Annotated in this window: 57 protein-coding genes and 1 pseudogene (1 of these 58 cut by a window edge); 25 read left to right on the top strand and 33 right to left on the bottom strand. The window is 68.2% G+C overall.

Going from position 1 to position 54,553, the window contains the following annotated elements; all coding sequences use genetic code 11:
* Window positions 1-1,975, bottom strand: partial view of a TonB-dependent receptor domain-containing protein gene (locus ACP7AU_RS04005; RefSeq protein ID WP_426036372.1) — the 5' portion only. Its footprint begins 1,031 nt before the window's first position; only the first 1,975 of its 3,006 coding nucleotides appear in the window; it begins with the start codon at window positions 1,973-1,975; its stop codon lies off the left edge, out of view.
* A 301-nt stretch (window positions 1,976-2,276) separates the two neighbouring features.
* Between ACP7AU_RS04005 and ACP7AU_RS04000 the strand changes: the two genes are divergently transcribed.
* The 3 genes from ACP7AU_RS04000 to ACP7AU_RS03990 are packed head-to-tail and all read left to right on the top strand — an operon-like array spanning window position 2,277 to window position 6,226.
* On the top strand, window positions 2,277-2,579 hold the full coding sequence (locus ACP7AU_RS04000; RefSeq protein WP_426050586.1) for a hypothetical protein: 303 nt from the start codon (window positions 2,277-2,279) through the stop codon (window positions 2,577-2,579).
* Window positions 2,580-2,591: 12 nt separating this feature from the next.
* Window positions 2,592-5,906, top strand: a complete 3,315-nt coding sequence (carB, locus tag ACP7AU_RS03995; RefSeq protein WP_426050585.1) for a carbamoyl-phosphate synthase large subunit — start codon at window positions 2,592-2,594, stop codon at window positions 5,904-5,906.
* The gene (locus ACP7AU_RS03990; RefSeq protein WP_426050584.1) at window positions 5,906-6,226 is read left to right on the top strand and encodes a DUF1294 domain-containing protein; all 321 of its coding nucleotides are present in this window, start codon (window positions 5,906-5,908) and stop codon (window positions 6,224-6,226) included. Before carB ends, ACP7AU_RS03990 begins: the two co-directional genes overlap by 1 nt.
* Window positions 6,227-6,350: 124 nt before the next feature.
* Here ACP7AU_RS03990 and ACP7AU_RS03985 read toward each other — a convergent pair whose 3' ends face one another.
* The gene (locus ACP7AU_RS03985; protein ID WP_426050583.1) at window positions 6,351-6,686 is read right to left on the bottom strand and encodes a GIY-YIG nuclease family protein; all 336 of its coding nucleotides are present in this window, start codon (window positions 6,684-6,686) and stop codon (window positions 6,351-6,353) included.
* Between the two features lie 152 nt (window positions 6,687-6,838).
* Here ACP7AU_RS03985 and ACP7AU_RS03980 point away from each other — a divergent pair, with 152 nt between their 5' ends.
* Window positions 6,839-7,264 (top strand): hypothetical protein, encoded by a 426-nt coding sequence (locus tag ACP7AU_RS03980; RefSeq protein WP_426036363.1) that lies wholly within the window; start codon window positions 6,839-6,841, stop codon window positions 7,262-7,264.
* On the opposite strand, the gene ACP7AU_RS03975 is transcribed toward ACP7AU_RS03980, so the two are convergent.
* Window positions 7,261-8,562 carry a dicarboxylate/amino acid:cation symporter gene (locus ACP7AU_RS03975; RefSeq protein ID WP_426036361.1) on the bottom strand — a complete coding sequence of 434 codons (1,302 nt, stop codon included), beginning with the start codon at window positions 8,560-8,562 and terminating at the stop codon, window positions 7,261-7,263. The genes ACP7AU_RS03980 and ACP7AU_RS03975 overlap by 4 nt on opposite strands.
* Before the next feature lie 70 nt (window positions 8,563-8,632).
* Here ACP7AU_RS03975 and ACP7AU_RS03970 point away from each other — a divergent pair, with 70 nt between their 5' ends.
* Window positions 8,633-9,913 (top strand): glycosyltransferase, encoded by a 1,281-nt coding sequence (locus tag ACP7AU_RS03970; RefSeq protein ID WP_426050582.1) that lies wholly within the window; start codon window positions 8,633-8,635, stop codon window positions 9,911-9,913.
* 68 nt (window positions 9,914-9,981) lie between these two features.
* On the opposite strand, the gene mnmH is transcribed toward ACP7AU_RS03970, so the two are convergent.
* Together mnmH and selD are read right to left on the bottom strand one after the other, a co-directional pair.
* A complete protein-coding gene (mnmH, locus tag ACP7AU_RS03965) occupies window positions 9,982-11,037 on the bottom strand; it encodes a tRNA 2-selenouridine(34) synthase MnmH (protein ID WP_426036357.1) in 1,056 nt (351 codons plus the stop codon).
* Window positions 11,034-12,077, bottom strand: a complete 1,044-nt coding sequence (gene selD / locus ACP7AU_RS03960; RefSeq protein ID WP_426050581.1) for a selenide, water dikinase SelD — start codon at window positions 12,075-12,077, stop codon at window positions 11,034-11,036. The genes mnmH and selD overlap by 4 nt, the downstream gene beginning before the upstream one ends.
* 93 nt (window positions 12,078-12,170) lie before the next feature.
* Between selD and ACP7AU_RS03955 the strand changes: the two genes are divergently transcribed.
* From ACP7AU_RS03955 to ACP7AU_RS03935, 5 genes are all read left to right on the top strand, one after another.
* Window positions 12,171-12,392: a cysteine protease gene (locus tag ACP7AU_RS03955; protein WP_426036353.1), complete on the top strand. Its 222-nt coding sequence runs from the start codon at window positions 12,171-12,173 to the stop codon at window positions 12,390-12,392.
* Between the two features lie 61 nt (window positions 12,393-12,453).
* Window positions 12,454-13,119 (top strand): glutathione S-transferase family protein, encoded by a 666-nt coding sequence (locus ACP7AU_RS03950; protein ID WP_426036351.1) that lies wholly within the window; start codon window positions 12,454-12,456, stop codon window positions 13,117-13,119.
* Window positions 13,120-13,168: 49 nt separating this feature from the next.
* Entirely contained in the window at window positions 13,169-13,384 is a 216-nt protein-coding gene (locus ACP7AU_RS03945) for a hypothetical protein (protein WP_426050580.1), read from the top strand.
* Window positions 13,385-13,542: 158 nt separating this feature from the next.
* Complete coding sequence (greA, locus tag ACP7AU_RS03940) at window positions 13,543-14,016, top strand: transcription elongation factor GreA (protein ID WP_303696479.1); 474 nt, start codon at window positions 13,543-13,545, stop codon at window positions 14,014-14,016.
* Window positions 14,007-14,990: a mitochondrial fission ELM1 family protein gene (locus tag ACP7AU_RS03935; protein WP_426050579.1), complete on the top strand. Its 984-nt coding sequence runs from the start codon at window positions 14,007-14,009 to the stop codon at window positions 14,988-14,990. The genes greA and ACP7AU_RS03935 overlap by 10 nt, the downstream gene beginning before the upstream one ends.
* Before the next feature lie 3 nt (window positions 14,991-14,993).
* Here ACP7AU_RS03935 and ACP7AU_RS03930 read toward each other — a convergent pair whose 3' ends face one another.
* Window positions 14,994-15,293 (bottom strand): hypothetical protein, encoded by a 300-nt coding sequence (locus ACP7AU_RS03930; RefSeq protein ID WP_426050578.1) that lies wholly within the window; start codon window positions 15,291-15,293, stop codon window positions 14,994-14,996.
* Between the two features lie 71 nt (window positions 15,294-15,364).
* On the opposite strand from ACP7AU_RS03930, the gene trxB reads away from it, so the two are divergent.
* On the top strand, window positions 15,365-16,372 hold the full coding sequence (trxB, locus tag ACP7AU_RS03925; RefSeq protein WP_426050577.1) for a thioredoxin-disulfide reductase: 1,008 nt from the start codon (window positions 15,365-15,367) through the stop codon (window positions 16,370-16,372).
* 15 nt (window positions 16,373-16,387) lie between these two features.
* Here the strand turns inward: trxB and ACP7AU_RS03920 are convergent, their stop codons facing one another.
* The 5 genes from ACP7AU_RS03920 to ACP7AU_RS03900 form a co-directional block, all read right to left on the bottom strand.
* The gene (locus ACP7AU_RS03920) at window positions 16,388-17,362 is read right to left on the bottom strand and encodes an aldo/keto reductase (RefSeq protein WP_426036341.1); all 975 of its coding nucleotides are present in this window, start codon (window positions 17,360-17,362) and stop codon (window positions 16,388-16,390) included.
* Between the two features lie 64 nt (window positions 17,363-17,426).
* A complete protein-coding gene (locus ACP7AU_RS03915; protein WP_426050576.1) occupies window positions 17,427-17,834 on the bottom strand; it encodes a response regulator in 408 nt (135 codons plus the stop codon).
* A gap of 53 nt (window positions 17,835-17,887) precedes the next feature.
* Window positions 17,888-19,423: a sensor histidine kinase gene (locus ACP7AU_RS03910; protein WP_426050575.1), complete on the bottom strand. Its 1,536-nt coding sequence runs from the start codon at window positions 19,421-19,423 to the stop codon at window positions 17,888-17,890.
* Between the two features lie 86 nt (window positions 19,424-19,509).
* On the bottom strand, window positions 19,510-20,718 hold the full coding sequence (locus ACP7AU_RS03905; RefSeq protein ID WP_426036335.1) for a cell wall hydrolase: 1,209 nt from the start codon (window positions 20,716-20,718) through the stop codon (window positions 19,510-19,512).
* A 100-nt stretch (window positions 20,719-20,818) separates the two neighbouring features.
* Entirely contained in the window at window positions 20,819-21,298 is a 480-nt protein-coding gene (locus tag ACP7AU_RS03900; RefSeq protein ID WP_426036333.1) for a Dps family protein, read from the bottom strand.
* A 163-nt stretch (window positions 21,299-21,461) separates the two neighbouring features.
* Between ACP7AU_RS03900 and ACP7AU_RS03895 the strand changes: the two genes are divergently transcribed.
* Window positions 21,462-24,782: a PAS domain S-box protein gene (locus ACP7AU_RS03895; protein WP_426050574.1), complete on the top strand. Its 3,321-nt coding sequence runs from the start codon at window positions 21,462-21,464 to the stop codon at window positions 24,780-24,782.
* A gap of 77 nt (window positions 24,783-24,859) precedes the next feature.
* Here the strand turns inward: ACP7AU_RS03895 and ACP7AU_RS03890 are convergent, their stop codons facing one another.
* On the bottom strand, window positions 24,860-25,219 hold the full coding sequence (locus tag ACP7AU_RS03890; protein WP_426036329.1) for a DUF6481 family protein: 360 nt from the start codon (window positions 25,217-25,219) through the stop codon (window positions 24,860-24,862).
* Window positions 25,220-25,447: 228 nt separating this feature from the next.
* On the bottom strand, window positions 25,448-25,630 hold the full coding sequence (locus ACP7AU_RS03885; protein WP_426036327.1) for a hypothetical protein: 183 nt from the start codon (window positions 25,628-25,630) through the stop codon (window positions 25,448-25,450).
* Between the two features lie 534 nt (window positions 25,631-26,164).
* Between ACP7AU_RS03885 and ACP7AU_RS03880 the strand changes: the two genes are divergently transcribed.
* Window positions 26,165-27,223 (top strand): cell wall hydrolase, encoded by a 1,059-nt coding sequence (locus ACP7AU_RS03880; protein WP_426050573.1) that lies wholly within the window; start codon window positions 26,165-26,167, stop codon window positions 27,221-27,223.
* Here the strand turns inward: ACP7AU_RS03880 and ACP7AU_RS03875 are convergent.
* From ACP7AU_RS03875 to nadA, 5 genes are all read right to left on the bottom strand, one after another.
* Window positions 27,214-27,369 (bottom strand): hypothetical protein, encoded by a 156-nt coding sequence (locus ACP7AU_RS03875; RefSeq protein WP_426036323.1) that lies wholly within the window; start codon window positions 27,367-27,369, stop codon window positions 27,214-27,216. The two genes, ACP7AU_RS03880 and ACP7AU_RS03875, sit on opposite strands and share 10 nt — an antisense overlap.
* A gap of 131 nt (window positions 27,370-27,500) precedes the next feature.
* Window positions 27,501-28,367, bottom strand: a complete 867-nt coding sequence (nadC, locus tag ACP7AU_RS03870) for a carboxylating nicotinate-nucleotide diphosphorylase (protein ID WP_426050572.1) — start codon at window positions 28,365-28,367, stop codon at window positions 27,501-27,503.
* Entirely contained in the window at window positions 28,364-29,872 is a 1,509-nt protein-coding gene (locus ACP7AU_RS03865; protein WP_426050571.1) for an L-aspartate oxidase, read from the bottom strand. The genes nadC and ACP7AU_RS03865 overlap by 4 nt, the downstream gene beginning before the upstream one ends.
* Complete coding sequence (locus ACP7AU_RS03860; RefSeq protein ID WP_426036317.1) at window positions 29,869-30,711, bottom strand: metalloprotease; 843 nt, start codon at window positions 30,709-30,711, stop codon at window positions 29,869-29,871. The genes ACP7AU_RS03865 and ACP7AU_RS03860 overlap by 4 nt, the downstream gene beginning before the upstream one ends.
* Window positions 30,708-31,808 (bottom strand): quinolinate synthase NadA, encoded by a 1,101-nt coding sequence (gene nadA, locus ACP7AU_RS03855; RefSeq protein ID WP_426036315.1) that lies wholly within the window; start codon window positions 31,806-31,808, stop codon window positions 30,708-30,710. Before nadA ends, ACP7AU_RS03860 begins: the two co-directional genes overlap by 4 nt.
* A 272-nt stretch (window positions 31,809-32,080) precedes the next feature.
* Here nadA and ilvA point away from each other — a divergent pair, with 272 nt between their 5' ends.
* Together ilvA and ACP7AU_RS03845 are read left to right on the top strand one after the other, a co-directional pair.
* Entirely contained in the window at window positions 32,081-33,604 is a 1,524-nt protein-coding gene (gene ilvA / locus ACP7AU_RS03850; RefSeq protein ID WP_426036313.1) for a threonine ammonia-lyase, biosynthetic, read from the top strand.
* A 76-nt stretch (window positions 33,605-33,680) separates the two neighbouring features.
* On the top strand, window positions 33,681-36,191 hold the full coding sequence (locus tag ACP7AU_RS03845) for an ATP-binding protein (RefSeq protein ID WP_426050570.1): 2,511 nt from the start codon (window positions 33,681-33,683) through the stop codon (window positions 36,189-36,191).
* On the opposite strand, the gene ACP7AU_RS03840 is transcribed toward ACP7AU_RS03845, so the two are convergent.
* The 9 genes from ACP7AU_RS03840 to ACP7AU_RS03800 form a co-directional block, all read right to left on the bottom strand.
* Window positions 36,178-36,729 (bottom strand): methylated-DNA--[protein]-cysteine S-methyltransferase, encoded by a 552-nt coding sequence (locus tag ACP7AU_RS03840; RefSeq protein ID WP_426050569.1) that lies wholly within the window; start codon window positions 36,727-36,729, stop codon window positions 36,178-36,180. The two genes, ACP7AU_RS03845 and ACP7AU_RS03840, sit on opposite strands and share 14 nt — an antisense overlap.
* Window positions 36,698-37,816, bottom strand: a complete 1,119-nt coding sequence (locus ACP7AU_RS03835) for a bifunctional transcriptional activator/DNA repair enzyme AdaA (RefSeq protein WP_426050568.1) — start codon at window positions 37,814-37,816, stop codon at window positions 36,698-36,700. Before ACP7AU_RS03835 ends, ACP7AU_RS03840 begins: the two co-directional genes overlap by 32 nt.
* A 54-nt stretch (window positions 37,817-37,870) precedes the next feature.
* On the bottom strand, window positions 37,871-39,001 hold the full coding sequence (locus tag ACP7AU_RS03830; RefSeq protein ID WP_426050567.1) for a hypothetical protein: 1,131 nt from the start codon (window positions 38,999-39,001) through the stop codon (window positions 37,871-37,873).
* A gap of 25 nt (window positions 39,002-39,026) precedes the next feature.
* Window positions 39,027-39,356: a PadR family transcriptional regulator gene (locus ACP7AU_RS03825; protein ID WP_426036303.1), complete on the bottom strand. Its 330-nt coding sequence runs from the start codon at window positions 39,354-39,356 to the stop codon at window positions 39,027-39,029.
* A 141-nt stretch (window positions 39,357-39,497) separates the two neighbouring features.
* Entirely contained in the window at window positions 39,498-39,707 is a 210-nt protein-coding gene (locus tag ACP7AU_RS03820) for a helix-turn-helix transcriptional regulator (RefSeq protein WP_426036301.1), read from the bottom strand.
* On the bottom strand, window positions 39,700-40,383 hold the full coding sequence (locus ACP7AU_RS03815) for a hypothetical protein (RefSeq protein ID WP_426036299.1): 684 nt from the start codon (window positions 40,381-40,383) through the stop codon (window positions 39,700-39,702). Before ACP7AU_RS03815 ends, ACP7AU_RS03820 begins: the two co-directional genes overlap by 8 nt.
* Window positions 40,384-40,457: 74 nt before the next feature.
* The gene (locus ACP7AU_RS03810; protein ID WP_426050566.1) at window positions 40,458-40,967 is read right to left on the bottom strand and encodes a methylated-DNA--[protein]-cysteine S-methyltransferase; all 510 of its coding nucleotides are present in this window, start codon (window positions 40,965-40,967) and stop codon (window positions 40,458-40,460) included.
* On the bottom strand, window positions 40,964-41,752 hold the full coding sequence (locus ACP7AU_RS03805) for an isocitrate lyase/PEP mutase family protein (protein WP_426036295.1): 789 nt from the start codon (window positions 41,750-41,752) through the stop codon (window positions 40,964-40,966). Before ACP7AU_RS03805 ends, ACP7AU_RS03810 begins: the two co-directional genes overlap by 4 nt.
* Window positions 41,753-41,841: 89 nt before the next feature.
* Complete coding sequence (locus ACP7AU_RS03800; RefSeq protein WP_426036293.1) at window positions 41,842-42,036, bottom strand: hypothetical protein; 195 nt, start codon at window positions 42,034-42,036, stop codon at window positions 41,842-41,844.
* Between the two features lie 129 nt (window positions 42,037-42,165).
* Here ACP7AU_RS03800 and ACP7AU_RS03795 point away from each other — a divergent pair, with 129 nt between their 5' ends.
* Window positions 42,166-43,059 carry a hypothetical protein gene (locus tag ACP7AU_RS03795; protein ID WP_426036291.1) on the top strand — a complete coding sequence of 298 codons (894 nt, stop codon included), beginning with the start codon at window positions 42,166-42,168 and terminating at the stop codon, window positions 43,057-43,059.
* A 179-nt stretch (window positions 43,060-43,238) separates the two neighbouring features.
* Here ACP7AU_RS03795 and ACP7AU_RS03790 read toward each other — a convergent pair whose 3' ends face one another.
* A complete protein-coding gene (locus ACP7AU_RS03790) occupies window positions 43,239-43,997 on the bottom strand; it encodes an extensin family protein (RefSeq protein ID WP_426036289.1) in 759 nt (252 codons plus the stop codon).
* Between the two features lie 116 nt (window positions 43,998-44,113).
* Here ACP7AU_RS03790 and uvrB point away from each other — a divergent pair, with 116 nt between their 5' ends.
* The 7 genes and pseudogenes from uvrB to ACP7AU_RS03755 all read left to right on the top strand — a co-directional run bounded on the left by uvrB (window position 44,114) and on the right by ACP7AU_RS03755 (window position 49,293).
* Window positions 44,114-46,486, top strand: a complete 2,373-nt coding sequence (gene uvrB / locus ACP7AU_RS03785; protein WP_426050565.1) for an excinuclease ABC subunit UvrB — start codon at window positions 44,114-44,116, stop codon at window positions 46,484-46,486.
* Window positions 46,487-46,697: 211 nt separating this feature from the next.
* A complete protein-coding gene (locus ACP7AU_RS03780) occupies window positions 46,698-46,976 on the top strand; it encodes a ribbon-helix-helix domain-containing protein (protein WP_426036285.1) in 279 nt (92 codons plus the stop codon).
* The gene (locus ACP7AU_RS03775; RefSeq protein ID WP_426050564.1) at window positions 46,973-47,317 is read left to right on the top strand and encodes a type II toxin-antitoxin system RelE/ParE family toxin; all 345 of its coding nucleotides are present in this window, start codon (window positions 46,973-46,975) and stop codon (window positions 47,315-47,317) included. Before ACP7AU_RS03780 ends, ACP7AU_RS03775 begins: the two co-directional genes overlap by 4 nt.
* Before the next feature lie 73 nt (window positions 47,318-47,390).
* Window positions 47,391-47,609 carry a hypothetical protein gene (locus ACP7AU_RS03770; RefSeq protein WP_426050563.1) on the top strand — a complete coding sequence of 73 codons (219 nt, stop codon included), beginning with the start codon at window positions 47,391-47,393 and terminating at the stop codon, window positions 47,607-47,609.
* 27 nt (window positions 47,610-47,636) lie between these two features.
* Window positions 47,637-48,188: pseudogene (locus ACP7AU_RS03765) on the top strand (DpnI domain-containing protein); the annotation flags it as partial.
* Window positions 48,165-48,428 carry a hypothetical protein gene (locus tag ACP7AU_RS03760; protein WP_426036900.1) on the top strand — a complete coding sequence of 88 codons (264 nt, stop codon included), beginning with the start codon at window positions 48,165-48,167 and terminating at the stop codon, window positions 48,426-48,428. The pseudogene ACP7AU_RS03765 and the gene ACP7AU_RS03760, both read left to right, overlap by 24 nt.
* A gap of 646 nt (window positions 48,429-49,074) precedes the next feature.
* Complete coding sequence (locus ACP7AU_RS03755; RefSeq protein WP_426050562.1) at window positions 49,075-49,293, top strand: hypothetical protein; 219 nt, start codon at window positions 49,075-49,077, stop codon at window positions 49,291-49,293.
* 134 nt (window positions 49,294-49,427) lie between these two features.
* Here the strand turns inward: ACP7AU_RS03755 and ACP7AU_RS03750 are convergent, their stop codons facing one another.
* Entirely contained in the window at window positions 49,428-50,099 is a 672-nt protein-coding gene (locus ACP7AU_RS03750) for a DsbA family oxidoreductase (RefSeq protein WP_426050561.1), read from the bottom strand.
* Between the two features lie 116 nt (window positions 50,100-50,215).
* Between ACP7AU_RS03750 and ACP7AU_RS03745 the strand changes: the two genes are divergently transcribed.
* Window positions 50,216-50,731, top strand: coding sequence for a hypothetical protein (locus ACP7AU_RS03745; protein ID WP_426050560.1), 516 nt, complete (start codon window positions 50,216-50,218; stop codon window positions 50,729-50,731).
* A 49-nt stretch (window positions 50,732-50,780) separates the two neighbouring features.
* The gene (locus ACP7AU_RS03740; protein WP_426036273.1) at window positions 50,781-51,182 is read left to right on the top strand and encodes a hypothetical protein; all 402 of its coding nucleotides are present in this window, start codon (window positions 50,781-50,783) and stop codon (window positions 51,180-51,182) included.
* A gap of 9 nt (window positions 51,183-51,191) precedes the next feature.
* On the opposite strand, the gene ACP7AU_RS03735 is transcribed toward ACP7AU_RS03740, so the two are convergent.
* The 4 genes from ACP7AU_RS03735 to ACP7AU_RS03720 form a co-directional block, all read right to left on the bottom strand.
* On the bottom strand, window positions 51,192-52,148 hold the full coding sequence (locus ACP7AU_RS03735; RefSeq protein ID WP_426050559.1) for a hypothetical protein: 957 nt from the start codon (window positions 52,146-52,148) through the stop codon (window positions 51,192-51,194).
* A 63-nt stretch (window positions 52,149-52,211) separates the two neighbouring features.
* Window positions 52,212-52,493: a DUF427 domain-containing protein gene (locus ACP7AU_RS03730; RefSeq protein ID WP_426050558.1), complete on the bottom strand. Its 282-nt coding sequence runs from the start codon at window positions 52,491-52,493 to the stop codon at window positions 52,212-52,214.
* Between the two features lie 12 nt (window positions 52,494-52,505).
* The gene (locus tag ACP7AU_RS03725) at window positions 52,506-53,273 is read right to left on the bottom strand and encodes an ABC transporter permease (protein WP_426036267.1); all 768 of its coding nucleotides are present in this window, start codon (window positions 53,271-53,273) and stop codon (window positions 52,506-52,508) included.
* A complete protein-coding gene (locus tag ACP7AU_RS03720; RefSeq protein WP_426036265.1) occupies window positions 53,270-54,223 on the bottom strand; it encodes an ABC transporter ATP-binding protein in 954 nt (317 codons plus the stop codon). Before ACP7AU_RS03720 ends, ACP7AU_RS03725 begins: the two co-directional genes overlap by 4 nt.
* Window positions 54,224-54,553: the final 330 nt, after the last annotated feature.

The following is a 54,553-nucleotide window of genomic DNA, read 5'->3' as shown; positions in this document are numbered from 1 at the left end:
GGGTGGCGCGGAAACGGATGGAGTCCGTGATCTCCCAGTTCAGGCCCACCTTGTAGGTCGAGGCGTCGCCCGAAGTCTTGGTGTCGGTGTAGCGACCCGAGAGAGACATCGTCAGGCGCTGGGCGAACGGCACGTCAGCCAGCAGCGGGACCGAGAGCTCGCCGTAGACTTCGTTGGTGTCTTCCGTACCCGCCGTAATGCCGCCGCCGGACAGGCCCCAGCTGTTGTCGGCCAGGGTGATCGGGCCGGGCGTGTCCTCGATTTCGTCGCGACGCACGTGGAAGCCAAAGGCGGCGCCCAGCGGACCGGCCGGCAACTCGTACAGGGTGCCCCCGATCGTGCCTTCCAGATACATCTGCTCGTAGATCGTCTTGCCGGTGTCGGTGTCGAACAGGAAGGCCCGCTCCGCAGGCGTCAGACGACCGGCCAGGAAGTCAGGCCGGGTGAAGTCGACGTCGATACAGGGCCGGCCGCTGACCGGCAGGTTGGTGCCGACGCAGGAGCGCGTCTTGAAGCTGGTCGAGTCCACCGCATCCTGCAGGATGACATCGGTTGTGTATTCGCCGTCCGAGCGGCTGTACTGGGCGAAGACGTCCCACTTCCAGCCGCCCAGGTCGCCTCGAACGCCGGCAACGGCCCGGGCGTAGTCGACAGTCTGCGACTGGTCGAAGTGGTCGGTGATGGGCGTGGCGCTGAGGATGTTCAGCCCGCGGAAGCCGGTGACCGGGTCGCCGCCGGAGCCGGGGCCGTAATAGAAGTCCAGGAAGTCGGCCGTGTAGGTGTAGTTCCAGAACTGACGATAGCTGTCCGTGCGGCTCTCGCGACGGTTCAGCAGGATCTCGGCATAGGCCTCGACGGCGCCGCTGATCTCGTAGGCGCCTTCGGCGAAGACCGTATAGCGGGTCGTTTCGGGGATGATCGATTCCTCCAGCGCGTATTCGCTGAGGTTGTTCGTCACCGCCCGCGACGGGATGTCGTAGTTGACCAGATAGAAGCCGGTCGGCGCAGTGGGATACTGCGCCGAGACAACCGGGTTTGTCGGCCGGCGCGGGATGTGCTGGCCGAGGTTGCCGTCATAGTCGAACTGGAACCGGCCCGCGCGGCCCGAGAAGTCCGGGCCGTAGACGTAGATCTGACCCCAGGTCAGGTCCGTGCACTGCGGCTGGCCGGTGCGAGGATCGATGCGGTCGGCGCGGGTGCGGGTGCCGGGCTGGAACACATACTGGTTGCGGCAGACCAGGTAGTCCCGCTCGCCGGCGGCCAGCTTCTCCTGGCGGTAGTAGTCGGCCGACAGGTTCAGGTAGCCGCGATCAAAATTCGCGCCCCAGGCGGCCGAGACATTGTATTGCTCGCCGCCGCCCTCGATCGGAACCGTGCCGAACACATTCATCACGCCGCCGTCGCGGCCGCGCTCGGTGATCAGGTTCACGACCCCCGCCACGGCGTCCGAGCCGTAGATGGACGAAGCGCCGTCCTTCAGGATGTCGACGCGGTCGATCGCCGATTGCGGGATGACGTTCAGGTCGAAGGCCGAGACTGCGCCGCGCGTACCCGCCGGACCGGCGCGACGGCCGTTCAGCAGCACCAGGGTGCGATTGGCGCCCAGGCCGCGCAGCGAGATGGTCGCCGAGCCCGGCCCGCCGTCCGTGACGAAGGCGCTGGAGATTGTAGAGTTCACCTGAGCCGAGCCGGCCGCGAGCGTCGAGGACTGCAGCAACTGCGTCGTGTCGCTGAGACCGCGCTGGCGGGCCCGGTCGGTAGTCAAAATCTGGACCGGAGATGCGCTGGTGAATTCGTTGGTCGGAATGCGCGACCCGGTGACGACGACCTCTTCGACCGTCGTGGCGTCTTCGTCGTCGGGATCCTGAGGCGGAGGTGGCGCGTTCTGGGCGAAGACAGGCCCGGCCATGACCAGCGCGGCGAACAGACCGGACGCAATGGCCGAGGATTGCCGCAGTCGATTGCGGAAGAGCATGACATTCACTCCGTAAAAATCAGGATCCGTCAGTATGATTGGCGGAGGCCCCTGATCTTGCATCGGGAGGACGCAATTTGGCAACTCCATTGCCATATTTTCGTCGCGGCTTCCCTGCGGCCTGTTAGAATGAGGCGGGGACCTGTTGCATCAACGGCACGTCAGAGCCCGCTTGCCCCGCGCGGCCACCGTCTCTAAACGGGCCGCTTAACCGACAACACGAACGAAACCGGCCCGCCGAACAGCGCCGCCGGCCGTTCGCACGCCAGCGAGCGAGCGAGAGACGACCCTGCACTACGATATGATCAGCCATGACGAACGGGACGCGATGATCCGCGCGTCCTTGATGACTCATGGCGATACCGGGATCACCCCTCGCCACACTTTGTTCTACTTCAACGGCGAAGGCGACCACGACGACCTGAACGAGGTCGCCCGTCGTGCCGGCTTCCTGACCCGGGGGCAGGGCGACTCGACCGTTCTCGAAACGACCACGGCGGTGGACGAAGCCAGCTTCGCCCCCGTCTCGTCGATGACGCAATCCTGGGCCGCAGCCTTCCAGCTCGACTACGACGGCTGGGAATGCGCGGTCGTGACGAACTAAGACCAGAGCGCCATGCCAAAACGTACAGACTTGAAATCCATATTGATTATTGGAGCAGGCCCGATTGTAATCGGGCAGGCGTGCGAGTTTGACTACTCGGGGGTGCAGGCGTGCAAGGCGCTGAAGGCCGAGGGGTACAGGGTCATCCTGGTCAACTCGAACCCGGCGACGATCATGACCGATCCGGACATGGCGGACGCGACCTATATCGAGCCGATCACGCCGGAGTTCGTCGAGCGGATCATCGCCAGGGAACGGCCCGACGCCCTGTTGCCGACGATGGGGGGGCAGACGGCCCTGAACACGGCGCTGGCGCTGGACGCAAACGGGGTGCTGGAGAAGTACGGCGTCGAGATGATCGGGGCGAAGGCCGATGTCATCGACAAGGCCGAGGACCGCCAGAAATTCCGCAACGCCATGGACAAGCTGGGCCTGGAATCGCCGAAGTCCAAGGCCGCCCACAACATGGAAGAGGCGCTGGAGGGGCTGGAATTCGTCGGCCTGCCCGCCGTCATCCGCCCGTCCTTCACCCTCGCCGGCACCGGCGGCGGCATCGCCTTCAACCGCGAGGAGTTCGAGGAGATCGTCCTGCGCGGCCTCGACCTGTCGCCCACCACCGAGGTTCTGATCGAGGAGTCGGTGCTGGGCTGGAAGGAGTATGAGATGGAGGTCGTCCGCGACAAGGCGGACAACTGCATCATCATCTGCTCGATCGAGAACATCGACCCGATGGGCGTGCACACGGGCGACTCCATCACCGTCGCCCCTGCCCTGACCCTGACGGACAAGGAGTACCAGCGCATGCGCACGGGCTCGATCAATGTCCTGCGCGAGATCGGCGTCGAGACCGGCGGATCGAACGTGCAGTGGGCGATCAATCCGGCCGACGGCCGGATGCTGGTGATCGAGATGAACCCGCGCGTGTCGCGGTCATCCGCTCTGGCCTCCAAGGCCACCGGCTTCCCGATCGCCAAGGTCGCGGCGCGTCTGGCCGTGGGGTACACGCTGGACGAACTGACCAACGACATCACCATGGTGACGCCGGCCTCGTTCGAGCCGTCGATCGACTATGTCGTGACCAAGATCCCGCGCTTCGCCTTCGAGAAATATCCGGGGTCGGAGCCCCTGCTGGGCACGTCGATGAAGTCGGTCGGCGAGGTCATGGCCATCGGCCGGACCTTCCAGGAATCGATGCAGAAGGCCCTGCGCGGCCTCGAGACCGGCCTCAGCGGCTTCGACGAGATCGAGATCGAAGGCGTCACTCCGACTCTTGGCGGCCCCGCCGACGACGCCTCCATCCGGGCTGCCGTGGTGCGGGCGCTGGGCATGCCCACGCCCGACCGCATCCGCGTCATCGCGCAAGCCTTCCGCCACGGCCTTTCGGTCGAGGAGGTCAACGCCGCCTGTTCGTATGAGCCGTGGTTCCTGCGCCAGATCGCCGATATCGTGCGCACCGAGGGCCACGTCCGCGTCCAGGGCCTGCCGACCGACCCGACCGAGTTCCGCAAGCTGAAGTCCAAGGGCTTCTCCGACGCCCGTCTGGCGCAGCTGACCGGCGCCACCGAGAAGGCCGTTCGTCACGCCCGTCGCGGCCTGAACGTGCGTCCCGTGTTCAAGCGGATCGACACCTGCGCGGCCGAGTTCGCCTCGGCCACAGCCTATATGTATTCGACCTATGAGACCGGTGCGCTGGGCCAGATTCCGAAGTGTGAATCCGAGCCAACCGACAGAAAAAAGGCGATAATTCTAGGCGGCGGGCCGAACCGGATCGGGCAGGGCATTGAGTTCGATTACTGCTGCTGCCACGCGGCCTTCGCCTTCGCGGACCTCGGCGTCGAGAGCATCATGGTCAACTGCAACCCGGAGACGGTGTCGACCGACTATGACACCTCCGATCGGCTCTACTTCGAGCCGCTGACGGCCGAGGACGTGCTGGAGCTGATCGAGGTCGAGCGCTCCAACGGAAACCTGATCGGCGTCGTCGTCCAGTTCGGCGGCCAGACGCCGCTGAAGCTGGCCCACGCCCTGCACGAGGACGGCATCCCGATCCTGGGCACGTCGCTGGACTCCATCGACCTGGCCGAGGACCGCGAGCGGTTCCAGGTCATGCTGAACGACATCGGCCTGATGCAGCCGCCCAACGGCCTGGCCCGCAGCGCCGAAGAGGCCGCGCAGAAGGCGGACGAGGTCGGCTATCCGGTCGTCCTGCGCCCCTCCTATGTGCTGGGCGGACGCGGGATGATGATCGTCCACGACCGCGAGCAGCTGGACCGTTATGTCGGCGAGGCCATGCGGGTGTCGGGCAACGACCCGGTCCTGATCGATCACTATCTGAACCGCGCCACCGAGGTGGACGTCGACGCCCTGTGCGACGACGAGACGGTCTTCGTGGCCGGGGTGCTGGAACACATCGAGGAAGCGGGCGTCCACTCGGGCGACAGCGCCTGTTCGATGCCGCCGTGGTCGCTGAAGCCCGAGACGGTCGCCGAGCTGAAGCGCCAGACCGAGGCCATGGCGCGTGCCCTCAAGGTGCGCGGCCTGATGAATGTGCAGTTCGCCATCGAGGAGCCGCACAGCGACAACCCGCGCATCTTCGTGCTGGAAGTGAACCCGCGCGCGTCACGCACGGCGCCCTTCGTGGCCAAGACCATCGGCCTGCCCGTCGCCGCCATCGCCGCCAAGGTGATGGCCGGCGTGCCGCTGAAATCCTTCGGGCTGAAGGACGTCCCCTACGACCATATCGCGGTCAAGGAGGCGGTCTTCCCGTTCGCCCGCTTCGCCGGGGTCGACACCATCCTGGGCCCCGAAATGCGGTCGACCGGCGAGGTCATGGGCCTGGACTTTAAGCGTCCGGGCGAGACCGACATGGCCCCGGCGTTCGCGCGCGCCTTCGCCAAGTCCCAGATCGGCGGCGGCACCATCCTGCCGACGGCCGGCTGCGCCTTCGTCTCGGTCAAGGACGACGACAAGCCGTTCATCGTCGAGGCGGTGAAACTGCTGCTGAGCCAGGGGTTCGAGGTCATCGCCACGGGCGGCACCCACACCTACCTGGAGTCCCAGGGCCTGAAGGTCGGCCATGTGAAGAAGGTGCTGGAAGGCCGTCCGAACATCGTTGACGCGATCAAGAACGGCGACGTCCAGCTGGTCATCAACACCACCGAGGGCAAGCAGTCGCTGCAGGACAGCTTCAGCCTGCGTCGGTCGGCCCTGATGACCAAGGTGCCCTACTATACGACCTCGGCGGGGGCCCTGGCGGCGGCCCAGGCGATCGGCGCGATCCAGGCGGACACGCTGGATGTGCGGCCGATCCAGGATTACGCGCACTGATGTCGTTGAGCCGGATCGACCTGTTTCTGGTCCTTCTGGCGCTCGGCAATCTGCATGCGTTCGCACGGTTCTGGCTGGACAAGCGGGCGGCCGGGGCGGGAGCCCGGCGGACGCCCGAACGCGTCCTGTTGGGCGCCGCCTTGTTTGGCGGTTTTGGCGCATGGCTCGGCCAGCATGTGCTGCGTCACAAGACCCGCAAGGAACCGTTCAGAACGCAGCTCGGCCTGACAATTTTCCTGCATCTGGCGGGGGTTGCCAGCGTGGTCTTGTGGTTGCTCGGCGCGGGGACGCCCGGCTGGCCGACAGGCGGATTGCCGTGACTGCGGCCCGCGACCAGTCCCCGACGATTTCGACCAGTCATTGACCGCAGAAACCGGCCAGTTCGACCAGACCGGCTATGCCATTTTCCTGCACATTGCGCCGACTGCGCAATCGAAGCACGGGCTACAGGGCGCGGGCCTGGAGCCGGGCCTTCCAAAGCGCGGCGCGCCGTTTCAGCTCCCCGTCGCGCTCCAGACTGGAGAGGTCGGTCGAAAGCCGATCGAGCTCCTCGAACCTGAAGCCGTCCTCGCCATGCACGCGCCACGCCGACTGAAGCCCGGGGTTGGGATAGCCGCCGACCCTGAGCGAGAACCACAGCCCGTTCCGGTGCGTCTCGACATGAAGACTGCGCCCCACCCAGACTTCGCCTGTGGCGCTGCATATGACGGCAAACACGCTGGCAACGGTCTTGCGCTCCTTGTATGCCGCGATCAGGGCGTTGCGATCCGATTGGGTCATGACGACCTCCTTTTCTACCCGGGTACATATGCCTATTATTTTACCCGGGTAAATAAGAATTGGCGCCGGGCTTGCCTGCGATCCGCCCGGTGGGCTCCGTCTCAGTTCCGCCTGCGACCGTTTTCGACGCAGGCACATGCCAAGCTGTGCGGATGGAACACCATCGTCTGCGCAAATATCGCGGGCCAGAGACCTGGGCGCGGGTCCGGCAGGCCTATATCGCCGGGGAGTCGGCGCCGTCGGTGGCGCGTCGGTTCGACGTCGGCCTGGCCAACCTGCGGCGTCGCGCGATCATCGAGGGTTGGACCCGCAAGACCTATGCCCGTCAGATCGACCTGCAGCCGATCCGGGGCGGGGCGGATGAGCCGGATGGAGGTCTGGAGAGGCTGGTCGAGGCCGGGGAGATCCCACCCGTCAATGCCCACGTCGCCCTTGCCGAGGCGGTGCGCCGCGCGGCCTGGCTGCTGAGCCGGGGCAAGACCGCAGAAGCGACCGCCCAACTCCGCGCGGCGACCGTCCTCGACAAGCTGCGCTGGCGGGCGGACTACGGCAAGACGGGCAGTGGTACGCGCGACTAGATTCCCGCCGCCGCCTCCGGATCCGCTGCGGCGTCACGGCCCTCGACGATCCGCGCGGCCGCCAGATCGGCGGTTACATTGCCGACGGTGCGGAAGATGTCGGGCACGACCTCGACCGCCAGCAGCAGGGGCAGGACCTCCAGAGGCACGCCCATGGCCAGGCAGATCGGGGCGATGGAGGCGAAGAAGCTGACCTGTCCCGGAAGCCCCACGGTGCCGATGCTGACGGCCAGGGCGGCGAGGCCTCCGGCCAGCATGGTGGCGGTGGTGATCTCCGTCCCCGTCAGCTTCGCGACATAGATGACGACGGCCAGGTTCGCGACCGGGCTCGTGATGCGGAAAACGGCTACCGCCAGCGGCAGGACCAGACCCGCAGTCGCCGTCGAGACGCCGAGACGGTCGATCGCGCGCTCGACCATGATCGGCAGGCAGGCGAGTGACGACTGGGTCGAGAAGGCCACCACCTGGGCCGGCGCGGCGCCTTGCGCAAAGCGGCCGAGACCGATCCGGCCGACGACCACGGCCACGACATAGGTCAGAAGGATCAGGCCGATCAGGCTGAGACAGACTAGGGCGATATAGTGGCCCAGCACCCCGGCGGCGCCGAGGCCGGCGCGCAGGCCCACGCCGAGGGCCAGGGCGAAGACGCCCAGCGGAGCCACGGCCAGCACCCACTGGACAATGACGATCATGGTCTGGGCGACCGCCTCGAAGAACAGGGCGACGGGCTGGCGCAGACGGGCGTCGAGCCGGGTGGTGGCGAAGCCGAAGGCGATGGCGAAGACGACGATGGCGAGGATGGCGTCGTCGGCCGCGGCCCGGATCGGGTTGGCGGGGGCGAGACTGGTCAGGAAGGCGCCGAAGCCGCCGCCGCCGACGTTCTCGGCGACCTCGCGCGCGGCCTCGGGCGGGGCACCGGCGAGGAGGGCGGCGGCCCCGTCCGCGCCGATGGGCCACAGGGCATGCAGTCCCAGCGACGAGGCGAAGGCATAAACCGTGGCCCCGAGCAGCAGCAGGGCGAAGACGATCATCGCCTTGAGCGCGAGCCGGCCGGTCGCCGCCGCATCGGCGATGGAGGATATGCCGGTCACCAGCAGGCTGAAGACCAGGGGGATGATCGTCATCCTCAGGGCGTTGAGCCACAGCTGGCCCAGGGCGTCGATCACCGCCACCGTCCCGGTCCCGCCGGGGATGCCCCAGGCCTGGGCCGCGGCGCCCGCCGCCAGGCCTCCGACCAGGGCGACCATCACCCAGAGGCTGAGGGAGGTGAAGATGGCAGCCGTGCGAGATCGGGTCATGACGACGAGGCTAGCACCGGCGTCACGGGACGCCAGCGCGAACCTTCACCGGGGCGTGCTAGGGTTCGTCATGCCTCCCCGCATCGTCCTCGCTACCGCCGGATCGCTCGGCGACCTGCATCCGTTCATCGCCCTGGCGCTGGCGTTGAAGGCGCGGGGGTTCGAGGCGGAGATCGCTTCCTCGCCACAACATGGCGACAAGATCCGGGCCGAGGGCCTGACCTTCCACGCCATCGGCCCGAGCATCGCCGAGCTCGAGGTCATGATGGGGATGACGGAGTTGGAGATCACCGAGGCGGTGACGCGTTCGAGCAGCTTCCTGTTCGAGAAGATGCTGCTGCCGCATCTGGAGCGCGGGGCCCGGCAGTTGCTGGCGGTGGCTCAAGGCGCGGTCGCGATTGTCGGATCGACCTTCGCCGCCGGGGCGGCCATGGCGGCGGATGGTCTCGGCCTGCCCTTCGTTCCGGTCGCGTTGCAGCCGGCCATCGTCTTCTCGGCCTTTGACCCGCCCGCCCTGCCGAACGCGCCGTGGCTGGCGCCGGCGTCGGGCGGGTGGCGACTGGCGCTGAACCGGCTGACCCTCGCGGGCGCGCGGGCCAGGGGCGCGGCTTGGACCGGGCCGGCGGATCGGGTTCGGCAGAGGATGGGTCTGGAGCCGCAGCTGGCCAGTCTGTTGCTCGACGGGCTGAAGAACCGGCCGCTGGCGCTGGGGCTTTATTCACCGCTGCTGGGCCTGCCGCAGGCCGACGCGCCATCTGGGTTCACCGTGACCGGCCATGCCGCCTACGACAGCGAGACCGGCGGGCCGACGCCCTTGTCGCCGGCGCTGCAGGCCTTCCTCGCCGCCGGGCCGGAGCCACTTGTCTTCACCCTGGGGAGCGCGGCGGTGATCGTCCCCGGACGCTTCTATGTCGAGAGCCTGGAGGCGGCCCGGATTCTGGGGCGGCGGGCTGTGCTGCTGGTGGGGCCGAAAGGCGATGTCGGGGTCGCGGACGGGCCGGACGCCCTCGCCGTGGCCTATGCGCCCTATTCGAAGCTGTTCCCACGCGCCGCCGCCGTCGTGCACCAGGGCGGGGTCGGGACGACGCAGCAGGCCCTGCGCGCAGGGCGAACGCAGCTGGTCGTGCCGTTCCTCGGCGACCAGTTCGACGATGCCGCGCGGGTGGTGCGGCTGGGGTGCGGGGCGACACTGGGGCGCAAGCGCTATACGGCGGAGCGGGTGGCTGAAGTACTGGGCGGGGTGCTGGCGAATCCGACGGTGGTCGAGACGGCGAGGCGGATCGGGGTCGTGGCGTCGCGCGAGGATGGGGCGGCGGTGGCGGCGGAGCGGATCATTGCCCTGATCGGTTAGCGATCCGCATTCCCTTTCGTCATCCTCCTGGAAGCGAAGCGAAGACCGGGGATGACGAAAGGAAGGGATCAGGTCCTGGCGGTGGAGATCAGCGCCGCCACCGCATCCGCCGCGCGGTCGAGGTCGGCGTCCAGCACCTCGGTCATCTCCACCCGCCCGATCACCGGCCGGTCGCGCCGCGCGGACATGCGGCGGTAGGCGGGGTCGTAGTGTTCCTCGACCAGGGCGGCGGCGAGTTCGACCGTGCGGCCCTCCCGCGCCATCGCCTTCCAGCCCGCGATCGTCTCCTTCGAATGATGGGGCGGGAGGCGGCCGAGGGCCGTGTCCAGCGCCGCAACGTCGGCGGCGATATCGGCATAGAGCCGGGCGGAGAATCGGGCACGCGCCTCGACGGGCGCGCTCAGCTCGATCACCGGGGCGCGGCCCATAGCCGACCACAGGGTGGGCGGGATTGTGCGGGCGCCGATGCGGCTGGACTCGGCCTCGACGACCACCGGGCGCGTCGGGTCGAGGGTCCCAAGCGCCTCGAACAGACGGCTCTCGAACAGTTTCTGCGACGGCTGGGGACGGCCGGTCGCGCCGAACAGGGAGCCGCGATGCCCGGCCAGACCCTCCAGGTCGATCGCCTGCATGCCGCGTTCGGCGAGGCGTGGCAGCAGCGCGGTCTTGCCGGAGCCGGTGCCGCCGTCGAGCAGGATGACGGACCATGCGGCCTCGCCATACAGGACCGCCTGGACAGTGCGCCGCCAGGTCATGTAGCCGCCGTCAAGCACGGTCACCGGCCAGCCGATCTGATCCATCACGGCGACCATGGCCCCCGACCTCTGGCCCCCGCGCCAGCAGTGGACCAGGGGGCGGAAGCTCCCGTCGCGATCCTTCAGCGCCCCGTCGAGATGGGCGGCGATGTTGCGGGCGACCTTCGCCGCGCCGATCCGGCGGGCGAGAAATTTGGACTGCTGCACATAGATGGTCCCGACCTCGGCCCGTTCGGCGTCGTCGAGGACCGGAAGGTTGATGGCGCCGGGGATGTGGTCCTCGGCGAACTCGGCGGGGCTGCGCACGTCAATGATGGCGTCGAAGCCGGCCCGGGCCTCGGGAGACAGATCGGTGGTGCGGCGGATCAAACGACCCGCACCCCGGCGCCCTCGACGACGCGGCCGACGACGGCGGCCTGGTCGAAGCCGGCCGCGTGGATCGTCGCCAGCGTGGTCCCGGCTGCCTCGGTCGCGACGGCGACGAGAAGCCCGCCCGAGGTCTGGGGGTCGGTGAGCAGGTCGCGGCGCCAGTCGTCGAACCCGGTCGGCAGAGCGATCTCCTCGGCGCAGGACGCCCAGTTGCGGCCCGAGGCGCCGGTGCGGACGCCGTCCCGGGCAAGCGCCTCGACACCCTCCAGCAGGGGCGCGGCCCCCGCATCCAGCTCGATGCCCAGCCCCGAGCCGCGCGCCATCTCCAGCGCATGGCCCAGCAAGCCGAAGCCGGTCACGTCGGTCATGGCGTGGACGCCGTCGGTCCCGGCCAGATCGGCGCCGACGGCGTTCAGCCTCGTGGTCGAAGCGATGAGCGCTGCATACCCGGCCGCGTCCAGCCGCTCCTGCTTGAGCGCGGCCGACAGCACGCCAACGCCGAGACCCTTGGTCAGGATCAGGACGTCCCCTGCCCGCGCCCCGCGATTGGTCAGGACCCGGTCGGGATGGACGAGACCCAGCGCCACCAGTCCATAGATCGGCTCCACGCTGTCGATCGAATGGCCGCCGGCGACGGGGATGCCCGCCTCGGCGCAGACGCTGGCGCCGCCCGCGAGGATCCGGCCGATGGTGTCGGTCGACAGGACATTCACCGGCATCCCGACCAGGGCCAGGGCGAAGATGGGCCGCCCGCCCATCGCATAGACATCCGACAGGGCGTTGGTCGCCGCGATCCGCCCGAAATCGAACGGGTCGTCGACCACCGGCATGAAGAAGTCGGTCGTCGCCACCAGCGCCTGCTGATCGTTCAGACGCCAGACGGCCGCGTCGTCGGAGGTCTCGGTCCCGACCATCAGGTTGGCGAAGGCGGCGGCCTGCGGGGTCTTCGACAGGATGTCGCGCAACACGCCGGGCGAGAGCTTGCAGCCGCAGCCTCCGCCATGGGCCAGGGAGGTCAGGCGGGGTTCGGGCGTAGTCATGGGTCCGGTGTGGGCGAAAGCACGCAGGGTTTCAATCGCGGTGAACCTGGGCCGTGCGCAGCCGTTGTGTTCGCGTATCAAAGGAGACGTCCCATGGCCCTGTCCCGTATCGCCACCGTCATCGGCGGCCTTCTGTTGTCGAAGGGCGCGCGCGGCTTCGCCGGTCGGCATGCCGGCAAGCTGGCGCTGGCCACCCTGGCCTATGAGCTGTGGCAGAGCCGGCGCACGGGCGTGGCGCCGAACCCAAAACGGGGCGCCGGTCAGGCTCAGGCGCAGGGACGTCCGCGTCGGCGGTGGAGTGGGCGCACGCGCTGACGGCCCTTGCCCTCCCCGGCGTCAACATCGCTAAGGTGATCCGAACTCGCGGAGCCGCGCCATGATCGTCGTCCACCACCTGAACAACTCCCGTTCCCAGCGCGTGCTGTGGGTGCTGGAGGAGATGGGGCTGGACTATGAGGTGAAGCGCTACGAGCGGAACGCCGACACCATGCTGGCCCCGCCCGAGCTGCGCGCCATCCATCCGCTGGGCAAGTCGCCGGTGATCCAGGACGGGGATGTCGTCGTCGCCGAGACCGGGGCAATCATGGAATATCTGCTGGCGACCTATCCGGGGCACGGGCTGCGGCCGACGGCAGGGACGGCGAACGGGCGGCGGTTCACCTACTGGCTGCACTACGCCGAGGGGTCGGCGATGACGCCGCTGCTGCTCAAACTGGTGTTCGGGGCCCTGCCGGCCCGGTCGCCGGGCCTCGTCCGGCCGCTGGTCAAGGCAATCTCGAACAAGGCGCAGTCCAGCTTCATCGACCCGCAGATCGCGGCCCATACCGCCTATTGGGAGGGCGAGTTGTCGAAATCGCCCTGGTTCGCCGGCGAGGCCTTCTCGGCCGCCGACATCATGATGAGCTTCCCGCTGGAAGCCGGGGCCAGCCGCGCGCCCTACGGTCCGGACAAGCCGAAGCTGAAGGCCTTCCTGCAGACCATCCATGCCCGGCCGGCCTATCAGAGGGCGCTGGAGCGCGGCGGGCCCTACGCCTACGCCTGAACCCGTTGCGGGACTCGCAACCCGCAATAGACGGGCGCGTTATGCGGACATGCGTTTGAAAACCCTACAGATCGCGGCCGGCCTCGGCGCGGCCATCGCCTTTCTTCTCGCCTTCATGGCCGCGGGTGCCCTGCTGGCCTCGCTTCTGTTCGCGATCATCGGCGCCGCCCTGGTCGCCTGGATCGCCTACGGGGTGGCGAAAACCCTGCTGGATCGGCGTCTGTCGCAGAATCGTCACCGCGCCCTGCCACCATCGGCGAGCTGATCCAGCCGACCGCTTCCCGGCTGGACCTTGAGTTTCCGCCCTAGGCGCCCTAGCTTCTTCGGCCGGTCGCGCGCGCCCAGCGACCAGCGTATTCGCCAGAGTTTCTCTTAAGTCCCCTCTCCGGTTTACCGGGCGACAAGTCAGAAAATCACGACCACATGGAAAAAGTGCCGATGACGGCCGAGGGTTACCGCTCCCTCGACGATCAGCTTAAGCAATTGAAGTCGGTGGAACGTCCCAGCGTTATCGCGGCGATTTCGGAGGCCCGCGAACACGGCGACCTATCGGAAAACGCCGAGTATCACGCGGCCAAGGAACGCCAAGGCTGGATCGAAGGCTCGATCGCGGACATCGAGGACAAGATCAGCCGCGCCCAGGTCATCGACGTGACCAAGCTCAGCGGCGACCAGGTCAAGTTCGGAGCCACGGTCACCGTGGTCGACGAGGACACCGAGGAAGAAGGCCGCTACCAGATCGTCGGCGAGCACGAGGCCGACGTGAAGGCGGGCAAGATCTCCATCTCCTCGCCCATCGCCCGTGCCATGATCTCCAAGGCCGTCGGCGACACCGTCGAGGTGAACACCCCCGGCGGCGTGAAGGCCTACGAAATCCTCAAGGTCGAGTGGAAGTAGGGCCAAAGCCCCTTCGTATCGCGGTCGTCTCGGACGGCCGCGCCGGCATGGAAAATCAGGCGCTCGGCCTCGCCGAGGCGGTCGCGCGTCTGACTCCTGCACACATCGACGTGAAACGGGTGCGCTGGCGGTCGGCCCTCGACTGGCTGCCGGTCGCGCTGAAGGCGCGGTGGATGCTGGCGTCCGCCGCGCCCTTCCCAGCCGAAGGCGAGCCCTGGCCGGACCTGTGGATCGCGACGGGCCGGGCGACCCTGCCTCTGTCGCTGGCCGTGCGGCGGTTAAGCGGCGGCAAGACCTTCGTCGTCCAGACCCAGGATCCGCGCCTCAACCCGGCTCTTTTCGATCTGGTCGTGGCGCCGGCGCACGACAGCCTGACCGGGACCAGGGTCGTTTCGATCACCGGCTCACCCCACCGCATCACGCCCGAGACCCTGGCCGAGGCCGCCCCGGCCTTCGCCGGGCGCCTGGACGTCCTGCCCCGCCCTCGGGTCGCCATCCTGATCGGGGGCAGGTCCAAGGCCTTCGACCTGACGCCGGACCATGCCGCGACGCTGGCCGACCGGATCGCGGCGGCCGTAAGGGCATCGGGCGGATCGCTGATGCTGACCTTCTCCCGCAGAACGCCCGAGGCGGCGAAGGCGGTCATGACCGGGCGGCTGAGCGACCTGCCTGGCTGGATCTGGGATGGTGAGGGCGCGAACCCGCTGTTCGCCTTCCTGAACGCCGCCGACCATATCCTGGTCACCGAGGACAGCGCCAACATGGCCGCCGAGGCCGCCTCGACGGGCAAGCCGGTTCACGTCCTGGCAATGGTGGCGCTCAAGGCCCCGGGCAAGTTCGCGCGTCTGCATGCCGACCTGGAAGCCAGGGGCGCAGCGCGACCGTTCGACGGATCGCTGGAGACATGGACCTATGCGCCGCTGGCCGAGACGGATCGGGCCGCGCGGGAATTACTGAGGGCGATGGGGCGCTAGACGTCAGTCACCCCCACCGCCGCCGTCCCCGCCGTCGTCCGCCCCATCGGCCTTCGACCGGCCGCCGCTGCCGCCGCTGCCGCTGCCGCTGCCGCCGTCGGCGTAGCTCCCCCCGCCGTCCCCGTCGCCCTTGCGCTTCGCCTTGTCCCGCGCGTCCAGCGCGCCTCCGAGGATGAGGCCCAGGGCCACCCCGACGCCGATGCCGATCACCAGATTGCCCATCGCGACCCCGATGGCGGCGCCGACGCCCACACCGATGGCGAGCCCGACCCCGATGAAGCTTCGTTGCGGCTGAACGTCCATCTGTCATCTCTCCACGGTTTTCCGTCGCCCGGGACATCGCATGGGGCGGAATCAGAGACTAGATAGCACTCATGAGCACTCCGAGAACGATCCGCGTCGCCGTCATCGGCTCCGGCCCCGCCGGTTGGACAGCCGCCATCTATGCGGCCCGCGCCAACCTGAACCCGGTCGTCATCGCCGGCATCCAGCCGGGCGGCCAGCTGACCATCACCACCGACGTCGAAAACTATCCCGGTTTCGCCGAGGCCATCCAGGGTCCCTGGCTGATGGAGCAGATGAAGGCCCAGGCCCTGCACGTCGGCACAGAGGTCATCGAGGACATCGTCGTCTCCTGCGACCTGTCGCAGCGGCCGTTCCGGCTGAAGCTGGACTCAGGGACCGAGCTGCTGGCAGAGACAGTCATCATCTCCACCGGCGCCCAGGCGAAATGGCTGGGGCTGGAGAGCGAGCAGAAATACCAGGGCTTCGGCGTCTCGGCCTGCGCGACCTGCGACGGCTTCTTCTATCGCGGCAAGAACGTCATCGTGGTCGGCGGCGGGAATACGGCGGTCGAGGAGGCGCTGTTCCTGACCAACTTCGCCGCCAAGGTGACCGTCGTGCACCGCAAGGACGAGTTCCGGGCCGAGAAGATCCTGCAGGACCGGCTGTTCGCCAATCCCAAGGTCGAGGTGATCTGGAACCATGCGGTCGACGAAATCCTGGGACGGTCGGACGGAATCGCCTCGAACGTCACGGGGGTGCGACTGAAGCACGCCCTGACTGGCGCGACGCAGGAGGTCCAGGCCGACGGCGTCTTCATCGCCATCGGCCACTCGCCGTCGTCGGAGCTGTTCCAGGGCCAGCTGGAGACCAAGCAGGGCGGCTATCTGATGGTGACGCCCGGCACGACGGCGACCAATGTCGAGGGCTGCTACGCCGCCGGCGACGTCACAGACGACGTCTATCGCCAGGCCGTGACCGCCGCCGGCATGGGATGCATGGCGGCGCTGGAGGCGGTGCGCTTCCTCGCCGAGGAAGACCACGCGAAAGCGCACCACCCGATCAGCCACCACGAGGCGGAGAAGATCGGGGTCTGGTGACCCCGATCCAATGGGTCAGGCGTCGCTCGCTGTCGTCAGATCCGCCAGGTCCGTGTCCGACAGCGTCAGCGTGGCGGCCTTCAGCGTGTCGTTCAGCTGATCCAGCGATGTCGCGCTGACGATGGGAGCGGTGACGCCCGGGCGGCTCAGCAGCCAGGCCAATGCGACCTGGGCGGGCGTCGCCTCGTTGCGCTGGGCGACGGCGTCGAGCACCGCCAGGATGCGGACGCCGCGTTCGTTGAAGTGATCCTTCAACATGCCGCCGCCTCGCTTCGAGGCGTCGGCGTCGGCGACCGTCTTGTATTTCCCGCTGAGGAAGCCGCTCTCGAGGCTGAAATAGGTGATGACGCCAAGACCCTCGGCGACGGCCAGGTCCTGCTGTTCACCCTCGAAGGTCGAGCGGCTGTAGAGGTTGTAGTGTGGCTGCACCGTCTCGTAGCGCGGCAGGCCTTTATCGGCGGCCACATCCAGCGCCTCGCGCATCCTGGCGGCGTCGTGGTTGGAGGCGCCGATAGCCCTCACCTTGCCGGCCTGGATCAGCCGCTCATAGGCGCGCAAGGTTTCTTCGGACGGGGTTGTCTTGTCCATCCAGTGCGACTGGTAGAGGTCGATCACATCCGTCTGGAGCCGACGCAAACTGTCCTCGACCGCGCGCTCGATCCAGCGGGGCGAAAGGTCGTTGCGGGTGTCATCGCCGTTCTGGCCCATGGTCGATCCGACCTTGGTCAGGATCAGGACATCGTCGCGACGCCTGCGCGCCTTAAGCCATTCGCCGATGATGGTTTCACTCTCGCCGCCGGAGTTGCCGGGGACCCAGCGCGAATAGGCATCGGCGGTGTCGATGGCGTTGAAGCCGGCGCCGACGAATGCGTCGAGAATCTCGAACGACTTCGCCTTGTCGATGGTCCAGCCGAAGACATTGCCTCCGAACACGAGGGGCGCGGTCTCCAGACCGCTCTTGCCGAGGGCGCGTTTCTTCGGATCGGACATGAAAAAGGGCTCCGTTTCGGGGAGCCCTTCAGGTGGTCAGCCGAGCCTCAGCCCGCAACCGTCGTCAGCCGAACAACTGCAATTCCGGCGGCGCATATTCGACCGGCCGACCGGTCCGACGACCCAGCGCATAGTCGACCGCCGTCTGGACCGCGCGCTCGTCGGTCGGCTTGGACAGGACGCCGATGGTGCCGGCCACGCCCTCGCGAACCATTCCGGTATTGGCGGTCATGAAGAGGACGGTCACCCCCCGCTCCTGACCGAGCTCACGGCCAAGGTCGATGCCGGTCGGACCGTCGGACAGGTGGATATCGACCAGGGCCAGATCGATGTCGTTCTCGGCCGCGACAGACCGTGCGCTGTTCGCATCGGCGACGGTGGCGACGACGTCATGACCCAGGTCCTCCAGCACAAAGCGGAGTTCCATCGCCACAAGGGCTTCGTCTTCAATTATCAGGATACGCGCGGTCATGGCCTTGTTGTGTCGGTTATCAGGCTCTCGTAACGCCGAGATGACCGTCCGGTTCACTTCTTTCCTAGTGCGGCGCGGCGCCGGGATAGCGCCGTTGCGGGGAGGTCCGCCTCGAGGATCAAACCCCCTGGCTCCCACCTTCGTTCCAACTTTCCGCCCAGCTGCCCTTTGACCGAAAGCGACGCCAGGGCCGAGCCAAACCCTTGCCGGACCGGCTTTTCGAGGATGGGAGGGCCGCCACGCTCCGTCCAGGTCAGGATGAATCGATCTCCGTCGTTGCGCGTACGCAACAGTACAGTTCCCCCCGCCGCGGACAGGGCGCCGTATTTGGCGGCGTTGGTCGCAAGTTCGTGGAACAGCAGGGCGACAGAGGTCGCGGCCTGATCGTCGAAGGTCGCGTCCTCGCCCTCGAGCGCCACGCGGGACCGCCCGCTGGCGTCGACGTAGGGCTTGAACAGGGCGCCCAGGAAGGTGTGGAGCGTCGTGTCGCCGATCAGCGGCTGGGACACCTCGGAGTGCGGGCGGACGAACTCATGGGCGCGGGCCAGGGCATTGACCCGGTCGCGCACCGAGCCGGCGAACGCCCTGGCCTCCGGATGCTCCCGCGCCGACAGGGCGATCAGGGACGAGACCACGGCGAAGATGTTCTTGATCCGGTGGCTCAGTTCCTGGCTCAGCAGGTCCTTGCCCGCTTCCGATCGCTTGAGGTCCTCGATGTCGGTGCAGGTGCCGAACCAACGGGTGATCTCGCCCGCCTCATTGCGGATCGGCGTCGCTCGTCCAAGCGTCCAGCGATAGACGCCGTCGGCGCGCCGCAGCCGGTATTCGATCTCGTAAAGGTCGCCCGTCTCGAGCGAGTGGCCCCAGGCCTCCCAGGCGCGCGTCCGGTCGTCCGGATGGAACATGCCGTTCCAGGCCTCGCCGTCGGTCGAGCCGGCCGGCACGCCGGTGAACTCGTACCAGCGGGCGTTGTAGTAGTCGTGGAAGCCGTCGGGTTGGGCCGACCAGACCATCTGGGGCATGGACTCGGCGATGGCCCGGAATTTGGACTCGCTCTCCGCCAGGGCGATGACGCCCTCCTCCCGCTCGCTGATTGCGCGACGTAATTCCAGTTGGGCCATGACCTGACGGGCCAGAACGTCCAGCGTCTCGGCCTGCAGCGGCGTCAGCCCCTCGGGCCGGGTCTGGACGTCCAGGACGCAGAGGGTGCCGAGTGCGTGGCCGTCGGCGCTCTTCAGGAGTCGCCCGGCGTAGAAGCGCAGGCCAGCCTCCCCCGTCACCAGTGGATTGCCTTCGAACCGGGCATCCCGGGTCGCGTCGGGAATGACCATCCCATCCTCCTGCAGCAGAGCATGGGCGCAGAAGGAGGTGTCGAGCGGTGTTTCGCGCACGCCGAGGCCTGTCTCGGCCTTGAACCATTGACGGCCCTGGTCGATCAGATTGACCACTGCGATGGGCGTGTCGCAGATCCGTGACGCCAGCCTGACGATGTCATCGAACGCCTGCTCGGGCTCCGTGTCGAGAATCCCGTAAGCCTGCAGCGCGATGAGCCTTTCGGCTTCGTTCCAGGGCAGGGCTGCGGCGGTCAAGGCGATTCCAGGCTCGGCTGTATAATCCTGTGGGAAGTCTGAATGCCTGATGCGCCGCAACGTTGCACGCCCGGTGAGCCGCTGCGTCAGTTGGCGGGTCGACCAACCTCTTCGACGTCCATGGTGATCACCCCGGGCGGAGGGGGCGCGGCGGCCGGCGCCGCGATCGGGGGAGCCTCGAAGGCCTGAAGGCGGGCGTTGATGGCCGCGATGTCGGCCGCGGTCGCCTGGCGACGTCCGCCCAGGCTGGCCACGCCCACGACGCGTGTCTGGCCGTCGATCTCGACGGTCCGCAGGTTCATTCCGCCTTGAGCCAGGACCGTCGCATCGTCGGGACCGGCCTCGCCCGTGGCTGCGGAAGCGCTGATCAGGCGGGGCCGCGAGAAGCGCGCCTCGTCGATGACGGGCTCATGCCCGGCATAGGTCTGTTTGAACGAGACGGTCTCTCCGGCCAGTCCCTTCCAGCGATAGAAGATGTGCGCGCCGATCTGGGTGATCTTGGCCAACGTCGGAGACCACCAGGGGTGGACGTAGTCGGCGTGGTAGTGGGTCGCGGTGCCGACCTTGATCGCCACATAGCCGGACAGGGCGCGCTCGGCGACGGTCCGCGCGCGGTTCCAGGCCCAGCCGACCGGCGCTTGCGACAGGGCGCCGTCGCAGGTGAAGCTGAACTGGCAGCCCGTAGTCCGCTCGGCGCCCTCGAAGACGACGCCGCAGACGGTGTTCGGGTAGTTGGGATCGCGCACCCGGTTCAGGATGACCTGGGCCACGGCCTCCTGGCCCTCGGTGCTTTCCAGCGCCGCCTCGTAATAGACGCCCTGGGTCAAGCAGCGCAGGGCGCGCGCCCGGTCGGCGGAGGTGGCCGTCTGCAGCGCGAAAGGACGCGCCGAACGCAGGGCGTCGATTGCGGCGGGCATGGCGGCGTTGCGCTTCTGGGCGTCAAGACCGTTGACGCCCAGCTCCAGCGTCGGCCGCCCGGCGAGCGTCAGGCTTTCCCAGCCCGGCGTCAGCCCCAGCAAGGCCGGGCGCTGTTCATTGGGATCGAATCGGATCGCCAGGGCCAGCTGGGCCGGATCCATCCGCGCGCTTAGGGCCGCAAGGCCGCGCGCTGACAGATCGCCTTCGGTGACCCGCGCCACGGCCTCTGCCGTGCGATCGCCGATGGGACGCGCCGTCGAGCTCGCCGCCATCGCCACGCCAAGCGCCGCCAGCGCCGCGGGGGCCGCGGCCGCATAGCGACGTCCCAAGGTCTTCACCCTGTGCCAGTCGAGGGACTTGATGGCGGAAAGCGACATGGGTTTCTGAAGCTGCGGCGCCTGGACGCCGTGAGGCGGGCTCTATGGTCCCCCAACACGGCGCTTTTCAGGCCACGGATTGCGGTTCTGTGAGCCGGGCCTAGCGCCCTCCCAAGGTCGAACGCAGCATCCAGGCGAACTTCTCGTGCGCGGCCAGCCGCTGGGTCAGCAGGTCCACCGAGACATCGTCGCTGTCGTCGTCGGCGGCCGTCAGGGCTGCGCGGCAGGTGGCGATCAGGGTCTCATGGTCCTTCATCAGCTCCTTCAGCATGGCCGGAGCGTCCTTGTCGGGGTCGCCGTCCTTGATTGATGTCAGGTTGGCGAAGGTCGACTGGGCCTGGGGCGCGAACTCGCCCAACGCCCGGATCCGTTCAGCGATCTCGTCCAGCGCGGCCCAGATCTCGCGGTACTGCTGCTCCAGCAGGGTGTGCAGGGTGAAAAACTCGGGACCCCGCACGTTCCAGTGGTAGCCGTGGGTCTTCAGATAGACGGCGAAGCTGTCGGCCAGCACCTTGCTCAGCTCCTGCGCCACATCAGTGCGCTCGGCCTTCGTCAGGCCCGTGTCGATCGTTGCAGTCATGCTTGCTCCTTTGGCGACAGTCGCTAATCGTGTGGCAGGTAAGCGTTCCAGCGGCCTGCACCAAGATCTGAAGCCCCATATGGATGCGGCTTCTTCGCGGAGCGGAACGCAAAGAATCGGAAAGCGTTGCCGTTTTTCGCGCGAGCGCGAACCGGGGGTCGGATTGGGTTTCAGCGCTTTGTTCGGTCGGATGCTGGAGCCGGACATCGTCCTGGCGCGGCTGGCGCGCGAGCCCAGGCGACCGTGGTGGCGAAACGTCTTGACTGGTCTGGCGTTCGCCGCGGTCGGACTGCTCGTACGCTGGGCGGGTCAGGCCTTTTTCGGTGAGGTTTCCGGGTTCATCATCCTGTTGCCGGCGGTGACCCTGGCGGCCCTCACCGGCGGACGGGTCGCCGGCCTTGTCGCGACGGCGGCGTGCCTTCTCGGCGGCTGGGCAATCGCCGGTCCTGGAGCGGCGGGGTTCGGCATCGCAACCCCCGCAGGCCGGGGCGCCACTACCAATTTTATTATCGTCGGCCTCTTCTCCACCCTCGTGGCCGCCTCCCTACGCAAGAGCCTGGCCCGGCTCGGCGAGACGGTCTCGGCGCTCGAGAATTCCCGGGACGCGCTGAGACGCAGCGAGGCGGAATTGACCGCCATGGTCGATCAGGCGGCAGCCGGTATCGCCCGCGTCGGCATGGATGGTCGCGTGGTCAGCGCGAACGCCCGGTTCGCCGCGCTTCTGGGCCATACCCAGGAGTCGATTATCGGCATGACGACGGCTCAGGCCAGCCATCCGGACGACGTGCAGCCGACGCTCGATCTGCTGTCCAGCGTCCTCGCAGGCGGCGAGGGCGGCCAGCTTGAAAAGCGATATGTTCAGCCCGACGGCACGGTAGTCTGGGCCCTGACCAGCCTGCGGGCCCTGTGCGACCAGGATGGCGCCCGGTCAGGCTATATCGCCGTGACGGTCGACATTTCCGACGCCAAGGCGGCGGAGGCCGCGTTGCGCGAGAGCGAGACCCGGTTCCGCCTGATGGCCGACACCGCGCCCTCCCCCGTCTGGCTGACCAATGCCGCGGGCGAGGTGGAGTTCGTCAACGCGGCCCTGGTCGAGTTCTACGGCAAACCCGGCGAGACCTTTATGGGCCACGCCTGGAAGGCCTCGATCCACCCCGACGACGTGGCCGAGGTCAACGCCACCCAGGCCGAAGCCCGCGCCCGCTTCCTGCCCTACGCTTTCGAGTGCCGCTTCCTGCGTCACGACGGCGCATGGCGGTGGATGCGAGTGTCGGTGAACCCCCGTTTCGACGGCGAGGAGGTGTTCCAGGGTTATGTCGGCCTGTCGTTCGACGTCACGACGACGCGGGAGGCCCTGGACGCCCTTGCCCAGCAGGAACGCCGCCAACGCTTCCTGCTGGAGTTGTCCGACGGCGTGCGCGACCTGAACGATCCCGAGGCCATCATGGATCATGTGCAGAGCGTGCTGGGGCGCATGCTGGGCGTGAACCGGGTTGGCCATGGGGAGTTGCGTCGCGACCACGAGGTCTTCGAGATGGCCCGCGACTGGACGGAGGGCGTGGGCAGCCTGCAGGGCGTGCACCGCACCCGGAACTTCGGCGGCGAGGTGGATCGCCAGCTGGCCGAGGGCAAGACGATTGTGGTCGATGACGTCTTGCTCGATCCCCGCACCTCCGGCGCCGCGGACGCCTTCGCCGAGGTCCAGGTGGCCGCCTTCGTGACGGTGCCCATTGTCCGATCCGGCGTGCTGAGAGCCTTCCTCCACGTGAACAGCATCCGATCCCGGGCTTGGACAGGCGCCGAGATCACCCTGATGGAGGACGTCGCCGACCGGGCCTGGTCCGAGGTCGAACGCACCCGCGCCCAGGCGGAGGTTCTGGAAAGCGAAGCCCGTTTCCGCGACATCGCCGACACCGCCCCGGTCCTGATCTGGGTGACGCAGCAGGATAGGAGCCGCGCTTTCGTCAACCAGGCCTATGTCGAATACATGGGGGGCGATTACGAGAGCGTCCGCACCGCCGACTGGCGCACCTACATCCACCCCGACGACCAGGACATGCTGGTCCGCGAGTCCCTTGCCGGAGAGGCCACGGAACTGCCCTTCGCGCTTGAAGCGCGCTACCGCCACAGCTCGGGGGAGTACCGCTGGCTGAAGTCCTTCTCGCGTCCGCGCTTCGGTCCGGGCGGCGAGGTCATCGGCTTCGTCGGCGTGGCTTTCGACGTGACCGACGCGCGCCGGGTCGAGCACGACCTCAAGCGGATCAACGAACTGCTTGAAGAGCGCGTCGGCCACGCCCTGGCCGAGAAAGCGAAGGCCGAGGCGGATCTGATGCACGCCCAGCGCATGGAGGCGATCGGCCGGCTGACAGGCGGCGTGGCTCACGACTTCAACAACCTGCTGACCGTCGTCATCGGCGCCCTGGACCTGATCCTGAAGTCCCCCGACGACTTCGCGCGCCGCCAGAAGCTGGGCGAGGCCGCCCTGTCGGCCGCACGCCGCGGCGAGCGGCTGACGCATCAGTTGCTGGCCTTCTCGCGTCGCCAGGCCCTTCGGCCCGAGGCGATCGACATCAACGCCCTGATCCGCGAAAGCGACCCCCTGCTGCGCCGCGCGGTCGGGGAGGCGGTTGGCTACAAGCTGAAGCTCCGTCGCGGGGGCGCCCGCGTGATCGTCGATCCGGCCCAGTTCGAGGCTGCGCTGCTGAACCTCATCGTCAACGCCCGCGATGCCGTGGCCGAGCGGGGCCAGCCGGACGGTGCGACGATCACCGTCCAGACCCAGGCTTGTCAGATCGACGCGGGCGAGGTGATCGAGCTCGCCCCCGGCGACTACGTCTGCGTCACAGTCTCCGACACAGGCGCGGGCATGAGCCCGGAGACGATGCTTCGGGTGTTCGAGCCCTTCTTCACCACCAAGGCGGTCGGCAAGGGCACGGGCCTCGGCCTCAGCCAGGTGTATGGCTTCGCGCGCCAGAGCGGGGGCGGGGTGAAGATCACCTCCGCGGTCGGCGAAGCGACGGAAATCCGCGTCTACCTGCCGCCAGCGCCGGTCGAGGAGGCGACGCCGGAGGCTCCCCGCCGCGTGCTGGGCGCGGTGAAGCCGGGCCAGACCCTTCTACTGGTCGAGGATGACGTGGGCGTCGCCGCGATCGCCATGGACCTGCTGCGCGGCATGGGGTTGGAGGTTGAGACGGCGGAAACGGGGGCCGAGGCCATTGCCGTTCTGGATCACCGCCGCTTCGACGTCATGCTGACCGACATCGTCATGCCGGGCGGCATGACCGGCGTGGAGCTGGCCCGGACCTGCGCAGAGCGCTGGCCGGCTATGTCGATCATGCTGACCTCGGGCTATGCTGGAGACGACGTCGACCTGGCCCTGACCGACGCGCCCTGGCCGTTCCTGAGGAAGCCCTACTCCGGCGAACAGCTGCGCGAGGCGCTGGGCGACCTGCTGGTCGCCACCGAGGCGCCACGCCAGACCTGAGGCTCCACAACGACTTCGGCCCGCCGCGAGATCGCGACGGGCCGAACAGTCTCAATGAGAGCGCGAGCGCCTGGCGGCTACTTCCGCGCCTTGCGGGCGGCGTATTTGGCGTCGCGGGCGGCCTTCTGCTCTTCCTTGGTGAGTTGCTTGCGCTCCTTGCGATTTGCGCGCTTCTCGGCCTCGACGGCCTCCTCGGATTCACGTTCGGCAGCCATACGCTCGGCGTCACGGTCGGCCTTAAGGCGACGCTCTTCGGCTTTTGCAGCCTCGTGCTGGAGACGCAGGGCCTCCTTCTCGGCCGCGCGCTTCTCAGCCAGCTTGTCGAACTCGGGGTCGGGCGCGGCGGCCTTGGGCTTGAACTTGGCCAGCAGAGCCTTCTTGGCCTCCTGCTGGGTGCTGATGCGGTCGTTGAAGCCGGTCTGTTTCAGATCTCTCATGCGGTCGGTCGGTCGTCCTTCGAGGGGTGGGCCCGTCGCCGGAGGGGCACGGGCGGGGATCGCCACGGCGTCCGGGCGTCGGCAAAGCCGAAATGGAGCCGTAAATCAAGCGCGCGCGTCTCTTAATCGACGAACGGGGCCGTTCTTCGGCCGACCGTCATCGCCGGGACGCACCCGTGGGCGATCCCCCAGATAGGCGTCGGGGGCCCCGACGCCAAGTCCAGTCGCTCAATCCGGGCGAGCGGCGCCGGCCGCGCCGCCGACGGCCGCGCCGACCGGCCCGGCCACAACTGCCCCCGCGATGGCTCCGGTGGCGGCGCGCTGTTCAGTGGTGTGGCCACAGGCCGAAAGGGCGGTCACGCCGAGGGCGAGGAAGGCCAGGGTTGCGGCGGTCACAAGGGAAGAGCGCATGGGACGGGTCCTGCATCTTGGTTAAGGTCACGCTTGAACGCCCCCCCGCCGACGCCGTTCCCTGAACAACCATAGCGACAGGTCAGCGCCCATTTCCCGAGATCGCGAATACAATAGAAATGAGCCTCGAAAGCATGCCCGGCCACATTATCCCCGCCAGCAAGTCTGACCGCTGCAAACCGATACGGTATTCATGACGAAACCCCCTTCTCTGTGACGGCCAAGGATTACGCCAGTCTTGAGGAAACCTGCAGACCCGTCACAATTGCTGCACTGCAGCGACAACTTGCGAATCAAACACATTGAGGCCATAAACGGGTGGCTTAAGGCCCATCCTTCGGCGGTCACCTGTTCATCGACCGTCGATTCGCAAACCGGAACGCGATTCACCATATCGCCCGGTTCTGCAGACGACCCGGGGGCGACTTTTCCGCCCTGTTGAATAGGACGACGCCTTTGTTCCATCCCTCGCAGCAGCGTGCGACTTCGCGCGCCGACCGTACGGCCAGGATTCGGCCCGTACAGGCGGCAGCGGTGTTCGGCGCCCTTGTGGGTCTTGGAATCGGCTGCGCCTATCTGGGAGGGACCGTCGCGCGTGCGACGACCGTCCGCGCCCAGGCTGAACGTCTGGAAGGCGCCACCGCCGCCGGCTTCACCGAGGAAGCGCTCGCCGCCGCCGCCGGGGGCCTGGACGCCAGCGCTTTGACCATCGCCCGCCGCCACGATCCCTATACCGTCGCCGGCGGCGCCCAGCGCGACCGCCAGGCCGAACTGCTGACCGCGCGTCTGGAGCAGCTTCGTCCCGACAGCACCCGCAGCGACCTGCGCCGCGCCAGCCTGACCGACATTTCCGCCGCCGCTCGTCCGTTCCGTATCGACAATGCGCTGGACGCCTCGCGCGATCTCGAATGCCTGACCCAGGCCGCCTACTACGAGGCGCGCGGCGAGGGCTCCGACGGCATGCGCGCCGTGGTCCAGGTCGTCCTGAACCGCGCCCGCCACCCCTCCTTCCCGCGCAGCGTCTGCGGTGTGGTGTTCCAGGGTTCCGGCCGTCGCGTCGGTTGCCAGTTCAGCTTCACCTGCGACGGGTCGATGCGCGCGCCGGTCAACCGCGCCGCCTGGAACCGGGCCCGCACCGTCGCCTCCGCCGCCCTCTCGGGCGCCGTCTATGCCGGCGTCGGCAACGCCACCTTCTTCCATACCACGGGCGTCTCGCCGTCATGGCGCTACGGCTTCCTGCGCGTCGGCCAGGTCGGCAGCCACATCTTCTATCGTTTCGGCGGCCGCGCCGGCTCGTCCAACGCCTTCAGCTACGCCGCTCGCGGCTCGACCGGCGCGGACGTCCAGCGCACCGTCTATGCCGGCATCGATCCGGGCGAGACGGTCCGTCAGGCGGGCCAGGCGATCGCCTACACCGCCTTGCTGGCCCAGGAAAACATGACGTCCAGCAACGAGATGGCGGCGGGTGTGACCGAGGCTCCCACGCCCGCGCCGACGCCGGCCCTCAAGCCCGCGCCCCTGACGACGCCCGTCTCCGGTTCGGCCCAGCCGACCGCCGTGGACTCCGCCGTCGGCAGCGCACCTCAGGTCTGATCGACCGCTGGCCGTTCCTGAACCTGCCAGTGAATGGTCAGGTTCTGCTTCAGGTTTCCGTAGCGGCCCTGCTGACCCGGATTGACGTCGGCGTCACTCAGGTCGGCCAACGGCACGCTGGTCTCGCAGTCGCGACGATCCGACAACCCGGCGTGCTCGACAGAGGCCGCGACGTGGTCGGCGAAGTTGCGATGTTCGTTGGGACTCTTCGGGGCCGGGGCGATGAGACTCTCCTTCTGATCTGAAGCAGAAAACCCTTCGGCGTCCCGCCCGTTCCTCAGAGAGCGTCCAGACCGATGTCGAGAACCGGCGCTGAATGCGTCAGAGCCCCCACGGAAATCACGTCGACGCCGGTCTCGGCGATGCCGCGCACGGTGGTCAGATTGACCCCGCCGGACGCCTCGAGCACCACCTTATGACCACCGTCACGCCGACGCTTCACCGCCTCGACAAGCTCAGCGTTGTCGAAGTTATCGAGCATGATCACGTCCGGTCCCTGCCCTTGCGCGACCAGCGATAGGGCCTGATCGAACTGGGCGAGGCCATCGACCTCCAGCTCGATCTTCATCAGATGACCGGCGTGCGCGCGGGCGGCCTTCACCGCCTCGACCACCCCGCCGCAGACGACGACGTGATTGTCCTTGATCAGGATGGCGTCATCCAGTCCGAAGCGATGGTTGACCCCTCCGCCGCAACGCACCGCGTGCTTCTCCAGGCCGCGCAGACCCGGGGTGGTCTTCCGTGTATCCGCGATCCGGGCGCCCGTTCCGGCGACCGCCTCTACATAGGTCCGGGTCAGGGTCGCGACACCGCACATCCGCCCGAGGAGGTTCAGCGCCGTCCGTTCGGCCGACAGGAAGGCGCGCGCGTCCGCCTCGACCTCGGCCAGGACCGCGCCCGCTTCGAAGACCTCCCCGTCCCTGATCCGCAGATCGACCGAGGCCTTCGGATCCATCTCCAGCACCGTCAGCCGCACGCAGTCGATTCCGGCCAGCACGCCCGGCTTTCGGGCCGCGAACCGCGCCCGCATCCGGGCGCCTTCGGGAATGCAGGCCGCCGCCGTCACATCGCCCGCCCGCCCCAGATCCTCGGCCAGGGCCATGCGGATGACAGGCAGAATCACTGTGTCCGGAAGCCCGCTCATGCCGCCACCGTCTGCAGGACGTCGCGCCGGAGGCGGGTATGCACCGGGGTCGTCGCCGTCTCGGGATAGTCCGAACGATAGTGGCCGCCCCGGCTCTCGCGCCGGGCGAGGGCCGCCTCGGCGATCAAACGCGCCGCGACCAGCGCCGGCGGCGCGCCATGGGTCGCCTCCAGCCGGTCGATCAGGGCGACAAGCCGCGTCAGGCCCGCCGCGTCGCGCACCACGCCCGCATCGGCGCTCATCGCCGCGCGCAGCCCGGCATGGGCCGCCTCGGGCAGGTCCTCGACCACCGCGCCCACGACCACGGGCCCCCGGGTCGCGATGGCCTTTGCCGCCTCGCGCCCCGTCCGCCGCCCGAAAGCCGCGGCCTCGAGCAATGAGTTGGACGCCAGCCGGTTGGCGCCGTGCACCCCTGTCGCCGCGCATTCGCCGACGGCGTAGAGGCCTTCCAGCGACGTCCGCCCGTCGGGGTCAGCGGCGATCCCGCCCATATGATAGTGGGCCGCCGCCGCCACAGGAATCGGGGTCTCGCGGGGGTCCAGACCCGCCTGCATACAGGCCGCGAAAACGGCCGGGAACTCGGTGGGGAAATGGTCGCCGACGGCTGTTCGCGCATCGAGGAAGGCTCCGCGCCCGGCCGCCCGCGCGGCATGCACCGCCCGCGCCACCACGTCCCTCGCCTTCAGATCCGCACCGTCGGCGTCGCCCAGAAGGAACCGCCCGTCCCGGTCGATCAGCCGCGCCCCCTCGCCCCGCAGGGCCTCGGTCGCCAGCGGCATGGGATCGACGCCGACGTCGATGGCGGTGGGATGGAACTGCACGAACTCGGGATCGAGGATTTCCGCGCCCGCCGCCCAGGCCAGGGCCATGCCTTCGCCCTTCAGCGCCACCGGCGTGGTCGTCGCACCATAGAGGCCGCCCGCCCCGCCGGTCGCAAGCACTACAGCCGGGGCGCGGACCTCGACCATGCGACCGCCCGGATGCTCGATCACCGCGCCGCGCACGCGACCGGTCCCGTCCTGGATCAGGGCGCGCAGTCGTGCGTCCTCCCAGACGGTGATGTGAGAGGCGGCCCGCACCGAGGCCACCAGCGCCGACAGGATCGCCCGCCCCGCGCCGTCGCCCCCGACGCGGGCGACACGGGCCATCGAATGGGCCGCTTCCAGGCTGACGGAGAACTCGCCGGCCGCATCCCGGTCGAACGGCGCGCCGAGAGAGGCCAGCCATTCGACGGTCGCCCTGCCTTCATCGGTCAGGACCTCGGCCGCATGGTGGTCGACAAGGCCGGCGCCCGCCGCCTCCGTGTCCTTCAGATGCAGGGCCGGAGCGTCGTCTTTCGACAGGGCCGCAGCCACGCCGCCCTGGGCCCAGGCGCTGGACGCCGCCTGAAGCAGGGGCGCGGGGCTGATGACGATGACAGGCGCGGGGGCTGCCGAAAGCGCGGCCGACAATCCGGCCAGGCCTCCGCCGATGATCAGCGGGCCGTCGTGATGAATGCGGCTCACCGGTCGAAGCCGATGAAGCGGGCGGCAATCTCGAATGCGCCCTGAGGTGAGCCCTCGGATAACGGCAACAGGACGCCAATCGCGGCGGCCCCGCACAGGGCGCCGGTCAGCAGGAACAGGGCCAAAGACTTGCCGGCCTCGGGCCAGGTCAGCTTCTTCTCGCCCGGCCGCCATGCGCCGCGACGCAGGGATCCCAGGATCGCGATGGCCAGGAAGACCGCGAGGATGTAGCGCCCTGTCGAGACGCCCCACCAGACCGCCAGCGCCCCGATGGCGATCAGGGCGGCCTTCTCGACCATCGGATCGATGCGGGCCAGCACAGGCCCCAGCGCCTTGGAGCCGTCCAGCGGCGGCGCGGGCGCCAGGTTCACCAGATTGATCATGGCGATGAAGAAGGCGCCCAGCATCCACTCCTGATCGCCGGTCGCAAACCAAAGGCCGACGGCGGGCAGGACGGCGAGCAGGCCGAATGCCGGTCCTGCCAGAGACACCAGCACCCCGTGCCATTCGCTCTCGGGATTGCGCTGACCTCGCGCCAGCCCGCCGAGGAAGGGAATGATGTAGATCTTTGCTGGTCCCATCCCGAGCCGGTTCATCGCCAGCACATGGCCGTATTCGTGCACGAACAGGCCGAAGATCGCCGCCACCGCGACGACCCAGCTGCCGCTCATCAACCATATGAACCCGCCGAGCAGCAGGGTCGAACCGATCGCCCACGGCAGGCTTTGGCCCTTGTCGATGACCGGCGCGCCGGGGCTGGACTGCGGGACTGCGGTCGTTGGTTGCGCGACCGGCTTCGGCGTGGAACCGTCGCGCGATCCCCAGGGGCCATCTGTCATATCAGCTCCACCGCGACATGGTGCTTGGCCTTGACCATGTCGTAGCGCGCCGGGATCGCGGGCGGCGGCAGGTCGATCATTCGCTGCACGGCGAGCGCGGCTTTCGCGATCATCTCTTCCGGCACCGTGACCTCGAACTTCATGTCGCGCAGGCAGTCGCGGATGTTCTCCAGCGTGATCCGCTTCATGTAGGGGCACATGTTGCACGGGCCGATGAAGTTCACTTCCGGCACGTCGCCCTTGATGTTGGCGGCCATCGAGCATTCGGTGATCAGCACCACCTGCTTCGGCTTTCTGGACATCACATAGTCGGTCATCGCCGCCGTCGATCCGGCGAAGTCGGCGGCGGCCAGCACGTCCTCAGGACACTCCGGGTGGGCGAGAATCTGGGCGCCCGGATAGGCCTCGCGCATCTCGGCGATGTCGACGGCGGTGAACCGCTCATGCACGATACAGCGGCCCTTCCAGGCGATGATGCCGATGTTGGTCTGGGCCGCCACGTTGCGGGCCAGGAACTCGTCGGGGATCAGGATGACGCGATCGACGCCCCATTCCCTGGCCGCCCATTCCACCACCTGGACGGCGTTGGCCGAGGTGCAGCAGATGTCGGTCTCGGCCTTCACGTCGGCCGTGGTGTTCACATAGGTGACGACCGGCAGCCCGGGATATTTCTGCTTGATCAGACGCACGTCGGCGCCGGTGATCGCTTCGGCAAGAGAACAGCCAGCCTTCAGATCGGGGATCAGGACGGTCTTCTCGGGGCTCAGGATCTTCGAGGTCTCAGCCATGAAGTGCACGCCCGCCTGGACGATCACCTTCGCGTTCGACCGCGCGGCCTCCTTGGCCAGCCCCAGGCTGTCGCCGACATAGTCGCCGACGCCGTGGAAGATGTCGGGCGTCATATAGTTGTGGGCCAGGATGACGGCGTCCCGCTCCTTTTTCAGCAGGTTGATCTCGTGGATCAGCTGGGCCTGGACCGGCCACTCCATCGGGGTGACGAACTCCTTGACCTTCTCCCAGACAGGGGCGGTCTCGGCGGCCAGTTCCGGCGACATTCCCAAGGTCTGGGCTGCGTGCGCCATCGACGTCATCTCCATGGGCGACACCGCCCGAATGACTTATGCTCAACATTAGCATAAGTGCGGTTAAGATAGGCCTGTCGGCCCGGGATGCAAGAGGCTGACACGATCTCCGTCATCGCGACCCGAGCCGTGCGGCGTGACGGAATCGCGCAGGCTTCCAGTCTGTGCCGCGCGCGCCATCGTTCGCTGATGCGAAGTGGGTTGCGACGGTTTTGGGGCGACATCTGCCGCGATCAGGCTATGACGGAGAAATATCCTCCGCAAAGTCGCCTCCAAGCCCATCCCTCATGCAAGAAACTCTCCGCCGCATCCTCACCGCCAGAGTCTATGACGTGGCGATCGAGACGCCGCTCGACCCGCTGCCGCGCCTGGCCGTGCGCCTCGGTCGGCCGGTGCTGCAGAAGCGCGAGGACCTTCAGCCGATCTTCTCGTTCAAGATCCGCGGCGCCTACAACAAGATCGCCACCCTGGGCCCGGAACAGCTGGCGCGGGGCGTCATCTGCGCATCGGCCGGCAACCATGCCCAGGGCGTCGCCTTCGCGGCCCGTCGGCGCGGCGCGGTCTCGACCATCGTCATGCCGGTCACCACCCCGCCCATCAAGGTCGCCGCGGTGCGCGCGCTGGGCGGCAATGTCATTCTCCACGGCGAGGCCTTCGACGAGGCCTTCGCCGAGGCGAGCCGCCGCGCGGCCGAGACCGGCGCCGTCTTCATCCACCCCTTCGACGACCCCGACGTCATCGCCGGCCAGGGTACGGTCGGACTGGAGATCACCCGCCAGCACTCCGAGCCCATCGCCGCCATCTTCGTCCCCATCGGCGGCGGAGGCCTGGCCGCCGGCGTCGCGGCCATCGTGAAGTTCCTGCGACCAGAGACGAAGGTCATCGGCGTCGAGCCGGTCGACGCCGCCTCCATGAAGGCCGCCATCGAGGCGGGCGAGGTCGTGACCCTGGATCAGGTCGGCCTGTTCTGCGACGGCGTCGCCGTGCGCCGCGCGGGAACCGAGACGTTCCGGCTGTGCCGTGACCTGCTGGACGAGATCGTCACCGTCAACAACGACGCCATCTGCGCCGCCATCAAGGACATCTTCGACGACAGCCGTGCCGTCGCCGAACCCTCCGGGGCGCTCGCCCTCGCGGGCCTCAAGGCCTGGGCCGCCGCCCATCCGGAGACGGCCGAAGATGGCGCCCTGATCGCCATCAACTCGGGCTCGAACGTCAACTTCGACCGCTTGCGCCACATCGCAGAGCGGGCCGAGATCGGCGAGGGAACCGAGGCGCTTCTGGCCGTCGCCATGGACGACGACCGCGCCGTCTACAGCCGCTTCCTGTCGGCGCTCGATGGCCGTTCGGTGACCGAGTTCAACTACCGCTGGTCCGGTGAGGGCCGCGCCCACATCTTTGTCGGCGTCGCGATCAAACAGGGGCCGCACGAGAAGGATGACCTGATCGCCGCCTTGCGCGTCGACGGCTATGCGGTCGAGGACATGAGCGACAACGAGACGGCCAAGCTGCACGTCCGCCACATGGTCGGCGGCCGCGCCACCGGCCTGCCGTACGAGCGCATCCTGAGGTTCGAATTCCCCGAACGGCCCGGCGCCTTCCTGCGCTTCCTCAACAGCCTTAGGCCGGCCTGGGCCCTGACCCTGTTCCACTATCGCAACCATGGCGACGATGTCGGCCGGGTGCTGGCCGGTATCTCGGTGCCGCCCGCCGAACAGCCGGCTTTGAACGTCGCGCTCGCCACGCTCGGTTATCCCTATGTCGACGAGACCGACAATCCGGCCAGCCGGCTGTTCCTCGACGGTACGTGAAGGCCCGATCCGGCGCTAAAGCTTGCGAAACACCTTTGGGCCACGTTGAGGCGTGCTCCTCCGTTGCGTACCCTTGTTGTTCAAAGCCCTGCTGCTCGGTCTCGCCGTGCTGGTGGCCGCGCCGACTCTGGTCCTCGCCAAAAACCCGGCCCCTCGCGATCCATTGGCCCTGGCTGCGGCTGTCGAGCGCCGGGCCGGCGCCACGACCTTCGCCCAGCTCGAAGCCTTCGGTCAGAGGGCCCTGCACACGCCCGGTCGCGAGGGGCTGAACCGGCTCTACCACGTCGTCTGGACCAGCCTGAACCAGGGTGATTTCGAGAGCGCCACGCGGTGGAACCTGCAGCTCGCCGCCGCCGCGGGGCGGCAGGGCGACGCGCGCTATACGAAGATCGCCCATCTTAACGCCCTGACGATCCGCTACGATGCGGGCGAGGACGCCGCCGCCATCGAGATGGAAAAAATCTCCAGGGCGGAATCAGACTGGTTCGTCCGCGCCCACGCCACCCGCATCCACGCCCTGGCCCTGATGGACCAGGACCGCCTCGGCGAAGGGCTGAACCTGCTCAACGAGGCCATGAGCCTGACCCCCGAAAACGACGCCTTCGCCGACACGGCGCGCGCGGGTCTGTGGGAGGTGACCGGCATCGGCCTGATGAAGCTGAACGACATCCGCGGGGCCACCGACGCCTTCGGTCGTTTCGAACTCGACTACAGCAATCCTGCCTATCCCCGGCCCGACTTCGACGCCGTCTACAACCTGGCCCGCATGGCCGTCCAGGTCGGCGACCAGCCCCTGGCCGAGCGGTTGTTCGCGGTCCACCACCGCCTGGCGACGCGCGCCAGGGTAGAGAGTCTGACCGTCTATGACGCCAACCTGTGCGCCATGGTGGCGCAGGGCGCCGACGATCCGTCCCGACTGCTGCGCTGCCTCGCGCCCTATGGCGAAAGCCTGGGCGCGGCCGAGTTCCTGGCCCACCACATCCTGCCGATCCGCGCCATGGCTCGCGCCCGCACCGGCGACGTGGACGGGGCGCGGCGCGACGTCGCCGAGATCCATCGTCGCCAGGCCGCGGGCGAGTTTCGCGACGAAGGCCTCTCACAGGTTCTGCATGCCGAGGCCGAAGTGCTCCAGGCCCAGGGCCGCTCGCGCGAAGCCTTCGACCTGCTTCGCCGCCATTCGGAAGAAGAATCCCTTCAGCAGACGCGCCGCTTCAGCGAGGGTATCGGCCAGGTCACTTCGGAGATGCGGAATCAGTTGCGGGAGCGCCGCCATCAGCTGGAGACCGCCCGGGCCAACACCGCGCTCCAGGCCGACGTCATTCATAGCCAGCGCTGGGTCGTCGGCATCGGCGTGGTCTTCCTCCTCAGCGCCACCGCCCTGCTGTTCCGCCAGTGGAGCCTGACCCGCCACCTCCGCTTCGCCCGCCGCCGCGCCGAGGATGCCAACCGGGCCAAGTCCGAGTTCCTGGCCAATATGAGCCACGAGATCCGCACGCCTCTGAACGGCGTTGTGGCCATGGCCGATGCCCTGTCACGTCGCCCGCTCGACCACGCCGAGCACGAAATGGTCGAGATCATCCGCTCGTCCGGCGTGACCCTGGAACGGCTGCTCTCCGACATCCTCGACAGCGCCAAGATCGAAGCCGGTCAGGTGACGATCGAGACCGCGCCCTTCGCCCTCGGCCATGCGGTCAAGGACATCGCCGCCCTGTGGAGCTCCACGGTCGAGGGCAGCCCGGTCGCCCTGGTCGTCGAGCTCGACCCGACCCTGGAGCGGATGGTTGTCGGCGACGTCGTCCGCGTGCGCCAGATCCTGGCCAACCTCGTCTCCAACGCGCTGAAGTTCACCAGCGCCGGCGCGGTCACCCTTCGCGTAGAAGCGGCAGCCGACGGCCGTGTGCGCTTCACCGTGGCCGACACCGGCCTCGGCTTCGACGCGGACCAGAAGGCGCGCATCTTCGACCGCTTCCAGCAGGCGGACGGCTCGATCACCCGGCGCTTCGGCGGCACCGGCCTGGGCCTCGCCATTTCCCGCGACCTGGCCGAACTGATGGGCGGCGAATTGGATTGCGAGTCCACGCCGGGAGAGGGCTCGCGCTTCTGGTTCGAACTGCCCCTGCCGGCCGCTGCGCCTGTCGTCGAAACGGCGACCGCCGACATCGAGGTCGCGCCTGAGGATCTGCACATCCTGCTGGCCGACGACCATCCCGCCAATCGTAAAGTCGTTGAGGTGCTGCTGGCATCGACGAGAGCCACCCTGATCGCCGTCGAGGACGGCCAGCAGGCGCTCGACGCCTTCGCCGGAGGCGGCTTCGACCTGATCCTGATGGACATGCAGATGCCGGTCATGGACGGTCTGACCGCGACTGCCGCCATCCGCGCCCTCGAGGCCGAGCGCGGCCTCGCCCGCACCCCGCTCCTGATGCTGACCGCCAACGCCATGGCCGAGCATGTCGAAGCCGGCCGTCTCGCCGGCGCCGACGGTCACCTCGCCAAACCCGTCACCACCCAGACCTTGTTCGCCGCCATCGCCGCCGCGCTCGACGCCGTCGAACCGGACGAGGCGGAAGCGGTCAGCGCGGCCTGACTTCTGAGAGGGTCGCGCCTTCGTGGGCCAGCAACCAGCGCTTGCGCTCCAGACCTCCGGCATAGCCCGTCAGGGTCCCGTTCGCGCCGATCACCCGGTGGCAGGGAACGATGACCGCGATGGGGTTCTGGCCGTTCGCCAGCCCCGCCGCCCGCACCGCCTTCGGCGATCCGATCGCCGCCGCCAGCTGACCGTAACTGCGCGTCTCGCCGGCCGGGATGGCCCGCAGCGCCGCCCAGACAGACCGCTGGAAATCGGCGCCGCCGGTCTTGACCTTGAGGCCATCCAGCGCCCGCCCGTCCCCGGCGAAATAGGCCTCGACCGCGCCGCGCACCGCCTCGGGCGCCCGGCCGGGGACGAGGACCGCATCCGGCGCCTGCCGGCCGAGCAGCCGCATCATGCGCGGCTCATAGTCGGCAAAGTCCAGCGCCCGGACAGCGCCGTCCGTATCTGTGACCAGCAGCACCTCGCCGACCGGCGTCGCGATCCGGTCGAGGGTCAGGGTCTCAGGCTGCACGCCAGAGTCGTGAGTTGTCATCGTCGTTCTCCATCAGATCGGTTGCCGTCAGCCCTGCCATCCGCAGATGCAGCGCCCCATAGGCCCGCCAGGGTCGCCACCGCTCCGCCCGGTCCGCCAGCGTCGCTTCGTTCAATCGATCACTGGGTGCGTCCTCGCTCGCGTCGATCCAGTCGCCCGGCAGCCGCAGGCCGGGCCGCGCCTCAACCAGTGGCTTCAGCACCCGGTCTGCCGACAGGTCGAGCCCGATGGCCTCGGGATCGGCCGACAGGTCGAACACCCGTCGCACCCGCGCCAGCACGCCCGGCAGCGCCTTCAGGTCGCTGGCCTCGACGCAGATCTCCAGCCGTCCCGGCTTGCCCAGCGTGGCCGTGACGAAGCCGTCGGCGCCGTCGACATCCCTGACCAGATCGCGCGACCAGACCCTCCCCTCGACCCGATCCCCACGCGCGGCCAGCGCCGCGAACATCGCGTCCCAGTCATAGGGCGGCCGGGAAGACAGACTCAGCTTCACGCCCTCGCTCGGCGGCCTCTCGGCCCGACGACGCAGTTCCGACGGTGCGCGCCGATACAGGGCCTGGAAGGTCTCGTTGAAGCGCCGCACCGAACCGAAGCCCGACGCATGCGCCACCTGCGCCATCGACAGGTCGGTCTCGTGGATCAGGGCCTTGGCCAGCAGCACTCGCCGGGTCTGGGCCACGCTGACAGGCGCCGCGCCCAGATGCTGTTTGAACAGCCGCCGAAGCTGACGCTCGCCGACCCCCAGCCGTCCGGCCAGGGCGTCGACGTCGGCCTCGTCCAGCGCCCCCGCCTCGATCAGGGCCAGGGCCCGGCTGACGGTGTTCGACGTGCCCCGCCACGCCCCCATGTCGGGCGCGGTCTCGGGGCGACAGCGCAGGCAGGCGCGGAAGCCGGCTTCTTCAGCAGCCGCCGCCGTGACCACGAAGACCATGTTCTCGCGCTTCGGCGTCCGGGCGGGACAGACCGGGCGGCAGTAGATGCCCGTCGTCTTCACGCAGCCGAAGAACCGGCCGTCGAACCGGACGTCGCGCGTCAGAACGGCCCGGTAGCAGGCCTCCTGATCCAGGGTCTCGGCGCGCGTTTCCATGCCGCGAAGATGGCCCTTCCCCGATGGGAAGTCTCGCGGTTTTCGGACATGTCCCTAAGCTCGCGCGGCGCGCCAGGCATTGGCGACGATCGTGTAGACGAGGCTGGCCGCGCTGATCGCCAGGGCCCAGGTCAGGATCAGCGACAGGGTCGACGCCACCCCGGTCAGGTCCCGTTCGCCCTCGCGCAGCTCGCGAAGCCGGTCAAAGTCCAGCAGCACCCCGTCCCCCGCGATCCGCGCCTGTTCCGCGCCGACGCTCAGGGTGAACCAGTGACCTGCCTCGAAGATGTTCCAGGTCAGCCAAAGGCCGGCGACCGCGACCAGGATCGCCAGCACTGCCCGCATCCGCGCCGCCTGCGGCCGGATCAGGGTGAACAGGTCAATCCCCATCTGGCCAAGGGCGTAGAGCAGGATCGGAGCGAACAGAACGGCCCAGATCGGCGCCGGCGAGACGGAGACCAGGTCGCCGTCGATGCGTATCGCGCTCAGGCCCGGGAAATGAACCAGCCCGACCCACCACAGGACGAACAGCCCCACCGCCAGGAAGGAGAAGGCCGCCTCGGCCCCGAAATCGCGAGGGCTCCGCATCGCCCGCGTTCGCCACATCGGCCGCAGGCCCGGTCCGGATCCCGCGCCTATCCTGTCACTCGCGCTCTTCACGCTCGCGCCCCACCAGGACGGGTCGGACAGGCCGAAGGCCGACAGGTCCTTGACCCGCCAGTCGGTGAGCCATTTCGGCCGGATAGCGTAGTGCTCCATGATCGCCCCGGCCAGGGTCAGGGCCCCGATCAGGGTCAGACCGGAACCGAAGAAGCCGTGGAAGGCCTGGGCGATGTCCTGCCCCGCGTCCGCCGTGCCGCTGATCAGCCGGATGAGCAGGCCGATGCCCGAGACGACGAGCAGGATCAGAAGACCCGCCTTCACCCCGTAGAGCCAGTAGGGAAACAGCTCCGGTCCGATCAGCGAATCCGGCCCCTTGCGATAGCGCGCGGCGACCACCAGCGGATGGCCGATCTCCTTCAGGATGACCTCACGCTCGTCGTCTGTCAGCGACCGGTCCAACGCCTCTTCCTTCGCCTCGACGCGACTCAGGATCAGGCCGCGCAGCTCGGCGACGATGTCGTCGCGCTCTTCCACCGACAGCTGTGCCGCGACGGCCTCCAGATAGCGTTCCACCATGTCCATGGTCTTGCCCCTCAGTCCTGAAATGTCAGAGAATCTTGTCAAGCGAGGCGTTGATGCCCCGCCATTCGCCGGCGAGCCGTTCCAGCATCGCGGAGCCCATCGGCGACAGGAGGTAGAAGCGCTTCTTGCGCTTCTCTTCCTCGCGCCATTCGCTCAGCAGCAGCCCCTGCGACTCCAGTCGCCGGAGCAGCGGATAGAGGGTCGATTCCTCCATCTCCAGCCCGTCGGCGGCCAGGGCCTGACGCAGGGTGTAGCCGTAGCGCTCGGTCCGCAGGCAGGCGAGCACCGCCAGCACCAGCGACCCGCGCCGCAGCTCCAGTCGCATGCTCTCGAAAAGTTCGACGTCGATCGTCACCCGGGGCGCCCCTCACGTCACATAGTGTGTGACACACAGTGTATGTGACATACTGTGTGAGGGAGTCAAGTACGACCTGGACCTGGAACATGGCCCGCCTGACGACGGGCCCCGTAAAGGTAGACAGCTGATCGACCCCAGCTACTCCTTCAGGAAGAACAGCCCTTCGACCGTCGTTCCGAGCGCCCTCCCCAGTTCCAGCGCGAGCAGGGTCGAGGGGACGAAGACCCCGTTCTCGACCGTGTTGATCGTCTTGCGCGACACCCCCGCCCGCTCGGCCAGTTCAGCCTGGGTCAGGCCGGCGGCAGTGCGGATTTCCTTGAGGCGAGACCCCAGTCGGGCGTCACCCATCCTTGCCGAATTCCCGATCGAGCCAGGCGAAGCGGATGCCGGCCGTGGCTCCGGCGCCGGCCAGCACGACGGGCAGGGCTGCGATCCCCGTCTCAGGCCGCCACAAGCCCAGGCCGAAGGCGACGGTCGCTCCGACCATCAGGACCACAAAGGCCGCGGCGATGGCCCGCGCCCGTAGCACCCCGGTCAGCTCGTCTTCCAGGAAACGCTTGTTGGCGCGGGTCTGATGATCCCAGCCCATGGTGATCGAGGCGATCAGCCACGCATAGACTACCGGCAAGGGCGCACTGACATAGTCCCCAAAACTCCCTTCACCTGCCAGAATGTCCTGCATCGCCAGCGTCGATTGTACGAGGAAGGCCAGGGTCACCAATGGGAAAATCCACAGCTGGCGCACCCGCTGCGCCTGCAGCCGGTCACGCTTCAGGGGCTCGGTCTCGATGCGCCAGCCGTTGGCGCCCGGCCGCAGAATCCAGGCCAGGATCGCTCCGCCCAAGGCCAGGCCGACGCCGACCCCGGCCAGCACGCCCCATTCTGTGGCCGCGTCGCCCGTGCGTTGCGACCCCATGACGAACCCGAACCCCGACATCATCGCGCCCAGGATGATCGTCGCCAGGGCGGTGGCGAACTTCTTGCGCCGCGCCCGCGCTTCCTTCCGCATCTCCCTGTCGTCCATGGCCGTCACCTCCGCCTCCGGTTAATGTCACCTTGGGGTTACATATCACCTATAGGTTACACGGCGTCAAGCGGTCAGATCAGCAGCGCCCCCTCGTGCCGCAAAAGCCAGGTCTTGCGCTCCAGCCCGCCGCCGAACCCGACCATCGATCCATCGGCGCCCACGACCCGGTGGCAAGCCAGCACCAGCGGGATCGGGTTCCGGTTCAGGGCCGCGCCCGCCGCCTGGGCCGCGCCCGGCTCCCCGGCCCGCCGCGCCATCTCGCCGTAGGACATCGTCTGGCCGACCGGAGCCTCCCACAGGGCGCGCCAGACCCGGGCCTGAAATCCGTCCCCCGCGGCCGCTCCTTCCAGCGACCAGTCGATCCGCATCAAGGCCTGCAGGTCACCGTCAAAGTAGTCGGCCAGCGGGCGCGCTATTGCTTGCGGCACCTCGCCCGCGTCTATCGCGACGCCCGGATACTCCCGCCCCATCGCCCGCCTGAGCCCGTCACCGAACGACACGCCCCTCAACCGGCCGGCCTCGTCAACCGCGAGCGCCAGCACGCCGATCGGCGAGGCGATCCCGGACGCGATCAGCCTCACGGCTGCATAAGTGCGTTCAGCGCACCATAGTCCATCGCTTCCGCCGCCTGCGGCTTCGAATCCCCGTCCGCCAGGAAACCGCGCGTCAGCCGGTCCGCCGTCGCATAGGCCGCTGCGGAGAGGTTCGACCCCGCGCTCAGCCGCCGCACGCCCAGCGCCTCCAGTCCCTTCGCATCCGGGAGCGCCGGCCGCGCCAGCAGGTTCAGCGGCAGGCCCAGATCCACCAGGACCGTGACCGTGTCCGCATCGGTCACGCCCGGCATGAACAGGCCGTCGGCGCCGGCCGCGCGGTACAGCACCGCCCGCCTGACCGCTTCCTGCAGCCGCCCCTCGCCCAGCCCGATCCCTCTCAGCCAAAGGTCGCAGCGGGCGTTGATGAAGAGCTCAGGGCCTACCGCCGCGCGCACCGCCGCGATCTTGTCCGCCAGCGCCTCCGCCGGCCCGTCCGCGTCCTCGATGTTGATCCCGACAGCGCCCGTCTCCCAGGTCCGCCGCACGAAGGCTGCGGCCGCCTTCGGATCGGCGGAGAAGCCGCCCTCGACGTCCGCGCTGACCGGAACCTCGCCCGCCACCCGGATCATCCGCGCCAGGGCGCCCAGCAACTCAGCTTCCGGCGGCGTCGCTCCGTCCGGCCAGCCCAGCGCCCAGGCCACGCCCGCGCTGGTCGTCGCCAGCGCCTTCGCCCCTGCCGCGATCGACAGGGCGGACGAGGCTGCGTCCCAGGCGTTGGGCAGGATCAGCAGTCCGGAACGATGGAGGGCGCGGAAGGTCTCGCAAGCCGACATCGATGATCTCCTTTTGTTCCTCCGAGCATGGCGCGCTTCGCCACGGGAGTCTCGCGGGAATCGGACAGCATTGAGAACCGGAGGGCCGCCTATTTATGCGTCCAGGGGCGGTTGGCGCCCGGCGTGACCCCGGCCGCCTGTTCGCGCTGGAACCGCCCGCCGCGCGGCGGCTTCGGCCGGGCGTCCAGCTTCGCGTTCTTCAGCCGCAAGGCCTTCTGCGCCGGCGTCTCTCCCACCGGACCGTCGGTCGAGGGCGTTGAGGTCTGGTCGGGCTGATCGGTCATGCCCGGACCCGTAGCACGCGGGCGGCCATGGCGCCTGTCGTATCGCGGCAGGTGAGCCGCACGGCAACCTTAACCGCCGCACGCCGTTCTACTGACCGTAGACAGGCGAAACCGCCGGAGAGCACCCCCATGACTTCGATCAAGACCTTCACGGCTCTGGCGGCAGGCGCCGTCGTTCTCTCGATGGCCCCTCTCGCCCAGGCCCAGACGCCCTATGGCCAGTCCGGCTCACAGCAGCCGACCGGCCAGGAAGTCTTCGGCCAGATCCTGCAGAACCTGTTTGGCGGTCAGACGTCCGGTTCGATCGACGCCGAATGGAGTCGTGGGCGTCGCGCACTCGGCGCCCAGCAGACCACTTTCAACAGCCGCCTCGACGCCCAGGTCCGCTCAGGCTCGCTGTCTTCCTGGTCCGGCGATCGAATTCGCACGGACTATGACGCCCTGGTTCAGCTGGAGGCCCGCTACGGCCAGGACGGACGCTTCACGACCCAGGAGCGTCAGGACCTGACCACCCGCTACAACGCCCTGACCTCGGCGCTCGAGGACGGCGGCTACGGCGACGACATCGGCGGCTACCAGTCGGCTGCCGACGGCCGCGCTGACTTCGACGCCCGCGTCGATGCCGCCGTGCGCGCCCGCACGCTGACCCGCACAGACGCCACGCGCCTGCGCAGCGATTACGCGGCCATCGTTTCGGTCGAGGCCGGCTTCCAGCGCGACGGTCTCAGCGCGCGCGAGCGCCAGGACATCGAGGCCCGCCTCGACGCCATCGACGCGCGTGTACCGGGCGGAAACGCCGGCAATGGCGCCGGCTGGCAGCAGACTCCGCGCGATCGCCTGACCGCCATCGAACGCGCCCTCTACACCCTGCCGCGCGGCCAGCAGGATGCCATCCGGGTCCAGTTTGAGGACCTGACCCGTCTGGAGGCCGCCTACTCCCGCACCCGCCCGTCAAGCGACGACACGGCCTATCTGGACCGCCGTCTGGGCGAGCTGGAAGTTCAGGCGCGGGTTCGCCGCTAGGCCCCTCTCCCGGTGGGAGAGGGCTTGAGGCCCGCAGAGCGTAGCGATGCGTCTCGGCCGAAAGGGTGAGGGTTGTGCCCTCACCGGTCACCCTCCGACCCTCACCCTTTCGCGCAAGTCCGATCGCCTGACGGCTTTCGGGCGCTCAAGCCCTCCCCCATCGGGAGAGGGTTTTGCGTTCACCGGCACAGCCGCCCCTGCTCCGCCTCCAGGTGCAGATGGTCGTGGTGGACCGCGTTGTAGTCGGGGCTGAGGACCGTGCCGAAGACGCGGCAGCCCTCGTCGCGTATACGGTGCAGGAAGCGCGCCTCGGGCGTGCCGTCGGCCCAGTCGCCCGCCACGGTGATCCGCCGCCCGTCCCTCAGCCGTACGCCCGAAAAATCAAGCGCCGCGGCCCGCGAATGCGCGCTGGCCCGGGAGGTGCTGCCCGCGTCGGTGCGCACGCCCCGGCAGGCATAGACCCCCATGTGGTCGATCTCGACCACGTCCGAGCCGAGCAGTTCGCGCGCCGCCGGTTCCACTGACTGACGCCGCCAGACGCTGACCGCCGCCGCCAGGGCGCAGGTCATGGTGACATCGGACGGGGCCATCCGGGCTGTCGTCCCCATGTCCGGCCCCAGCACCCCCGCCGCCGTCAGGCCGCAGGTTTCGGAGTTCACCCGGTCCGGCGTCGGACTGAACGTCACCCGCGCCGCCTCCAGTTCCGCCTCGCACAGCACCAGGGTCCGCGTCGCCCGCTGAACGCGGCCGAGCGTCTCGCTGTCGATCGGCTGATCGATCACTCCGGCTCCAGGCGCGACATAGACCGACGGCCCGGGGTTCGGCGCCGGAGCGTAGGGCGTGTAGCCCGACGGCGGGATGGTGTCCGGGATCAGACGGCCACAGCCGGACAGGACGACGAGCAGAAGGGCGACCGCGAGGCGTGACGTTCCGAGCATGACCCGACCCTGACAGGATTCGCCGCCCGATTCTGCTGACAGCCTGCTGTCAGCATCCGCATCCGCCGCCCGTGCGTTGACTGGCGACATCTCTCCTCGCGCACTAAGTTCCGTTCATGAACCGTTCTTCGACCCCCAAGGGCTCGGCGCCCGTTATCAAGAAGCCCGTCCACATCCCGAACCAGGGCGTGGCGGAGGCCCCGTCGGCCTTCCTGCGCGACGACAAGACGCCTCTCCCGAAGGCGATGAAAAATATGCCGATGTTCGCGCCGGTCACCGGCCCGCGCCTGACGCCGGAGGAGGCGCCAACCTCGCCCGGCGACTGGGTCCCGCACCGTCCCGACCGCCCGTCCAAGTCGCTCAAGGGCCGCCAGAACAATCGCTTCCGGCTGGAGACCGGCTACACCCCCGCCGGCGACCAGCCCGCCGCCATCGCCGAACTGGTGTCCCAGGCGGCCCAGGGCGACCGCGACCAGGTGCTGCTGGGCGTCACCGGCTCGGGCAAGACCTTCACCATGGCCAAGGTCATCGAGGCGACCCAGCGCCCCGCGCTCATCCTCGCGCCGAACAAGACATTGGCGGCGCAACTCTACTCTGAGTTCAAGTCATTCTTTCCCGATAACGCGGTTGAATACTTTGTAAGCTACTACGATTACTACCAACCTGAAGCATACGTTCCAAGAACTGACACTTATATTGAAAAAGACTCAAGTATAAACGAGCAGATCGATCGGATGCGGCACTCGGCGACGCGGTCGATCCTCGAGCGCGACGACGTCATCGTGGTGGCGAGCGTCAGCTGCATCTACGGCATCGGGTCGGTGGAGACCTATACCGCCATGACCTTCGACCTGAAGGTCGGCGACCAGATCGACGAGTCCAAGCTGCGCGCCGACCTGATCGCGCTGCAGTACAAGCGCAACGACGTCGCCTTCGACCGCGGCATGTTCCGAAAGCGCGGCGACACGGTCGAGATCTTCCCTGTCCACCTCGACGACCGGGCCTGGCGCGTCAGCCTGTTCGGCGACGAGATCGAGTCGATCGCCGAGTTCGACCCCCTGACCGGCAAGAAGACCGCCGAGCTGAAGGAGGTCACCGTCTATGCCGCCAGCCACTACGTCACCCCGCGCCCGACGCTGAACCAGGCGCTCGGCGGCATCAAGGCCGAGCTGAAGGAGACGCTCGACTGGATGATCGAGAACGGCAAGCTGCTGGAGGCCCAGCGCCTCGAACAGCGGGTGCGCTTCGACCTGGAGATGATGGAGGCCACCGGCTCGTGCGCCGGCATCGAGAACTACAGCCGCTGGCTGACCGGCCGCAGCCCCGGCGAGCCGCCGCCCACCTTCTTCGAATACGTCCCCGACAACGCCCTGCTGTTCGTGGACGAGAGCCACGTCACCATCGGCCAGATCAACGGCATGTTCCGCGGCGACTACCGCCGCAAATCGACCCTCGCCGAATACGGCTTCCGCCTGCCCTCCTGTATCGACAACCGCCCGCTCAAGTTCGACGAATGGGAGGCCATGCGGCCCCAGACGGTCCACGTCTCGGCCACCCCCGGCCCGTGGGAGATGGAACAGACCGGCGGCGTCTTCGTCGAACAGGTCATCCGCCCGACCGGCCTGATCGACCCCCCGGTCGAGATCCGCCCGGTCTCCGGCCAGACCCGCAACCAGGTCGACGACGTCATCGACGAGGTCAAGGCCGTGGCCCGCGCCGGCTACCGCTCCCTGGTCACCGTCCTGACCAAGAAGATGGCCGAGGACCTGACGGAATACATGCACGAACAGGGCGTGCGCGTCCGCTACATGCACTCCGACGTCGACACGATGGAGCGGATCGAGATCATCCGCGACCTGCGTCTGGGCAGCTTCGACGTCCTGATCGGCATCAACCTGCTGCGCGAGGGGCTCGACATCCCCGAGTGCGGCCTGGTCGCCATCCTCGACGCGGACAAGGAGGGCTTCCTGCGCTCCGAGACCTCCCTGATCCAGACCATCGGCCGCGCGGCCCGCAACGTCGACGGCCGCGTCATCCTCTATGCCGACCGCGTCACCGGCTCGATGGAGCGCGCCATGGCCGAGACCAACCGCCGCCGCGAACGCCAGGAGGCCTACAACCTCGAACACGGCATCACGCCCGAAAGCGTCAAGCGCGACATCAAGGAGATCCTGGCCAGCCCCTATGAGAAGGACCGCGTCCTGGTCCCCACGGGCGTGAAGGAGGAGAGCCGCCCGTTCGTCGGCAACAACTTCCAGGCCACGCTGCGCGACATGGAAGGCAAGATGCGCGAGGCCGCCAGCAACCTCGAGTTCGAAGAGGCCGGCCGTCTCCGAGACGAGATCAAGAAGCTGAAGCTGCTGGACCTGGAGTTCGCCAACGAGATCCTGACCGGGGACGGGCAGGACGTGGATGCGTCAGCGCCGAAGCGGTGGCGCAAGGAGGCCCAGGCGGAGGCGCAGGAGCGGTTCAGGAAGGGAAGGTTGTAGGCCCCCTCTCCCGGCGGGAGAGGGCTTGAGGCTCGCAGAGCGTAGCGATGCGCCAGCCGAAAGGGTGAGGGGTTCGCCCTCACCGGTGGGCATCCGCCCCTCACCCTTTCGCGCAAGTCCGTTCGCCTTTGGCTCCCGGGCGCTCAAGCCCTCTCCCGCCGGGAGAGGGGGCCACATTCCGCCCCGCCCTCCACCGTGCTATCCTCCTCCCATGGCGAACGCAGCCCTCACCCTTCCACCCGTCCTCGACGCCTTCGTCGAGGAACAGGTCGCCTCCGGCGCCTACCGCGACCGGGACGCGGTGATTGCGGACGCCGTCGACCTGCTGCGCGAACGCGCGGCCGACGACATGGACGATGAGACCAGGCTCGCTCGCCTGAACGCCAAACTCAAAAAGGCCATCGACGGCCTCGATCGTGGCGAGGGTATCGAGATCACCGATCTGGATGCCTATTTTGACGGCGTCATGAAGCGCGTTCGCGCGGGGTGAGACGGCTCGACGTCTCGCGTGAGGCCGATCTGGAAGCCGAAGAAATTCTCCGCCACAGCGAAGCCCAGTTCGGACCCGCCGCTGCGGATCGCTACCGCCTCCTGATCCAGAGCGCATATCGCGACATCGCCGAGAATCCGACCCGCCCCGGCGTCAGCACGCTTCGCGGCATCCCCGCCGATCTCCGCCTTTACCCCGTTCGCCACAGCCGCCAGCGCATCGCCGCCGCCGACCGGGTCGGCCAACCCCGCCACGTCGTGGCCTTCCGCTTCGACGATGCCAGGGTCGAGATCGTCCACCTCCTGCACGAAAGCATGGACCTGCCGCGTCGGCTGGGGTGAGACAAAGACTACTTTTGCTTGTATTACTGTGAGAGCTATGGATCCCTATCCGTATTCACGGAGAGGTCCACACATGCCCATTTTCAAGATTCTCAGCCGCGTCGACGCCTACGTCGACTACACGACCGAGGTCGAGGCCGGCTCGGCAGAAGAGGCCGTCGATCTCGTCTATGAAGGCCATGTCCCGGTGGAATGGTCCAGTCAGGGCGTCGTCGAGTTCGACGCCGTGCGTATGTCGGCCGTCAATGAGGACGGCGAAGATATCGACGGCTACACGCGCGGTAAGGGCTGACTAACCAACGTACGCCCATGCTGGCGCATGGCCGAAGACGACGCCCCCTGGCGTACTCTCGGCTTCGCCGAAGAGGCGGCGGTCTTCAAGGGGCCGACCCAGAACGCCCGCGTCCTGAGCGAGGGCTGGGTCGCCGCCAACGCCTTCTGCCCGAGCTGCGGCGCGACGCCCCTGACCGCCTTTGCGGCGAACTCGCCGGTGGCCGACTTCCCTTGCGGAGTCTGCGCCGAGGAATACGAACTCAAGGCCACCAAGGGCCGCACTGACACCAGACTGGTCAACGGGGCCTAGGGCGCGATGAAGGCGCGGCTGGCGGCGGCGAACAATCCCAGTTTGATGGTCATGGGCTATGACAAGGCCCGCACCCGCGTCACCGACCTGATCGTCGTGCCCAGCCACTTCTTCACCGAAGCGATCATCGAGCCGCGCAAGCCGTTGTCGATGACGGCGCGTCGCGCGGGCTGGCAGGGGTGCAACATCCTGATCGGTCAGGTGCCGCTGGCCGGGCGCATTCCGTTGATCCGGGCCGGGGAGCACGTGGCGAAACAGGCCGTTCTGGACCAGTGGCGGGCGACGCTGTTCCTGCGGGATGCCGCCCCGACCGCGCGCGGCTGGCTGCTCGACGTGATGAAGTGCGTCGAGGACATCGGACAGCCGGAGTTCACCCTGGCCGAGGTCTATGGGTTCGAGGCGCGGCTGGCGGCGAGCTATCCGGGCAACCACAATGTCCGGCCGAAGATCAGGCAGCAACTTCAGGTGCTGCGGGACAGGGGGTGGCTGGAGTTCGGCGGGCGGGGCACGTACCGGCGGACTACCTGATCTTTCGTCATCCTCCGGCAAGCCGCGCCTTCGCGGCGCAGACCGGGGGACACAGCGGCGCGCGAAAGCGCGAACCTGTCGCGGCTGCGGGCGGTCGACATCGTGGCTGTACAGATCGCCTTCGGCGCCGCTGGGTCCCCCGGTCTCGCTGCGCTCGCCGGAGGATGACGAAAGAGAAGAAGGTCGGAGGGCGATCGTAGCGGCGGACGAAAGGGCCCATACCGATCAACGGATCGTCCGAATTCCCCAATCGAAACAACACCCGGCTCTATTTAGAGCCCTTATACCCATCACCCCCTGAAACGGCCTCACACTGTTCCCTTTCATCGGGAGACGGACATGACCGAAGAACCGCAGGGTCGGAAATCGCCGCCGGACGAGGTCTGGGCGCGGGTGCGGGAGGAGTATCTGGCCGGGTGGTCGGCGCCCGAGTGCTGTCGCCGGCACGGGGTCGGGCTGACCTCGCTGCGCGAGCGGGCGGCGCGCGAGGGCTGGCGGCGCGCAGATCAGCCCTCGCGCGCCGCCCAACCGGCTGGATCCGTGGGACGAGGGCGTCGAGCTGGATCTGAGGGTCAATGGCGACCTCGACAGGGTCGAGCTCGAGGAGCTGGGCTATATCGCCCACCGGCGGATGATGCGGGCGGTGATGCGCGGCGACGCGGTCGAGGCCCTGCGCTGGCGCCGCGTGCAACTGACCATGGCCGAGGTCGAGGCCGAGCTGGAACGCGAGGACGAACGCTTCGAGGCGATCCGCTGGCGGCTGGAGGATCAGCAGGCGCAGGATGCGCCGGACCCGGACGCTTCGGACGCTCCGAACGCTTCGGACGGTGTTTTGGCGTGCGGACCGCACATCTCCTCCCTGTAGCGCAGCGATGGGGAGGTGGATCCGTAGCGCAGCGGAGGAGACGGAGGGGCTCTTCGTGCGGCAAGACCCCCTCCGTCAGCTCGCGAAGAGGCTCGCTGCCACCTCCCCACGCCTTCGGCGCAGGGAGGAGAATATCAGCCCGCCGCCTGCTCCGCCGCGATCTTGCGCAGGGCGTCCTCGAACACGGCGGCGGGCTGGCCGCCGGAGATCAGGTATTTGCCCTCGACCACCACGGCGGGGACGGAGTTGATGCCGCGGCTTCGCCACAGGGCCTGTTCGGCGCGGACCTCGGCGGCGTAGCGGCCGGAGGCGAGCACCTCGGCCGCCCCGGCGCGGTCGAGACCGGCGGCCTCGGCGGCCCGGGTCAGGACGCCGGCGTCGGTCAGGTTATTGCCGTCGGTGAAATGGGTGCGGAACAGGGCCGCCTTGAGCGCCTTCTGCGGCTCCGGCCCCTGTTCGCCGGCCCAGGCCAGCAGGCGGTGGGCGTCGAAGGTGTTCCAGATACGGCTGTCGGCGCCCATCTTCATCTCGAATCCGGGCCAGGCCTCCGCCGTGCGGGCGGTGATCATGGCGCGGTTGGCGGCCGACTGTTCGGGGGTGGAGCCGTATTTGGCGGCGATATGTTCGGTGATGTTCTCGCCCTCAGCCGCCATGCCGGGGTTCAGCTCGAACGGCTGGAAGGCGATCTCGCCGGTGATGCCCTCGGCCTTGAGGGTGTCGAGGGCGGTCTCGAGCCCGCCGAGGCCGACGACGCACCAGGGGCAGACGACGTCGGAGACGAAGTCGATGTGAAGGGGCTTGGTCATGACGGACTCCGCAACGGTTCATGTTGCATATGGGGGCGCCGCGAGGGAGCGCCAGTCTTTCAGGCTCGATCAGGGACCGTCTGGGCGCCCCGGATCGGCGGGCGTAAGACGGGGTCATGGCCCACTATGCGCGTATCCTGGCGACCCTCGTACTGCTGGCCGCCGCCGCCGGCGGGGTGGTGTGGCGGTTGTGGAAGCCGAAGCCGGAGCCCCTCTATGAGGAGCGGGCGATGCTGGGGGACGAGATCCGGGCCCGGCTGCAGGCCCTGCGCGACGAGGACAAGTTCCACGCCGACGGGACCTATACCGGGCCGAAGGGGCCGAAGAACCGGGCCACCCTGTCGGGGTGGGTCGACGGGGTCATCGACGACATCCTGGCCGAGGACAACGGGCCGCTGGAAGCCTCGGACGTGGCCGGGCGGCTGGGGATCGCCATCGGGGCGGCGTCAAAACGGCCGGCGGCGGACCAGACCCGGCTGCACGGCTATCTGATCGAGATCTGGTACATCCTCGGCTACCGCTCGGCGACGGGCTATTTCCCGGCCCCGGACGACGCACCCGAGGGATGGGCCGAGCCCCTGCCTCCCGGCTGGGCCGCGCCGGACCGGCCACGCTTGCTGACGCGGCGTTAACCGGTCTGGCGCAGGCTGGCCCCAGGGATACCGCCCGAGGAGGACCAGAGTGTCCAGTATGATGACGTCCAGCAGCCGCATCCGCCGTGATCATTTCGAGCCCAGCGACAGCGACCCGCAGGAGCAGCGCAGGCTGCGCGGGCATCTGGAACAGATCGACTACGCCGCCTTCGTCTCCAACCGGGAGGTGATCCCGCAGGTCCTGGGGCTGGGCGCCAACCATACCGAGCCGGCCGCCTTCCAGCGCCTGGCAGTGGCCGCCGCGACGGCGCGGGCGCGCTGGATCGCCGAGGCGCTGAGGCTGTCGGAGGCGGGCCAGGCCATCGGCCCGGCCGAGGCGGCGAAGCTGTCGGGCATGCGCGCCGCCTATGAAGAGCTGTCGGAGGCCTATGAAGGCCTGCGCCGCATGGTCGAACGGGGCTACCTGCCCTACCGCGCGGCGGAGCGCTGAGGCCTTGGTTCAGCGGCCCTGAGTCAAGGGCTGGGGCGCGGTCGAGACGGGTGCATCCGGATCCGCCGGCGCGGGCGCGGCCGGGGTCGGCGGCTCCACGACCAGGGGCGCGGTCTGGATATAGGGCCGGGGCGCGGTCTCGACCGGCACGGGCGGCGCCACCACGACGGGCGCGGCCTGGATCGGGAGGCGCGGCGGGGCCGTCACGGGCGTGGCAGCAGCCGGAGCAGGGGCGGACGTGGCGCGGACCGGCGCCGGCGACTCGATCGGGGGCGCAGGCTCCTCGACCACCGTCGTCCCTGCGGGAGGCGCGGCGTCGGCGACCAGAGGCGTCGGGCCCGGAGCGACGGGCTGCGGGGCAGGCAGGGTGGCCAGCCAGATGAAGCCGCCGATGACCACGAGGGCCGCGACACCCGCGGCGATCGGCCAGCGGTCGCCCTTGGCCACCTTGTGCATGGCCGCGCCCATGGTGGCGTAGATCGCCGGGGTCACGACCACTGAAGGCAGTTCGCGCGGTTTGGCGGCCGGCTTCGCCTCGGTCGAGAGCGGCGGCGGCACGGTGACGGCGGGCTCCGGCGCCTCCGGCTCGATGACGATCTCCTGCGGCGCGGGCCTCGGCTCGGGCGCGGCCTCGACCGGCTCGGGTTCGGGAGCGACGGCTTCGACGACAGGCTCAGGCGCGACCGGCTCTGGCTGCGGAGCGACGGCCTCGACGACAGGCTCGACCGGAACTTCTGGCACGATCTCGGCGGCGAGGGACGCTGCCCGGGCCGGGGGGATCATCGAGCCGGTCAGTATGCCTGCGCTCGACCGTCGGACGGGACGAGCCGCCGGGGCCGGGTCCACCCGCGGCAGGGGACCGACGCGGAACACGGGCCGGGGCGGGCGCGACCACACGATACGGCCGCGCACGAACGGCTCGGGCGGACGGTTTTCGGCAGGGCCTGGAGGGGTCTCGGACGACATGGGAGGCGTCTTAGCGGCGAACGACGGGGGCGTCCAATGTCAGGACTTTAACAGACCTTACCGTCAGCGAACCTCGACGCCCTTCCAGAAAGCCATTCGACCGGCGATCTCGACGGCGGCGGACTTTGGCTCGGGATAGTACCAGACGGCGTCCTTGTTCTCCTTCCCGTCCACGACCAGCGAGGAATAGGAGGCCGTCCCCTTCCACGGGCAGATCGATGTGGTCGTCGAGGCCTTCAACATGGCCGGATCCACGGCGTCACGCGGAAAATAGTGGTTGCCCTCGACCACCACGGTATCGTCCGAGCGGGCGATCACCACCCCGTTCCAGGTCGCAGTCGTCATTTGTCATCTCCATCAGGTTTTGAGCCGATAGCCGGTCTTGAAGATCCATCCAACGACCGCGAGGCAGGCGACGAGGAATCCGCATGTCGCCACGAGGCTCCAGACGATGGGCACGTCGCCGGTCCCGTAGAAGCTCCAGCGGAATCCGGAGATCAGATAGACCACCGGATTGAAGTGGGTGATCGTCCGCCACGGCTCCGGCAGCATGTGGATCGAATAGAAGGACCCGCCCAGGAAGGTCAGGGGCGTCACCACCAGCATCGGGATAAAGTTGAGCTGCTCGAAGCTCTGGGCCCAGATGCCGATGATGAAGCCGAACAGGCTGAAGGTCGTCGAGATCAGGATCAGGATGGCCAGCATCCAGACCGGATGCAGGATCTGCAGCGGCACGAAGAGCGACGCCGTGGCCAGGATGATAAGGCCCAGCACCGCCGACTTGGTCGCCGCCGCCCCGACATAGGCCAGGACGATCTCGAACGGCGACACGGGCGCGCTCAGCAGCTCGTAGATCGTGCCGGTGAACTTGGGGAAGTAGATGCCGAACGAGGCGTTGAAGATCGACTGGGTGAACAGGCTCAGCATAATCAGGCCGGGCACGATGAAGGCGCCGTAGGGGACACCGTCGATCTCGGTCATCCGGCTGCCGATGGCCGAGCCGAAGACGACGAAATACAGGGCGGTCGTGATCACCGGGGTGACGATCGACTGCCACAGGGTGCGGAGCGCCCGCGCCATCTCGAATCTGTAGATGGCCCAGACGCCGTATCCGTTGAAGGTCATGCGGCGGCTCCGGTGCTGGCGGCGGCCGGGTCGCGGTGGACCAGGCTGACGAAGATGTCCTCCAGCGAGCTCTGGCGGGTGTTCAGGTCCTTGAAGGCGATGCCGAGGTCCGAGAGTTTGCGCAGCAGGGACGGCACGCCGGTCTGCTCAGCGTTGGAATCGAAGACAAACTCCAGCTCATTGCCCTCGTCGCGCAGGGTCAGGTCCCACTCCGCCAGTTCGGGCGGCAGGACCTCCAGCGGGTCCTGCAGGTTCAGCGTCAGGGTCTTCCTGCCCAGCTTCTTCATCAGCTCGGTCTTGTCCTGCACCAGGATCAGTTCGCCCTTCAGGATGACCCCCACACGGTCGGCCATCTCCTCGGCCTCCTCGATATAGTGGGTGGTCAGGATGATGGTGACGCCGCTCTCGCGCAGGCGACGCACCAGGTTCCACATGTCGCGGCGCAGCTCGACGTCGACGCCGGCGGTCGGTTCGTCCAGGAACAGGATGTCGGGCTCGTGGCTCAGGGCCTTGGCGATCATGACGCGGCGCTTCATGCCGCCGGACAGGGTCATGATCTTGGAGTCCTTCTTGTCCCACAGGCTAAGGTCCTTGAGGACCTGTTCGATATGGGCCGGGTTCGGCGCCCTGCCGAACAGACCCCGGCTCAGGGTCACCGTGGCCAGCACAGTCTCGAAGGCGTCGGTGGTCAGCTCCTGGGGCACCAGGCCGATCTTCATCCGCGCCTGGCGGTAGTCCTTCCTGATGTCGTGACCGTCGGCCGTGACCGTGCCGGTCGAGGGGGTGACGATGCCGCAGATGATCGAGATCATCGTCGTCTTGCCGGCCCCGTTCGGGCCGAGCAGGGCGAAGATCTCGCCCTTGCCGATCTGGAGGTCCGTGGGCTTCAGCGCCTGCAGCCCGGAGGCGTAGGTCTTGCTCAGGCCCTTGATGTCGATGACCGGCGGCATTCGGCGCGTCTCCCCAGCGGCCGAAGCGCCGTGGCCGCAATATGGCGACGTTCGGTCGCGGCTCAAGGCGTAAGGGTGGAGTAAGTCGTCAACTGCTGACTTTTGGAGGCCGCAAGCGGGCATGGCCGATGTCCGCTACGGGTGGGAACCGGACGTGCATGCTTGCTCCCTCGGCCAACCTCTGCAAGCTGTGACGGGTGTTCGACTTGGACTAGGTGATGTGGACAAAGTGGATTCCCAAATCAGCTGATCGCTGATTCAAGGCTGTTCTTTGCGGAGAGCAGCCATGGTTCGTGGTTTGATGTCGGATGCGGAGTGGGCGTTCTTCGA

This window comes from Brevundimonas sp. SL161, from assembly GCF_049896985.1.
In the GTDB taxonomy this organism is placed as follows: Bacteria; Pseudomonadota; Alphaproteobacteria; order Caulobacterales; family Caulobacteraceae; genus Brevundimonas.
The sequence above is the reverse complement of the archived record's forward strand: the minus strand, read 5'-3'. Positions and strand labels throughout refer to the sequence as shown.

What these genes read in the sequence shown, in the direction of transcription:
- ACP7AU_RS03750 (WP_426050561.1), bottom strand. Translation starts at nt 50,099, where the DNA reads ATGACCAAGCCCCTTCACATCGACTTCGTCTCCGACGTCGTCTGCCCC.
- ACP7AU_RS03725 (WP_426036267.1), bottom strand. Translation starts at nt 53,273, where the DNA reads ATGACCTTCAACGGATACGGCGTCTGGGCCATCTACAGATTCGAGATG.
- carB (WP_426050585.1), top strand. Translation starts at nt 2,592, where the DNA reads ATGCCAAAACGTACAGACTTGAAATCCATATTGATTATTGGAGCAGGC.
- ACP7AU_RS03975 (WP_426036361.1), bottom strand. Translation starts at nt 8,562, where the DNA reads ATGACCCGATCTCGCACGGCTGCCATCTTCACCTCCCTCAGCCTCTGG.
- ACP7AU_RS03955 (WP_426036353.1), top strand. Translation starts at nt 12,171, where the DNA reads ATGGCCCTGTCCCGTATCGCCACCGTCATCGGCGGCCTTCTGTTGTCG.
- ACP7AU_RS03980 (WP_426036363.1), top strand. Translation starts at nt 6,839, where the DNA reads ATGGAACACCATCGTCTGCGCAAATATCGCGGGCCAGAGACCTGGGCG.
- ACP7AU_RS03730 (WP_426050558.1), bottom strand. Translation starts at nt 52,493, where the DNA reads ATGACGACTGCGACCTGGAACGGGGTGGTGATCGCCCGCTCGGACGAT.
- ACP7AU_RS03920 (WP_426036341.1), bottom strand. Translation starts at nt 17,362, where the DNA reads ATGTCCGATCCGAAGAAACGCGCCCTCGGCAAGAGCGGTCTGGAGACC.
- ACP7AU_RS03840 (WP_426050569.1), bottom strand. Translation starts at nt 36,729, where the DNA reads ATGACAACTCACGACTCTGGCGTGCAGCCTGAGACCCTGACCCTCGAC.
- nadA (WP_426036315.1), bottom strand. Translation starts at nt 31,808, where the DNA reads ATGGAGATGACGTCGATGGCGCACGCAGCCCAGACCTTGGGAATGTCG.
- ACP7AU_RS03950 (WP_426036351.1), top strand. Translation starts at nt 12,454, where the DNA reads ATGATCGTCGTCCACCACCTGAACAACTCCCGTTCCCAGCGCGTGCTG.
- ACP7AU_RS03790 (WP_426036289.1), bottom strand. Translation starts at nt 43,997, where the DNA reads ATGCTCGGAACGTCACGCCTCGCGGTCGCCCTTCTGCTCGTCGTCCTG.
- ACP7AU_RS03985 (WP_426050583.1), bottom strand. Translation starts at nt 6,686, where the DNA reads ATGACCCAATCGGATCGCAACGCCCTGATCGCGGCATACAAGGAGCGC.
- ACP7AU_RS03885 (WP_426036327.1), bottom strand. Translation starts at nt 25,630, where the DNA reads ATGCGCTCTTCCCTTGTGACCGCCGCAACCCTGGCCTTCCTCGCCCTC.
- ACP7AU_RS03890 (WP_426036329.1), bottom strand. Translation starts at nt 25,219, where the DNA reads ATGAGAGATCTGAAACAGACCGGCTTCAACGACCGCATCAGCACCCAG.
- greA (WP_303696479.1), top strand. Translation starts at nt 13,543, where the DNA reads ATGGAAAAAGTGCCGATGACGGCCGAGGGTTACCGCTCCCTCGACGAT.
- nadC (WP_426050572.1), bottom strand. Translation starts at nt 28,367, where the DNA reads ATGAGCGGGCTTCCGGACACAGTGATTCTGCCTGTCATCCGCATGGCC.
- ACP7AU_RS03755 (WP_426050562.1), top strand. Translation starts at nt 49,075, where the DNA reads ATGCGCGGCGACGCGGTCGAGGCCCTGCGCTGGCGCCGCGTGCAACTG.
- ACP7AU_RS03720 (WP_426036265.1), bottom strand. Translation starts at nt 54,223, where the DNA reads ATGCCGCCGGTCATCGACATCAAGGGCCTGAGCAAGACCTACGCCTCC.
- ACP7AU_RS03795 (WP_426036291.1), top strand. Translation starts at nt 42,166, where the DNA reads ATGACTTCGATCAAGACCTTCACGGCTCTGGCGGCAGGCGCCGTCGTT.
- ACP7AU_RS03780 (WP_426036285.1), top strand. Translation starts at nt 46,698, where the DNA reads ATGGCGAACGCAGCCCTCACCCTTCCACCCGTCCTCGACGCCTTCGTC.
- ACP7AU_RS03745 (WP_426050560.1), top strand. Translation starts at nt 50,216, where the DNA reads ATGGCCCACTATGCGCGTATCCTGGCGACCCTCGTACTGCTGGCCGCC.
- ACP7AU_RS04000 (WP_426050586.1), top strand. Translation starts at nt 2,277, where the DNA reads ATGATCAGCCATGACGAACGGGACGCGATGATCCGCGCGTCCTTGATG.
- selD (WP_426050581.1), bottom strand. Translation starts at nt 12,077, where the DNA reads ATGACTACGCCCGAACCCCGCCTGACCTCCCTGGCCCATGGCGGAGGC.
- ACP7AU_RS03830 (WP_426050567.1), bottom strand. Translation starts at nt 39,001, where the DNA reads ATGGACATGGTGGAACGCTATCTGGAGGCCGTCGCGGCACAGCTGTCG.
- ACP7AU_RS03915 (WP_426050576.1), bottom strand. Translation starts at nt 17,834, where the DNA reads ATGACCGCGCGTATCCTGATAATTGAAGACGAAGCCCTTGTGGCGATG.
- ACP7AU_RS03945 (WP_426050580.1), top strand. Translation starts at nt 13,169, where the DNA reads ATGCGTTTGAAAACCCTACAGATCGCGGCCGGCCTCGGCGCGGCCATC.
- uvrB (WP_426050565.1), top strand. Translation starts at nt 44,114, where the DNA reads ATGAACCGTTCTTCGACCCCCAAGGGCTCGGCGCCCGTTATCAAGAAG.
- ACP7AU_RS03970 (WP_426050582.1), top strand. Translation starts at nt 8,633, where the DNA reads ATGCCTCCCCGCATCGTCCTCGCTACCGCCGGATCGCTCGGCGACCTG.
- ilvA (WP_426036313.1), top strand. Translation starts at nt 32,081, where the DNA reads ATGCAAGAAACTCTCCGCCGCATCCTCACCGCCAGAGTCTATGACGTG.
- ACP7AU_RS03905 (WP_426036335.1), bottom strand. Translation starts at nt 20,718, where the DNA reads ATGTCGCTTTCCGCCATCAAGTCCCTCGACTGGCACAGGGTGAAGACC.
- ACP7AU_RS03800 (WP_426036293.1), bottom strand. Translation starts at nt 42,036, where the DNA reads ATGACCGATCAGCCCGACCAGACCTCAACGCCCTCGACCGACGGTCCG.
- ACP7AU_RS03835 (WP_426050568.1), bottom strand. Translation starts at nt 37,816, where the DNA reads ATGGAAACGCGCGCCGAGACCCTGGATCAGGAGGCCTGCTACCGGGCC.
- ACP7AU_RS03820 (WP_426036301.1), bottom strand. Translation starts at nt 39,707, where the DNA reads ATGGGTGACGCCCGACTGGGGTCTCGCCTCAAGGAAATCCGCACTGCC.
- ACP7AU_RS03930 (WP_426050578.1), bottom strand. Translation starts at nt 15,293, where the DNA reads ATGGACGTTCAGCCGCAACGAAGCTTCATCGGGGTCGGGCTCGCCATC.
- ACP7AU_RS03860 (WP_426036317.1), bottom strand. Translation starts at nt 30,711, where the DNA reads ATGACAGATGGCCCCTGGGGATCGCGCGACGGTTCCACGCCGAAGCCG.
- ACP7AU_RS03990 (WP_426050584.1), top strand. Translation starts at nt 5,906, where the DNA reads ATGTCGTTGAGCCGGATCGACCTGTTTCTGGTCCTTCTGGCGCTCGGC.
- trxB (WP_426050577.1), top strand. Translation starts at nt 15,365, where the DNA reads ATGAGCACTCCGAGAACGATCCGCGTCGCCGTCATCGGCTCCGGCCCC.
- ACP7AU_RS03815 (WP_426036299.1), bottom strand. Translation starts at nt 40,383, where the DNA reads ATGGACGACAGGGAGATGCGGAAGGAAGCGCGGGCGCGGCGCAAGAAG.
- ACP7AU_RS03805 (WP_426036295.1), bottom strand. Translation starts at nt 41,752, where the DNA reads ATGTCGGCTTGCGAGACCTTCCGCGCCCTCCATCGTTCCGGACTGCTG.
- ACP7AU_RS03735 (WP_426050559.1), bottom strand. Translation starts at nt 52,148, where the DNA reads ATGTCGTCCGAGACCCCTCCAGGCCCTGCCGAAAACCGTCCGCCCGAG.
- ACP7AU_RS03900 (WP_426036333.1), bottom strand. Translation starts at nt 21,298, where the DNA reads ATGACTGCAACGATCGACACGGGCCTGACGAAGGCCGAGCGCACTGAT.
- ACP7AU_RS03770 (WP_426050563.1), top strand. Translation starts at nt 47,391, where the DNA reads ATGCCCATTTTCAAGATTCTCAGCCGCGTCGACGCCTACGTCGACTAC.